Annotated in this window: 52 protein-coding genes and 4 pseudogenes (1 of these 56 only partly in view); 20 read left to right on the forward strand and 36 right to left on the reverse strand. The window is 54.6% G+C overall.

Annotated features, from left to right (window positions below; all coding sequences use genetic code 11):
• The 15 genes from Q1B21_RS04990 to Q1B21_RS05060 form a co-directional block, all read right to left on the reverse strand.
• On the reverse strand, positions 1-1,512 hold the 5' portion of the coding sequence (locus Q1B21_RS04990; protein ID WP_299886593.1) for an ABC transporter ATP-binding protein. Its footprint begins 168 nt before the window's first position; 1,512 of the gene's 1,680 nt are visible here — the first part of the coding sequence; its start codon is at positions 1,510-1,512; the stop codon falls past the left edge of the window.
• A 5-nt stretch (positions 1,513-1,517) separates the two neighbouring features.
• The gene (locus tag Q1B21_RS04995; RefSeq protein WP_299886596.1) at positions 1,518-2,600 is read right to left on the reverse strand and encodes an ABC transporter permease; all 1,083 of its coding nucleotides are present in this window, start codon (positions 2,598-2,600) and stop codon (positions 1,518-1,520) included.
• A gap of 72 nt (positions 2,601-2,672) precedes the next feature.
• On the reverse strand, positions 2,673-4,037 hold the full coding sequence (locus Q1B21_RS05000) for a CmpA/NrtA family ABC transporter substrate-binding protein (RefSeq protein ID WP_299886598.1): 1,365 nt from the start codon (positions 4,035-4,037) through the stop codon (positions 2,673-2,675).
• Positions 4,038-4,307: 270 nt separating this feature from the next.
• The gene (locus Q1B21_RS05005; RefSeq protein WP_299886601.1) at positions 4,308-5,477 is read right to left on the reverse strand and encodes a CmpA/NrtA family ABC transporter substrate-binding protein; all 1,170 of its coding nucleotides are present in this window, start codon (positions 5,475-5,477) and stop codon (positions 4,308-4,310) included.
• On the reverse strand, positions 5,474-6,058 hold the full coding sequence (locus Q1B21_RS05010) for an ANTAR domain-containing response regulator (RefSeq protein ID WP_298933981.1): 585 nt from the start codon (positions 6,056-6,058) through the stop codon (positions 5,474-5,476). Before Q1B21_RS05010 ends, Q1B21_RS05005 begins: the two co-directional genes overlap by 4 nt.
• Positions 6,059-6,591: 533 nt before the next feature.
• Positions 6,592-7,530 (reverse strand): 3-keto-5-aminohexanoate cleavage protein, encoded by a 939-nt coding sequence (locus Q1B21_RS05015; RefSeq protein ID WP_299077418.1) that lies wholly within the window; start codon positions 7,528-7,530, stop codon positions 6,592-6,594.
• Between the two features lie 4 nt (positions 7,531-7,534).
• Positions 7,535-8,563: a branched-chain amino acid ABC transporter permease gene (locus Q1B21_RS05020; RefSeq protein WP_299886606.1), complete on the reverse strand. Its 1,029-nt coding sequence runs from the start codon at positions 8,561-8,563 to the stop codon at positions 7,535-7,537.
• Positions 8,560-9,423: a branched-chain amino acid ABC transporter permease gene (locus tag Q1B21_RS05025; RefSeq protein WP_299886608.1), complete on the reverse strand. Its 864-nt coding sequence runs from the start codon at positions 9,421-9,423 to the stop codon at positions 8,560-8,562. The genes Q1B21_RS05020 and Q1B21_RS05025 overlap by 4 nt, the downstream gene beginning before the upstream one ends.
• Before the next feature lies 1 nt (position 9,424).
• Entirely contained in the window at positions 9,425-10,132 is a 708-nt protein-coding gene (locus tag Q1B21_RS05030; protein ID WP_299886611.1) for an ABC transporter ATP-binding protein, read from the reverse strand.
• A complete protein-coding gene (locus tag Q1B21_RS05035) occupies positions 10,125-10,853 on the reverse strand; it encodes an ABC transporter ATP-binding protein (protein WP_299886614.1) in 729 nt (242 codons plus the stop codon). The genes Q1B21_RS05030 and Q1B21_RS05035 overlap by 8 nt, the downstream gene beginning before the upstream one ends.
• A gap of 50 nt (positions 10,854-10,903) precedes the next feature.
• Positions 10,904-12,184, reverse strand: a complete 1,281-nt coding sequence (locus tag Q1B21_RS05040; protein ID WP_299886617.1) for an ABC transporter substrate-binding protein — start codon at positions 12,182-12,184, stop codon at positions 10,904-10,906.
• 43 nt (positions 12,185-12,227) lie between these two features.
• The gene (locus Q1B21_RS05045) at positions 12,228-13,154 is read right to left on the reverse strand and encodes a 3-hydroxyacyl-CoA dehydrogenase family protein (RefSeq protein WP_299886620.1); all 927 of its coding nucleotides are present in this window, start codon (positions 13,152-13,154) and stop codon (positions 12,228-12,230) included.
• On the reverse strand, positions 13,155-13,940 hold the full coding sequence (locus tag Q1B21_RS05050) for an SDR family oxidoreductase (RefSeq protein ID WP_299886623.1): 786 nt from the start codon (positions 13,938-13,940) through the stop codon (positions 13,155-13,157). It lies immediately after the preceding gene.
• Positions 13,941-13,951: 11 nt separating this feature from the next.
• The gene (locus Q1B21_RS05055) at positions 13,952-14,296 is read right to left on the reverse strand and encodes a cupin domain-containing protein (protein ID WP_299886625.1); all 345 of its coding nucleotides are present in this window, start codon (positions 14,294-14,296) and stop codon (positions 13,952-13,954) included.
• A 61-nt stretch (positions 14,297-14,357) separates the two neighbouring features.
• Positions 14,358-15,194, reverse strand: coding sequence for a cyclase family protein (locus Q1B21_RS05060; protein ID WP_299886628.1), 837 nt, complete (start codon positions 15,192-15,194; stop codon positions 14,358-14,360).
• A 214-nt stretch (positions 15,195-15,408) separates the two neighbouring features.
• Here Q1B21_RS05060 and Q1B21_RS05065 point away from each other — a divergent pair, with 214 nt between their 5' ends.
• On the forward strand, positions 15,409-16,155 hold the full coding sequence (locus tag Q1B21_RS05065) for an IclR family transcriptional regulator (protein ID WP_299886631.1): 747 nt from the start codon (positions 15,409-15,411) through the stop codon (positions 16,153-16,155).
• Positions 16,156-16,331: 176 nt separating this feature from the next.
• Here the strand turns inward: Q1B21_RS05065 and Q1B21_RS05070 are convergent, their stop codons facing one another.
• The 10 genes from Q1B21_RS05070 to Q1B21_RS05115 all read right to left on the reverse strand — a co-directional run bounded on the left by Q1B21_RS05070 (position 16,332) and on the right by Q1B21_RS05115 (position 24,542).
• Entirely contained in the window at positions 16,332-17,444 is a 1,113-nt protein-coding gene (locus tag Q1B21_RS05070; RefSeq protein WP_299886634.1) for a cytochrome c peroxidase, read from the reverse strand.
• 8 nt (positions 17,445-17,452) lie between these two features.
• A complete protein-coding gene (locus Q1B21_RS05075; RefSeq protein WP_299886637.1) occupies positions 17,453-17,758 on the reverse strand; it encodes a hypothetical protein in 306 nt (101 codons plus the stop codon).
• A 68-nt stretch (positions 17,759-17,826) separates the two neighbouring features.
• Positions 17,827-18,633 (reverse strand): amidohydrolase family protein, encoded by an 807-nt coding sequence (locus tag Q1B21_RS05080; RefSeq protein ID WP_299886640.1) that lies wholly within the window; start codon positions 18,631-18,633, stop codon positions 17,827-17,829.
• A 21-nt stretch (positions 18,634-18,654) separates the two neighbouring features.
• Complete coding sequence (locus Q1B21_RS05085) at positions 18,655-19,521, reverse strand: dioxygenase (protein WP_299886643.1); 867 nt, start codon at positions 19,519-19,521, stop codon at positions 18,655-18,657.
• Positions 19,522-19,531: 10 nt separating this feature from the next.
• Positions 19,532-20,836: a TRAP transporter large permease gene (locus Q1B21_RS05090; protein ID WP_299886646.1), complete on the reverse strand. Its 1,305-nt coding sequence runs from the start codon at positions 20,834-20,836 to the stop codon at positions 19,532-19,534.
• Complete coding sequence (locus Q1B21_RS05095) at positions 20,833-21,384, reverse strand: TRAP transporter small permease (RefSeq protein WP_299886648.1); 552 nt, start codon at positions 21,382-21,384, stop codon at positions 20,833-20,835. The genes Q1B21_RS05090 and Q1B21_RS05095 overlap by 4 nt, the downstream gene beginning before the upstream one ends.
• Positions 21,385-21,414: 30 nt before the next feature.
• Positions 21,415-22,488 carry a C4-dicarboxylate TRAP transporter substrate-binding protein gene (locus Q1B21_RS05100; RefSeq protein WP_299886651.1) on the reverse strand — a complete coding sequence of 358 codons (1,074 nt, stop codon included), beginning with the start codon at positions 22,486-22,488 and terminating at the stop codon, positions 21,415-21,417.
• 33 nt (positions 22,489-22,521) lie between these two features.
• Positions 22,522-22,977: an OsmC family protein gene (locus Q1B21_RS05105; protein WP_298934016.1), complete on the reverse strand. Its 456-nt coding sequence runs from the start codon at positions 22,975-22,977 to the stop codon at positions 22,522-22,524.
• Positions 22,978-22,995: 18 nt separating this feature from the next.
• Positions 22,996-23,661: a malonic semialdehyde reductase gene (locus Q1B21_RS05110; RefSeq protein WP_299886654.1), complete on the reverse strand. Its 666-nt coding sequence runs from the start codon at positions 23,659-23,661 to the stop codon at positions 22,996-22,998.
• Positions 23,658-24,542, reverse strand: coding sequence for a fumarylacetoacetate hydrolase family protein (locus Q1B21_RS05115; protein ID WP_299886656.1), 885 nt, complete (start codon positions 24,540-24,542; stop codon positions 23,658-23,660). Before Q1B21_RS05115 ends, Q1B21_RS05110 begins: the two co-directional genes overlap by 4 nt.
• 84 nt (positions 24,543-24,626) lie before the next feature.
• Between Q1B21_RS05115 and Q1B21_RS05120 the strand changes: the two genes are divergently transcribed.
• From Q1B21_RS05120 to Q1B21_RS05135, 4 genes and pseudogenes are all read left to right on the forward strand, one after another.
• Positions 24,627-25,013, forward strand: a complete 387-nt coding sequence (locus Q1B21_RS05120) for a YciI family protein (RefSeq protein WP_299886658.1) — start codon at positions 24,627-24,629, stop codon at positions 25,011-25,013.
• A gap of 42 nt (positions 25,014-25,055) precedes the next feature.
• Complete coding sequence (locus Q1B21_RS05125) at positions 25,056-25,721, forward strand: GntR family transcriptional regulator (protein ID WP_299886660.1); 666 nt, start codon at positions 25,056-25,058, stop codon at positions 25,719-25,721.
• Positions 25,722-25,819: 98 nt separating this feature from the next.
• A pseudogene (locus Q1B21_RS05130) lies at positions 25,820-26,278 on the forward strand (transposase).
• A gap of 102 nt (positions 26,279-26,380) precedes the next feature.
• Positions 26,381-27,448, forward strand: a complete 1,068-nt coding sequence (locus Q1B21_RS05135) for a hypothetical protein (protein WP_299886662.1) — start codon at positions 26,381-26,383, stop codon at positions 27,446-27,448.
• On the opposite strand, the gene Q1B21_RS05140 is transcribed toward Q1B21_RS05135, so the two are convergent.
• The gene (locus tag Q1B21_RS05140) at positions 27,402-28,973 is read right to left on the reverse strand and encodes a winged helix-turn-helix domain-containing protein (protein WP_299886664.1); all 1,572 of its coding nucleotides are present in this window, start codon (positions 28,971-28,973) and stop codon (positions 27,402-27,404) included. The two genes, Q1B21_RS05135 and Q1B21_RS05140, sit on opposite strands and share 47 nt — an antisense overlap.
• A 148-nt stretch (positions 28,974-29,121) precedes the next feature.
• Here Q1B21_RS05140 and Q1B21_RS05145 point away from each other — a divergent pair, with 148 nt between their 5' ends.
• The 7 genes and pseudogenes from Q1B21_RS05145 to Q1B21_RS05175 all read left to right on the forward strand — a co-directional run bounded on the left by Q1B21_RS05145 (position 29,122) and on the right by Q1B21_RS05175 (position 34,797).
• Entirely contained in the window at positions 29,122-30,057 is a 936-nt protein-coding gene (locus Q1B21_RS05145) for a homocysteine S-methyltransferase family protein (protein WP_299886666.1), read from the forward strand.
• 114 nt (positions 30,058-30,171) lie between these two features.
• Positions 30,172-30,795, forward strand: coding sequence for a hypothetical protein (locus Q1B21_RS05150; RefSeq protein WP_299886668.1), 624 nt, complete (start codon positions 30,172-30,174; stop codon positions 30,793-30,795).
• A gap of 72 nt (positions 30,796-30,867) precedes the next feature.
• Complete coding sequence (locus Q1B21_RS05155; protein ID WP_299886670.1) at positions 30,868-31,464, forward strand: N-acetyltransferase; 597 nt, start codon at positions 30,868-30,870, stop codon at positions 31,462-31,464.
• Between the two features lie 28 nt (positions 31,465-31,492).
• A complete protein-coding gene (locus Q1B21_RS05160) occupies positions 31,493-32,332 on the forward strand; it encodes an MOSC domain-containing protein (protein WP_299886672.1) in 840 nt (279 codons plus the stop codon).
• 275 nt (positions 32,333-32,607) lie between these two features.
• Positions 32,608-33,339: an SDR family oxidoreductase gene (locus Q1B21_RS05165; protein ID WP_299886674.1), complete on the forward strand. Its 732-nt coding sequence runs from the start codon at positions 32,608-32,610 to the stop codon at positions 33,337-33,339.
• A 3-nt stretch (positions 33,340-33,342) separates the two neighbouring features.
• Complete coding sequence (locus tag Q1B21_RS05170) at positions 33,343-33,999, forward strand: TVP38/TMEM64 family protein (RefSeq protein WP_299886676.1); 657 nt, start codon at positions 33,343-33,345, stop codon at positions 33,997-33,999.
• A 227-nt stretch (positions 34,000-34,226) separates the two neighbouring features.
• Positions 34,227-34,797, forward strand: a pseudogene (locus tag Q1B21_RS05175) (tyrosine-type recombinase/integrase).
• 101 nt (positions 34,798-34,898) lie between these two features.
• Here the strand turns inward: Q1B21_RS05175 and Q1B21_RS05180 are convergent.
• The 4 genes from Q1B21_RS05180 to Q1B21_RS05195 all read right to left on the reverse strand — a co-directional run bounded on the left by Q1B21_RS05180 (position 34,899) and on the right by Q1B21_RS05195 (position 39,096).
• Positions 34,899-36,509: an FAD-dependent monooxygenase gene (locus tag Q1B21_RS05180; protein WP_299886678.1), complete on the reverse strand. Its 1,611-nt coding sequence runs from the start codon at positions 36,507-36,509 to the stop codon at positions 34,899-34,901.
• Positions 36,510-36,674: 165 nt separating this feature from the next.
• A complete protein-coding gene (locus Q1B21_RS05185) occupies positions 36,675-37,541 on the reverse strand; it encodes a hypothetical protein (protein ID WP_299886680.1) in 867 nt (288 codons plus the stop codon).
• A gap of 140 nt (positions 37,542-37,681) precedes the next feature.
• Entirely contained in the window at positions 37,682-38,710 is a 1,029-nt protein-coding gene (locus tag Q1B21_RS05190) for an alpha/beta hydrolase (protein ID WP_299886682.1), read from the reverse strand.
• Between the two features lie 95 nt (positions 38,711-38,805).
• A complete protein-coding gene (locus Q1B21_RS05195) occupies positions 38,806-39,096 on the reverse strand; it encodes a hypothetical protein (RefSeq protein ID WP_299886684.1) in 291 nt (96 codons plus the stop codon).
• Positions 39,097-39,182: 86 nt separating this feature from the next.
• Between Q1B21_RS05195 and Q1B21_RS05200 the strand changes: the two genes are divergently transcribed.
• The 6 genes from Q1B21_RS05200 (at position 39,183) to Q1B21_RS05225 (ending at position 43,806) form a co-directional block, all read left to right on the forward strand.
• On the forward strand, positions 39,183-40,145 hold the full coding sequence (locus tag Q1B21_RS05200) for a LysR family transcriptional regulator (protein ID WP_299886686.1): 963 nt from the start codon (positions 39,183-39,185) through the stop codon (positions 40,143-40,145).
• 253 nt (positions 40,146-40,398) lie between these two features.
• The gene (locus tag Q1B21_RS05205; RefSeq protein ID WP_299886688.1) at positions 40,399-41,298 is read left to right on the forward strand and encodes a haloalkane dehalogenase; all 900 of its coding nucleotides are present in this window, start codon (positions 40,399-40,401) and stop codon (positions 41,296-41,298) included.
• 527 nt (positions 41,299-41,825) lie between these two features.
• Complete coding sequence (locus Q1B21_RS05210; protein WP_299886690.1) at positions 41,826-42,638, forward strand: hypothetical protein; 813 nt, start codon at positions 41,826-41,828, stop codon at positions 42,636-42,638.
• 59 nt (positions 42,639-42,697) lie between these two features.
• On the forward strand, positions 42,698-42,832 hold the full coding sequence (locus tag Q1B21_RS05215) for a hypothetical protein (RefSeq protein WP_299886692.1): 135 nt from the start codon (positions 42,698-42,700) through the stop codon (positions 42,830-42,832).
• 20 nt (positions 42,833-42,852) lie between these two features.
• Complete coding sequence (locus tag Q1B21_RS05220) at positions 42,853-43,539, forward strand: hypothetical protein (protein WP_299886694.1); 687 nt, start codon at positions 42,853-42,855, stop codon at positions 43,537-43,539.
• An 18-nt stretch (positions 43,540-43,557) separates the two neighbouring features.
• Entirely contained in the window at positions 43,558-43,806 is a 249-nt protein-coding gene (locus Q1B21_RS05225; protein ID WP_299886696.1) for a ParB N-terminal domain-containing protein, read from the forward strand.
• A 343-nt stretch (positions 43,807-44,149) separates the two neighbouring features.
• Here the strand turns inward: Q1B21_RS05225 and Q1B21_RS05230 are convergent, their stop codons facing one another.
• Positions 44,150-44,491, reverse strand: coding sequence for a hypothetical protein (locus tag Q1B21_RS05230; RefSeq protein ID WP_299886698.1), 342 nt, complete (start codon positions 44,489-44,491; stop codon positions 44,150-44,152).
• Between the two features lie 73 nt (positions 44,492-44,564).
• Here Q1B21_RS05230 and Q1B21_RS05235 point away from each other — a divergent pair.
• Positions 44,565-45,005: pseudogene (locus Q1B21_RS05235) on the forward strand (transposase); the annotation flags it as partial.
• Here Q1B21_RS05235 and Q1B21_RS05240 read toward each other — a convergent pair.
• The 5 genes and pseudogenes from Q1B21_RS05240 to Q1B21_RS05260 form a co-directional block, all read right to left on the reverse strand.
• Positions 45,002-45,139, reverse strand: a pseudogene (locus Q1B21_RS05240) (IS5/IS1182 family transposase); the annotation flags it as partial. The pseudogenes Q1B21_RS05235 and Q1B21_RS05240 overlap by 4 nt on opposite strands.
• 345 nt (positions 45,140-45,484) lie before the next feature.
• Positions 45,485-45,766 carry a hypothetical protein gene (locus Q1B21_RS05245; protein WP_299886700.1) on the reverse strand — a complete coding sequence of 94 codons (282 nt, stop codon included), beginning with the start codon at positions 45,764-45,766 and terminating at the stop codon, positions 45,485-45,487.
• 381 nt (positions 45,767-46,147) lie between these two features.
• Positions 46,148-47,269 carry an alanine/ornithine racemase family PLP-dependent enzyme gene (locus Q1B21_RS05250; RefSeq protein ID WP_298938150.1) on the reverse strand — a complete coding sequence of 374 codons (1,122 nt, stop codon included), beginning with the start codon at positions 47,267-47,269 and terminating at the stop codon, positions 46,148-46,150.
• Positions 47,266-48,465, reverse strand: a complete 1,200-nt coding sequence (locus Q1B21_RS05255) for a DUF1611 domain-containing protein (RefSeq protein ID WP_298938151.1) — start codon at positions 48,463-48,465, stop codon at positions 47,266-47,268. Before Q1B21_RS05255 ends, Q1B21_RS05250 begins: the two co-directional genes overlap by 4 nt.
• Positions 48,466-49,377: 912 nt before the next feature.
• A complete protein-coding gene (locus tag Q1B21_RS05260; RefSeq protein WP_298938153.1) occupies positions 49,378-49,731 on the reverse strand; it encodes a hypothetical protein in 354 nt (117 codons plus the stop codon).
• Between the two features lie 660 nt (positions 49,732-50,391).
• On the opposite strand from Q1B21_RS05260, the gene Q1B21_RS05265 reads away from it, so the two are divergent.
• A complete protein-coding gene (locus tag Q1B21_RS05265; protein ID WP_299886705.1) occupies positions 50,392-51,024 on the forward strand; it encodes a tyrosine-type recombinase/integrase in 633 nt (210 codons plus the stop codon).
• The last annotated feature ends 112 nt before the right edge of the window (positions 51,025-51,136 follow it).

Below are 51,136 nucleotides of genomic sequence, written 5' to 3' on the forward strand. Positions count from 1 at the left end.
CGTCGCCTGCGGGCCGTTGGTCATCATCACCACCCGGTCAGCCAGCAGGATCGCCTCGTCCACATCATGGGTCACACAGATCGCGGTGACCTTGGTGCGGGACCAGACCTCCATCAGCACTTCCTGCAATTCCCATCGCGTGAGGCTGTCGAGCATTCCGAACGGTTCATCCAGCAGCAGCAGTTTGGGCGACAGGGCAAAAGCGCGTGCAATACCGACGCGTTGCTTCATACCGCTCGAGAGATCCGAGGCAGATTTGTCCATCGCATCGGCCAGTCCGACGCGTTCCAGATAGTACTCCACCACGTCCTGCCGATCGGCGATGCTTGCCTTGGGATAGACCTTGTCGACGCCAATCGCGACGTTCTCCTTGGCGGTCAGCCAGGGGAACAGGTTGGGAGATTGGAACACCACAGCGCGTTCGGGGTCGGCGCCTTCGACGTGACGGCCATCCAGCTTGATCGCGCCTTTCGAGATATCGTTCAGACCCGCAGCCATAGTCAGAACCGTGGACTTGCCGCAGCCGGAATGGCCGATCAGCGAGATGAACTCACCCTTGTCGATTTTCAGGTCGAAATCCTCAACCACGGTCAGCGGACCTTTGGGCGTTGGATAGACCTTGTGCAGTTGCGAGAAGTCGAGGAACCGGTTCTCGATCAGCCCCTTCTGCGCCTCAGCCACCGCAGTCGGCACACCATGGATCGGCGTCACATCCGGCAGGATGCGCGAACCTTCGACTTTGGCCTCAATGCCTACATCCATCAGGTATTTGGTGACGTCCGCGCGCAAGTGTTTGAAGGTCTCGTCATTGTTCATGGCCCCGCGGTCGCGCGGGCGGGGGATCGAGACGCGGAATTCCTGCCCCAGCGTCCCATCTGGGTTCAGGGCAATGATGCGGTCAGCCAGAATGATCGCCTCATCTACGTCATTGGTGATGAGGACACAGGTTTTCTTGTCGGCTTCCCAGATATGTTCGATCTCATCTGCCAGATTGGCGCGGGTCAGTGCGTCAAGCGCCGACAGAGGTTCATCCAACAGCAAAACCTCGGGGTTCATCGACAAGGCGCGCGCCACATTAACCCGCTGGCGCATCCCGCCGGACAATTCCGCCGGGCGGCGCATCGCGGCGTGGCTCAGGCCCACCATTTTCACATAATGCGCGACCTTCGCGGCCTTGTCAGCCTTGTTGAGACCGGGAAAGACCGTATCGACCGCGAGCCCCACATTGCCGCTGACCGTTAGCCATGGCATCAGCGAGTAGTTCTGGAAGATCACACCACGATCCGGCCCAGGTCCCTTGATCGGGGCATCCTTGAATGTGACCTCGCCGCCGGTTGGGTTATCCAGCCCCGCCAGCAGGTTGATCAGGGTGGTTTTCCCGGTGCCGGAAAAGCCGAGGATGACCAGAAACTCGCCCTCCTGCACCTCCAGATTGATGTCATTCAAGACATCGGTCCGCGCGGTGCCCTCGCCAAAGGATTTCGAGGCGTTTTTGAAGCTTAGAATGCTCATCGCGCTCACCGGTTGTTGGTAAAGGTAAAGAGGGATTGCAGCGCGTACATCACCCGATCCAGCAAGAAGCCGATGATGCCGATGGTGAATACTGCAACCATGATCTTGGCCAGAGAGCTGGACGAACCGTTCTGGAACTCATCCCAGACGAACTTCCCCAAACCGGGGTTCTGCGCCAGCATTTCGGCCGCGATCAGAACCATCCATCCGACGCCAAGCGACAGGCGCAGGCCGGTGAAGATCAACGGTAGCGCCGACGGTAGAACCAGCTTGGTGATCTTGGTATAGGTGTTCATTTTCAACACCTTGGACACGTTCACCAAATCCTTGTCGATGGACGCCACACCCAGCGCGGTGTTGATCAGCGTGGGCCACAGCGAACACAGGGTCACGGTAATGGCCGAGATCAAAAAGGATTTGGCGAACCAGCCGTCATTGGTGACATAAACAGCCGAGACGATCATGGTCACGATCGGCAGCCATGCCAGAGGTGAGACCGGTTTGAAGATCTGGATCAGTGGGTTTAGGGCGGCATTTGCGGTCGGAGACAGGCCAGCAGCGATACCGAGCGGAACCGCGATCACAATGGCGATCAAAAACCCGAAGAACACGGTTTTGATCGAGGTCCAGATTTGTTGGTAGTACGTCGGAGCCCCGGTGAAGGCGACGTTTTTCACCTTCTCGGGCTGGCCTGCGTCAATGAATTTCTGATTGCGCTTCTCGACCATTGCCTCGAACTTGGCTCGCTTGGCCGCTTTGGCCTTTGCGTCTTTGTTCAGGCTTACCATTTCCCCCCAAACCTGAGCCGGTCCGGGAACCGCGCCCAGAGAGGTCTGCACCTTGGGTGCCAACGTACCCCATAGCAACAAAAAGGCGCAGATAGACAGTAGCGGAATGATCAGCAACCGCCAGATCTCGGTCATCTGAGCGCGGGGATTGTCTCCGGCGGCGGCCTTCAGAACGGGTGTGGCCCAACTGAGGCCCAGTACCTGAAACCATTTATCGGCTGCGTTGATGCGAGTGAAAAGGCGGGCGCGACGCTGTTGCCGCGCGACGTCTGTGTTGAATTCGGGATCGACCGTTGTCATCTTTTGTGTCCTTGCGATGGCGGGGCACCTTGGAGTCCACACCCGACATCAGCCGGGTGTGGCGTTTCGGGATTAGCCTTGTACGTCCGAGCCAACGATCTTCTGGTCGCCCTTCAGACCAATAGACAGGCTTTCGAGATAGGCGTTGGGGGTGCGACCGTCATAGGCGATACCGTCGATGATATCCTCTGACGGGGTCGGCGCTTTGTAGCCGTCACTGTTCCAAGGGAAGTCGTCGTCATTCGCCAGGCCTTCGTCGACCAGCAAGCGCGCGGCTTCCAGATAGATCTCGGGCTTGTAGACTGACTTGGCGATCTCGTCGTACCAGCTGTCTGGCTTGGAGTCGGGGATCTGGCCCCAGCGACGCATCTGGGTCAGGTACCAGATAGCGTCCGAGTAGAACGGGTAGGTCGCGTGATAGCGGAAGAACACGTTGAAATCCGGAACGTCACGTTTGTCGCCCTTTTCGTATTCGAAAGTCCCGGTCATCGAGTTGGCGATAACATCGTAATCCGCGCCGACATATTCCGGGCGGCTGAGGATTTCGACCGCTTCCGGACGGTTGGCATTTTCGTTTTCATCCAGCCACTGCGCCGCGCGGATCAGCGCCTTGGTCACGGCCAAGGTGGTGTTCGGGTATTCCTCGGCGAATTCGGCAGTGATGCCAAAAACCTTTTCGGGGTTGTTCTTCCAAAGTTCATAGTCGGTGATGACCGGAACGCCGATGCCCTTGAACACCGCTTGCTGGTTCCAGGGCTCACCCACGCAGTAGCCATAGATTGTGCCTGCCTCCAAAGTGGCGGGCATCTGCGGCGGTGGCGTCACCGACAGGAAAACATCCGCTCCGATCTGACCGGTGACGTTTTCGGGGCTATAGTAGCCAGGGTGCAGGCCACCAGCGGCCAGCCAGTAGCGTAGTTCGTAGTTATGGGTCGAAACCGGGAAGACCATGCCCATGTTGAAGGGCTTGCCTTCAGATTTGTATTTCTCAACAACTGGAGCGAGCGCCTCGGCACTAATCGGGTGCTGCGGACGGCCGTCATCCATCACAGGGATGTTCGGCTTCATCTCTTCCCAGATTTCGTTGGACACGGTGATGCCATTGCCATTCAGGTCCATCGAAAACGGAGTGATAATATGGGCTTCCGTCCCGTACCCGATGGTCGCCGCTAAGGGTTGCCCGGCCAGCATATGCGCGCCATCCAACTGACCATCGATCACACCGTCCAGCAACACCTTCCAGTTGGCTTGTGCTTCCAGCGTGACGAACAGGCCTTCATCAAGGAAGTATCCTTGCTCGTAGGCCACAGCCAGCGGTGCCATGTCTGTCAACTTGATAAAGCCAAAGGTTAGTTCGTCTTTCTCCAGTTCCAACTCAGCAAATGCAGGAGAGACAAACGATGTCGTCGCTGCCAGGCTCAAAAGTAGCTTTTTCATCTCGATCCCTTTCGGTTCAGCCCAACCCCATGGGCAAACAAAAAAGCCGCCGACACAGTCCGCCGGGAGGAGGTGGCGGATGGTCGAGCGGCTTTGCTCTTGATAGGTGCCCTGGATTGTGGGCGAATTCCGTCGGTAAGCGTCGTTGCCTGCCGATTAGACGATTAAGCCCGTCAGACGTCAGGACGTCATCAGTTTTTGCCATTTCGTCGTGAGAAATTCTGCACCGCAGCAAACTCTAATGCTGCAGTGCAAAAAAATTGTGCAATCTCACCCGGTCGGCTCGAAAACGCGCCGGTCGAAAAACACGTTTCGAGGCAGAATCAGACTGCCATTGGTCGACGCGACCGCGGTCGACTCGGTCAATGCACCTTCCAGCTTCTCGGATGCACCGGGTGTTTCAACGCCAAGGCTCTGCAATTCGCGACGATACAGATCGCTGCGAAAGACTTTGGCTGCCTGACGTTCCGCAATACCAGCGTCCAACCCGTTTCGTATTGCAAGTTGATGCGCGACCCACTTCGCCTGACTACGCCATGGAAAGGTGGCGGCTCCGTCGAAGAACTCGACAAACCCCTCCACATGGCGCTGCTCTCCAAGCCCGGAAATCGTGAAGTCGCCTATAAGAGCGCGGTCGATCAACTCGGGCGAGACATTCAGATAGGCTTTGCGCGACAGCATCTCAGATGCGGTTGTCCGGCTTTCTGGGTTAGACAGCCACCGACCCGCGCGCCAGACCGTTCGCATAAGGCTGCCCAACAGGTGGGGCTCGGTTTCGGCCCAGCCGTTTCGGACGGCTAGCACCTTCTCCGGCGCACAGGTCCAGATTGCGCGACCCGGCAGGAGCAAAGTACCGACGCCGTCGTCTACGGCAACGGAACCCCAAGGTTCACCCACGCAGAAGGCATCGATCTCACCGGTCGCAAGTGCCTGCGCCATCAATGGCGGTGGTACGGTGCGAATTTCGACCTGTTTCGAAGCAAGTTCGGTTCCTGCTACCCAATAACGTAGCAATTCGACATGCATCGAAAACGGGAAAGGCACCCCGAAGACAAGAACGTCGCTGGCAGCCTTGGTCAAGCCAGCGCCTGCCGCTTCGGCATCCTTAAAATCGAAGCCATATCCCAAATCGGCTAGCCGTCCCGCCAGATTGGTGCCAACACCAATCACGTTGCCATTCAGGGATAGGACGGACACCGCGGAAAGCGGTGTCGCGATGCCGCCCAAACCCAAGGCCATCGCCACAGGGATCGGAGAAAGCAAATGCGCTGCATCGACATGGCCAAAGGCCAGCATATCGCGCAGTGATGACCACGAAGGAGCTGGCTGCAGGTCCAGCGAGATGCCCTCGGCATGGTCGAACCCCATCTCGCGCGCGACGATCAACGGGGCCGCATCGACCAGCGGCATATAAGCGACGGGTAAGGTAACGGTTCTCACGATAGCAACCCCGAAGCTGTCACTAAGGCTTCGGCTACATCCGCCACGCGCCGGTTCTGGTTCATCGCTGTTTTGCGCAGCAGAGCGTAGGCCTCATCCTCCTGAAAGCCTTTTGCTTTCATTATCAGCCCCTTGGCCCGGTCGATCAGCTTACGCTCTTCCAGTGCGCGGCGCGTTTCTTCCAATTCAACGCGCATCTGACGCAGCATCTGAAACCGTGCGATAGCGATATCCATAACGGGTTTGATCCGATCGGCCTGAAGACCGTCGACGACGTATGCGGACATGCCTGCCTCAACTGCTGCCTTGGCCAATCCGCCAGCCGCACTGGATACAAACATTGCCACAGGGCGTTCCATTGGGCCCGAAGCAACGGTCAATTCTTCCAGCATATCGCGCGATGGATTGTCTATATCAATCAGAACAATGTCCGGGCTGTGCGTCGCAATCTGACGTGCTAACCCTGAGACATTACCGATTACAAAGACGTCTACATCTCCGGACTCTTTTAAGGCATCTACAATCGCGAAAGCGTGTTCTTGATTTTGCTCGACTACAACGACAGTCAGGTGTTGTTTCATGCGAACTCAATTGAGCCCAAGCTTTGTTGATGACAATTCGAAAACCATCAAACTCTCTGTCAGGCTACGGGTTCGCCCAATTTAACAGCGTTTATTTTGATGTAGCAGAATGATTGCACAGTTTTTTTGCATGCCGTCAAAGAAAACTGCTTTGAGCCTGGTCTCCGAGCATAGGATCGAGTTTTTGGCTCATACATCTGACGTTCACCTTGGGTCCCGAAGGACCAATACCATTCCCATCGGCAACGCGAAGTCGCATCTCGCTTGGGGAGCCCGTAGTTGTCGCAGTGCTGAATTTCGCTAGCAGTGGGGGCGGCCATTGTCTCAAGTCCGATTGGGCAACTCGACCCACGTGAACCCGAACCTGCGTGCGAATGTCGGATTTCCGCCGATTCTGTTAAAAAACAACGTGTTGCTGGCAGGTTGAAAACACACGGGGGACTCAGGCCCTAAGAAGACACTTTCAAAACCTGGGCTGCCGAGTCGGATCGATTCATTATTAATCCTGTCCACAAGATGTCGGGACTGAACGCCTAAAAGGCCACCCGATCTCCACCCTTCAAATCCAGAATTTCCCTAGCTTCATCGGGCGAAGCAACCTGACTGCCCAGATCCTCTACGATACGTCTAATTTTGGATACTTGCTGAGCATTGCTCTCGGCCAGTTTTCCGCGAGAGATGAACAAACTGTCCTCCAGTCCGACACGAAGGTTACCGCCCATCTGGCTTGCAGTGGTGGCAAGTGCCATTTGCGCGCCGCCAGCTCCTAGAACGGACCAACGATAGTCGTCACCAAACAGCCTATCTGCAGTGTGTTTCATGAAGATCAGGTTATCGACCTCGGGGCCGATGCCACCGAGGATACCAAAAATGAACTGAATGAATATCGGCGCTTTGAACAGTCCTATATCCATACAGAACTTAAGGTTGTACAAATGGCCGACATCATAACATTCGTGTTCGAACTTGATGTCATGCGGGGCCAGAGTTTCGGCCGCTTCGCGAATGTCACGGAACGTATTGCGAAAGATGTTCTGATCGGAGTTCGCAACATAGTCCTTCTCCCAATCAAACTTCCAATCGTCATCGCCATACCGTTTGGCCAGTGGATGAAACGAGAAGTTCATCGAACCCATGTTCATAGAACACATCTCGGGGCTGAAAGTCTTTGCCGGATTGATCCGGTCCTGAATGGACAGTGTCAGCGATCCGCCAGTCGATAGGTTCACGACAGCATCCGTCGCTTGTTTGATGCGCGGCAGGAAAGGCGCGAAGTCATTCGGGTCGACCGATGGTGAGCCGTTCTCGGGGTGGCGCGCATGCAGGTGCAGGATCGAAGCACCGGCCTCGGCAGCTTCGACCGCCTGCTGTGCGATGTCGTCATAGGTGTAGGGCAATGCATCTGACATTGTCGGCGTGTGGATTGCACCAGTTACGGCACAGGTGATTATGGTCTTTTTCTGTCGGGCCATGGGTTCAGTTTTCCTTGGATTGTCCGATGTGCTTCACGCGGTAGCCCAGCGGAAAAAGTTGCAGATCATAGCGGCTGCGGATAACGCCCCAGATGCCTTTGGGGGCCTTGAGCATGACGACAATCGCAACGACGCCAAGAACGATCAGGTAAGTTGTTCCGAGATCGGCCAGCGTTTCGCGCAGGGCAAAGAAAACAAGCGTGCCGATAATCGGGCCCTCGATTGTGCCGATGCCGCCGATCACCACGATGAAGATGACAAAGGCGGTCCAGTCGTTGACGCTGAAGGCGGCATCCGGTGATATGCGCAGCTTTTGCAAGAAAATGAGGGCACCAATCATCGCGGTGAAGGCCGATGTGACGACATATACGATGAATTTTGTGCGCCAGATATCGATGCCAAGACTACCGGCAGCCAGTTCGTTGTCGCGAATTGCCGTCAGCGCCAACCCTTGCCGAGAGCGCAGGAAGAGATAGACGGCTGTCACCACCAGAACAGCGGCCCCGAGCGCCAGCCAATAACTCAGCGCCTCTCGCATCGCTCGACCGGACGCCAGCGATTTCACGATGCCGACGGGCAGCGAAGATCCTGATCCCCCTCCAAGCGCAGAGATTTGTGCGAAGCTCAATCGAAAGACTTCGGCGATGACCCATGTACCTATGGCAAAATAGGCGCCGCGGAGCCTGAAGATCAGAACAGCAACCGGGATTGAGATCAAAGCCCCCAGCACTCCCGCGGCTGCGATAGCAACCAATGGATTCAACCCTCCCAGCATCGTAAGCGCGAAGAGCATGTAGCCGCCAAAGCCGACATAGGCCTGCTGACCAACCGAGACGAGACCGGCGTAACCCGCCATGAGGTTCCAAAGGGTGGCGAGGGACAGGTAGAGAAACAGCTCGCCCATCAGTCGCATGTCAGCGCGGCCCGCCCACCAGGGTGCTGCTATCAGAACGAGTAGAGTGACTGCGGCAAGGAGCGCAGCAACTCGGGCTGCTTTTGACGATCGAGATACGGAATAGTCTTGCAGATTCATCCGGAAACCCTCGGGAAGAGGCCGTTCGGACGAACGGCAAGAATGACAAGAAAGGCGATATGGCCAGCAAGCAGCTGCCAACCCGGATCGATCTTGGCACCGATGGTCTGCGCAACACCAAGGATCACGCCGCCAACCAGTGTACCCCAAAGGTTGCCGAGGCCCCCGATAATGACGGCCTCGAAGCCAAAGATTAGACGACCGCCGCCGATTGAGGGATCAAAGCTGGTCCGAATCCCAAGCAGGATACCGGCAATCGCCGTCACACCTAGGGCCAGAGCCATGGCCAGACCAAAGATGTGCCGACGATTAAGGCCCATTAACTGGGCGATGTCCTGATTGTCCGAAACGGCACGGAACGCGCGCCCCAGAGCGGTATGATAGAAGGTCCATTGCAGCCCCCAGATCACCGCGATGGCGATACCGAAAGTGAGAAGCGGTAAGATTCCGAGTGCCACACCGCCCACGGCAACGCTTGCTGTTTCCAGCGCACCGGCATTCAATGTTTGGGGGTCTGCGGTGTAGACCTCCAGCAACCCGTTCTGGATGATCACACTCAGGCCGAAGGTGACAAGCAAGGGCGGAAGAATATCGTCGCCTAAAGTTTGGTTCAGAAGGCCGCGCTGAAGGGCATATCCGATCAACGCCATTGCGGGAACAACGATCACCAAAGCAGCCATCGGATGCATTCCCGTCGCGGTCGTAACCGTCAGCCCGAGATACGCGGCCAGCACAATCAGGTCACCATGGGCAATATTGACCAGCCGCATGACTCCAAAGATCAATGACAACCCTGCCGCGAACAGAGCGTAAAGCCCGCCGAGTAGAGTTCCCTGCACGATAGCGTTGAGCCATTCCATGTTATTCAATCCCGAAATAAGCGCGCGAGATGTCTTCGCGCGAAACGGTGTCAGACGCGCTTTCCAGCGAAACGCGCCCCTCTTGCAGACAGTAGACCCGGCTCGAGACCGACAGTGCCTTGGTGATGTCCTGTTCAACGATGATCGCGCTCATACCCTCGCCAATAATGCCGGGAAGCGCTTGGTAGATGTCCTTGATGATAATCGGTGCCAACCCGAGGCTGATTTCGTCAAAGAGGATCAGATCGGGATTGGCCATGAGAGCCCGCCCGATAGCAACCATCTGCTGTTGACCGCCAGAGAGTGAAGTAGAGGCCTGATCTTTTCGCTCTTCAAGGATCGGAAACAGATCGTAGACGGCTTTCAGATCCCAGGGGCCTTTGCGGCCAACCTGAGCTCCGATCATCAGGTTCTCTTTGACTGACAAAGAGGGGAACAGTTGACGACCCTCGGGCACCATCGCCAGACCAAGTTCGGCAACCTCGTCCGCGCGAAGGCGGCTGATATCCTGCCCCCGGTAATGGATCTGACCCGGTCCGTTCGTCAGCAACCCTGTGATGGACCGCATCAAGGTGGTTTTTCCCGCACCATTTGCACCAATAATGGCAAGGACTTCGCCCTCGCCTACGTCCAGTTCGACGTCGTAGAGCGCTTGGAAGTCGCCGTAGTATGAGTTCAAACCGCGTGTCTGGAGAATTGGATCATGCATCGGCTTCGATCCCCAGGTAGATCTCTTTGACTTCAGTGCTTTCCATGATTGTTTGCGGCTCGCCCTCGGCGATCTTTTTTCCGAAATCGATAACGATCAGGCGGTCGACAACGGCCAGCAGGGCGTGCACGACGTGTTCGATCCAGATGATGGTGACGCCGGAGGCATGAATGTCCTTGATGGTTTGAACCAGTGATTTACACTCGGCTTCGGTCAGCCCACCGGCGATTTCGTCCAGCAGCAGCAATCTTGGCTTGGCGCAAAGCGCGCGCGTCAGTTCAAGGCGTTTTCGTTCCAGCAATGTCAGGCTGCCTGCAAGAACGTTTGCCTTTGGCAGCAGCTCGGTTTGATCCAGTACTTCCAGACAAAACCGTTCAGCTTGGTGCCCACGCAGCCCAGCCGATTGCGTGGCAGCGATCATGGCGTTTTCGAAAACGGTCATGCCCGAAAACGGCTGCGGGACCTGAAACGAACGGGCGATCCCTGCATGGCTGCGTCTTGCCGCGCTCCATTTGGTGACGTTCTGACCATCAAAGTCGATACGTCCGGAATTCGGTTTCAACGTCCCTGTAATCAGATTGAACATCGAGGTTTTACCGGCGCCATTGGGGCCAATCACCCCAAGTGCCTCACCTTGTTGGACCTGATAGTTCAGCGCATCGGCGACAGTGACTGCGCCAAATGCCTTGCTCAGGTCTTGGAGATTCAGGATTGTTGTCATGCTTCTCTCGGATGAAGGGTTCGGCGCCAAGATCGGCGCCGAACAATTGGTCAGCCCAGCAGCTTCATGTCTGCCGTCACCGGAACCTCGGGCGCGGTGCTGTTTGCAACGATCTGCAACTCATACGCGTCCCCGGACTTTTGCCACTGACCGCCGACCAGTGGCGTCTTAGTTACGTTGTTCATAGGCCCATCACCCCAGTTCACCGGTCCGACGATGGTATTCAGGTTCGTAGATGTGATCGCCGAGATGATCGAAGACGGGTCTTCCAGATCATCAGCCCGTTTGATCACGTCCGCGACGACCTCGAACAGAGCGTGTTTGAAACCAAGCGGTTGCGTCCACGGACGTCCCGACTCTGCTGTGTACCCTTCTGCCAGTTGTTTCGACGAAATGCCGGTCAGCGAGGACGAGAACGGGTGATGTGGAGACCACCAGACCTCGGTCGACAACCCATCGCCACGATCACCGAGCGATTCAATGACAGACGGGAACAACAGCGCCTTGCCGATCGTGACGACCTTGGGGTTGAATCCTTGCTGTGCGGCCTGGCTCCAGAACGTCGCGAAATCCGGCGGGATCATGTTGCCGGTAACGATTTCACATCCAGCCGCTTTAAACGCTGCAATCTGGTTTGAGAAGTCATCGGACAGCGGCTGATAACGGCCGGGATCGGTGAGCGTGTAACCGGTGGCGGCAAGCGGTTCGGGCAGACCCAGTTCCGCATCACCCCAGGCATTGCCGTCGGCATCGTTGGGGAAAAGCCCCCCCACGGTCTTGGCCACGCCGGTCTTGTCCCACATGTCGAGGAATGCGGCGATAACGTCTTCAAGACCCCAGAAGAAGTGATAGGTGTTCTCAAACCCTTCGCCCGGAACGCCGTTGCGGCCAAAGAAGTACGGCTGCCATGGGCAGTCGGTTGTGATGCAAGGAACTTCATTAATCTCTGCCTGATCGGCGACAGGGTTCACGGTGTCCGGCGTTGAAGCCGCAACGATGATATCGACCTCATCACCCAAGATTAGGTCAGCGGCGACCTCTGCTGCTCGGTTTGGATTGGACTGGCTGTCTTTTGAGATAATTTCGACATTCCAGGTCTTGCCATTGTTGTCCAACCCCGCCGAAAAGACCTGCTGAATGGCTTGCAGCACATATTCGTCGGCCTCGGCAAAACCGGCCAGTGGCCCGGTGCGCGGGCTGACATTACCGATCCGCAGCGTCGGGTTCGCGGCATAGGCCCGCGTTGCCCGAAGGATGGCCGGCGCAGCAATCGCCGCTGTGGCACCGGCTATGAAACCACGCCTCGTGGCTGTTTTGAAAATCCTTGTCATTGCGTCCTCCCTTCACCGGCCTCCCGCCAGTGTTTGATTGATCTTACAAAGTCTTCTCGAGATTCTTCAGATGCGTTGCGACACGCTGGCGAACTTCATCCGCCTCGCCTTCGGCCCACTTTCTGAACCCTTCGCCGGATTTCATGCCCAGCTTGCCCGCATCGACGAGCGCCTTGAGATAGGTTGAGGGGCCCTTGTGCGCCTCAAGATCGTGCAGCACGTTTTCATGGATATCGAGCGTCAGATCGGTGCCAACAAGGTCAGCGTTCTCTAACGGTCCAAGCACTGCCAACCGGCGGCCAAAACTGGACTTGATTACGGTATCAACCGCCTCTGCGTTGCAGATACCGTTTTCCACCAGGCTGACCGCTTCACGCCATAAGGCGTGCTGAAGCCGGTTTCCAATAAAGCCGGGCACATCCTTTTCGACCATCACCGGAGTTTTTCCGGCATCCTTCAATAGATCGTACATTGTCTGTGCAGTCTCTGAGTCTGTCCACTCAGTCTTGATGACCTCGACCAACGGGATCATATGCGGCGGGTTCCACCAATGCGTTCCGATGGCCCGGTTTTTCAGCCGCAAACCAGACATGATCTGAGTGATCGGCATGACCGAAGTATTGGATGCGAGAATGCAAGTCTCTGGTGCGTGCGCCTCGATTTCAGCAAATATCTCTTGCTTAAGTTCCAATTTTTCCGGCGCCGCTTCGAAAACCGCGTCCGCAGTTCGGACTGCATCTGCCGTTGTCGCAAAGACCTCAATCAACTTGAGGGTCTTTGTGATGGTCGCTTCGCCATCCCCCATCGCGGCCATACTGGTGCGAATGCGCTCTGACACTGTGTTCCGAGCCTCTTCCACAGGATCTGTGACGGCGACGTATTGGCCTGCTTTTGCCAAAGTCAGTGCAATGCCATGGCCCATCAGGCCTGCGCCAATCACTGCCATCTGCTGTTTTTTACGCACCATCATTTAGCCCGCCGTATATCCACCGTCGGCATGAAGGATATGCCCGGTGTAGAAATCAGATGCGCGCGACGCGAGAAACAGTAGAGGACCGGCAAGGTCTTCTGGCTCACCCAGTCGCCCCTTGGGAACACGGGTAAGGAAGCCATCGCGCACAGCTTTGGCCTCGTCGGTGTCTTCGAACATCCAAGCTGTTAAAGGAGACCTGAACACTGTCGGAGCAATCGCGTTGACGGTAATTCCGGTCGGCCCGAGCTCACACCCCAAGGCTTTGGTGATCCCGTTTACTGCAGCCTTTGAGGCGCAATACGCAGTATAACCAGCCGGATGGCCAAGAATACTGCGGGCGGAACTGACGAAGATGATCTTGCCGTATTCGCTGACCTTCATCTGTTTCGCAGCCGAACGCGCGAGCAACCAGCTTTGATTGACGTTGGCATCCATCACCGCATCGAAGGTTTCGGGAGCCATTTCGTTGATTGGAGCGACTTTGTTCATGCCGGACGCGACAACGAGAATGTCTAGCTTGCCAAAACTGTTGACCGCTTCATCGACCAATGCGTCGCATGACGCCTCATCGTTTGGGCGTGTGTTCACTGTTACAACAGTAGCTCCGAGCTTCTCGCACTCTATGGCAATCTCATCGAGCGCTTGTTGGTTGCCTGCTGCCAAAACCAAGTTGCAACCAGCACCGGCAAGAACACGCGCGGCCACCATGCCAAAAGCTCCAGAGGCCCCCGTGATCAGTGCGACATTGCCCTTAACATCAAACATCTTGAGTGGATCAGACATTCTATTCGTCCTCAGCTTTCTGGCGGGTACGGAATGACGACAAGCATCTTGCAGGTGTGGTTCGAACGGTTTTCAATTTTACGAACTTCGCCCGGCGCGATCGTGCAGCTGTCCATGGGACCAAGAGTAGTTTCGGTGTCGTCTACGATGACGGTCATCTCGCCTTTCAAAACCACGTAGACTTTCTCAAACGGAGTAGAGTCCGGCCCTGCCCCGCCCCCAGGTAAGAATTGGCTGAAACCGACCCACTGATTTGTTGGCCCGCCTTCCTCAAACCCCTGCAGACGAAGCCCATGGCACCCAAAATGGTTCGGTGCTTCATAGGGTTGGGCGTCTTGAAAACGCTTCAGGTGCATATCCGTCTCCGTTCAAGGTTAATGGCGGCCGCCAGCGAACTGGCGACCGGTCTGTGAGTGTTCAGAAGTCTTCGCCAGCTTCGATGCGGTAGGACTGACTCTTGTCGATCATCGCCACCAGGCGGATGATGCAGCCATCGCCACGGTCCCAGTTCCAAGGAAAGAATGCGAAGGTGCATCGCTTGCCGGTCACCGCATCAAGGTCACCTCCAACATTTTCAATTCCAAGAATACCCTTCGAGAACAGCATATTGTGCACCGGTTCCCATTCAGGGAAATCTACCTCCCACGGGGTTCCGCCCGACCACTCAAGATATTCCTTCTCAAGATGCGGCATGATCGGACCGTTTCGCTGCGGACCAATGGCCGTTGCCAGCGGGTGATCGTTCGCCTGGGTATCGTGGCCAACGACTTTCACACCCTTTTCGATCATCCACTCGGCGGCCGAAGGAACAAGACCTGGGCAGTAGGCGAAGTAGTCACCATCTTCGTACTGTTTGTGCCAACCGGTATTGATGATCAGAACATCACCTTTGCGGATCGCATGCCCACAGGCCTTCTCGAGGTCATCGCCTGTGATTTGCTCCCATTTCTTCTTGGGGACAGAAACCACCAGGCCCGAACCGAAGAAATGCGGCAGCGGAACCTCGTCGATGAACGGCGTTCCCTGAACAACATGTGCCGGTGCATCGATATGCGTGGTCACATGCATGGTCGTGGTAATTGTTTGCGACAGGACGCCCGACTTCGCCATGTAGTGTTTCCGGTCGATCTGGACGTCCTTGAAGTACGGCCAGTTGGGGCACTGGAACCCGTATCTGTGACTCAGGTTATGAAACTCCAACCCCATGTCATTGTCGGTATTGCCCTGGAACTCGATACCGCGGATTTCAACCATTGGGCATATCTCCTCTGTTCGCCGACGATGCGGCGTTTGTCGCTTTGAATCGTCTGGGTGGCCTCCCCACCTGTCCTGTATCATGATGCATGCGCACCGCAATGCGGTCAATATAAAACTCACATTACGGTTGACTTGCACCGTATCGCGATGCAATGTGGCTGGATATCCATACCGATATGCAGTGGCAGTAAGAAGTGCGAGGGTGACTTAAGTGCCGGAAAAAACTGAAAAAAGTGGAATTCAGGTTATTTCGCGAGCAGCTTCGATTCTGCGCGTATTGAAGGAAAGCCAATCTGGAATGAGCCTGGGGAAAATCGCCGAACGCGTCGACTTGCCCCGCTCTACGGTACAGAGAATCACAAGTGCCCTTGCTGAAGAAAAGTTTATTATTGCCGACGCCAATGGAAGCGGGTTGCGGCTCGGCCCTGAACTGAACGTGCTCGCAGGCGCAGCTAACTACAATATTGTAGAACACTGCCGGCTTCTATTGACGGAATTGACCCAGAAGACCGGAGAAACCACAGACCTCGCAGTCATGCGTGGTATCGGTATGGTTTTTCTGGACCAGGTTCCGGGAGTTTACCGATTGACTACGGTCTCCCAAGTCGGGGAGGTTTTCCCATTGACCACGACGGCGAACGGAAAAGCATGCCTGGCGAAACTCAAGGCGGAGGATGCCATCAAGCTCATCCAAAACGAGTGGGACCGAAACGGCGTTAACAGAAGTCTCGAAGATTTCCTGGCTGAGTTGGACAAGATCCGAAAGCAGGGACTTGCTTACGACCTGGACGAACATTCAGCCGGCGTGTCGGCAATCGGATTTTCCTTTGTCGACTGGGTTGGGGATTTACACGCGATCTCAATTCCCGTCCCCACGACACGGTTTTCAAGACAAAGAGCCATCATCGAAAAAGCGCTGCTTGAGACAGCCGCCAATATACATCAAACTTTTCAGTGAGCTCGCAACTGAGATCCGGCTTCGGTGAAATCGCGTACCCCAGTTGGCTCAAACGTCCACGATGGGCCCACATAGCCTCGGGACTAGGGTTTCTCGGCGAAGTAATGCACAGTTTCCAAGGTCGACAAGGTTGCAAGCCAGATAACTCGTTCCCAAGCCGTTAACTTATCCTTGTGCTAGGGTGCTTTGGACAGTGACACCAAAAATGCAGCTAAGTCTGCAACCTCCTGCTCAGTCAAATTCAACTCCGAGAGAATGGCTTCACCGTCGACGTGCAACCTTTCCGTATCAATTTCGCTGTAGTGTCGGATCACTGCTTCCAAATCAATCAGGCTGCCGTCATGCATGTAAGGCGCGGTTTCAGCCACGCCCCGCAGGCTTGGTGTACGAAAGGTTCCAAAATCAGAGTGACTCCTGCGTACACTGCGAACAACCCATGCACCTTGCTTATCCGGATCGTCGCTCCACTCGCTATCCAGTGTGTAAGCGCTGGAGAGTAAAAAGTTCAATCCACCAAACCTCCCCTCATCGACTCCGGTTTCACTCAAAAAATATGGTACGCCAGCGTCGTGGAATTCGTTGTTGGAAAACCCCGGGCCGTTGTGGCACAACACACACTTTCCGCGGCCCAAAAAGAGTTGAAGACCTCGCTGGGCAGGTTCGGGATAGTTCGCCGCCATAGCCAAATCGCGGCGTTCCAATGCATCACGAAAATCGTCAAACTGAGTCCGGTCCGTAGCCAACGTTTCCAAGTAGGCGGATAGAGTTTTGGCAGTGTTCACCAGCACGAGTTCTGGATCTTGTGTCTGGATGTCGCCAAACATGGCTTCAAATTCATCAATGTAGCTACTTTCAGAGATAGCTGTTTTCAGGCTTTCTTTACTGTGTGCCATCTCTTGTTCTTCGATGATCGGATGCAGACTAGCTGCCCAAAGACTGTCACTCTTGCCGCCCCATCCATACCACCGGAGACCAGCAAGGTTCCGCAGTGATGGAGAGTTTCGATCTAGCAAGACACGGCCGAGCGCTCGCGCCTCGAACGTTGTAAATGCCTGTTCTGGATCATGACAACTTGCGCAGGAAAAAGCACCGTCGACGGACAACACCGGATCGTTGAATAAGGCCGCGCCCAGCGCAATTGCTCTTGTATCGTTTGAAACCCTATTACTTGGATCCGATTGGAACGATGGCGGCCACGGCCCGAAGGGTAGCGTTTGTTGAATATGGTCTTCTGATAACAAGACCTCTGCACGCGCCGCATCTGTCAGAACAAACAACGCTGTTGTCACCAACACCTTCATTTTAGCATGACGTTAGAAGTGTAGGATACCGATCGATCGCCGAAGCCGACGTCAACTTGCAGTTCCCACAGACCCGGCATGTGAAACAGCATGTTATCAACTCGGAATAATCCATCGCCCAATGCGGTGACCTTAGGGGTATAGTTCAAGTCATGTTGATGAGCGGGCATTAGTGCATCAACACGCATCTCGCCTACGTCAGTATTGTCGCAAACGGTAATGAGAATGGAAAACGGTTGGGCCAATGGAATTTCGTCGACTGCCACATGCGCCTCAGGTGCGTTTTGAGTTTCCGAACCCATGCGTTGTCCTGTCGCTTCACAAGCAACAGCCGCGCCGGATGATACTAGAAACCAGAAAACCCAGCGGATCATTCTGATGCCAGTAAACGTTCTGCATTGGCATACGCGATATTGTCCGCGATCTGGTCTGGAAGCAAATCCAACCATTGGCGTGAAAAATCTGCATGAGAGCCGACGTAGTACCAACGCTCCGGGGCGAATGTATCTGTACCAACCATGAACTGATCAGGGTGCGCTTCGAACGCAGCCCTCCAATCCGGGTCGAGACGGCCGCGCGAGGCCATATCCGAACGAAACGCCAGATCGGCCCATAGCTTGGGATAGGTGTCTAGGGCATCGACCACACTGGCCGGGTCGTCAAAGCCAGAATGGGCCCACAGAACCCGAGCCTCGGGCCAGGCCTCAAAAATCAGGTCAACCGCTTCGCGATCACCGTGGTGGTGCAGAATTAGGTTCCGCTCCTTTGCCAGTGCGATCATACGCTGGATAACTGGCGTTTTAATGTCGTTTCCATAAGCGTGGAATTCACCGATGGCTTCGTATTTGTTCTTTGCCAGATTTGCTTCCAGATAATCGATTACGGTTTCATCATGCATCCAGGTGTTGATCTCACCGCGACGACGATAAGGGCGAAGGGCCGGAACAACGATGTCCGGCGCTGCGGCCAATAGCAATTGGGTACCATTGTCATCCGAGCTGGAAACCAGTGCTTTCCGCACACCTGCGTCCCGAAGGATTTTGGCCACTTGTTCGGGTGGAACCAGTTTGACGGCATCATGGCTGTAATGAATATGTGCATCGAAGATCGGTCGCTCTTCTGCGATCGCCGCTGCGCTGAACACCACTGCAACTAAAAGGAAGATATATTTTAACACTTCAAGCATCCTCAACAGCATTCAGACTCTGGCTAGCTTCACATCGAACTTTACGTGCAAGAAAGGTTCAGTGATCTTGCCAGAAAGTTCCATGCCTTCGGGAAATTCTGAAGCTGGCCGTTCAACATAGGTCATCACCAGATCGTCCCGTACACCAAACACTGTATCCTGATCCAGATAGGGATCATCGTCCGGAAAAATCTCAGTAACCAAAGACTGGTGGCCAGGCGCCCTGACGATAAAGTGCAGGTGCGAAGGCCGCCAGGGATGGCGGCCGCAGGCGCGCAGGATGTCCCCGACAGGCCCATCTGACGGCACCGTGTATTCAACTGGCTTGACGGTCGTGAATGCATACTTACCGTCGTCACCGGTGGTCATCAGGCCATGAAAAGAATAGGTGTCCTGTTCTTCATCCTGGCTTGCATACATTCCATTTGGCGCCGTTTGCCAGATGTCGAGTTCCGCACCGGCAATCGGATTACCCTCGACATCCCGGATAACGCCCTCGGCCAGCAGAACCGGCCCACCGTAGTGACGCTTCATATCACCACCGAATGGCAGTGGCGGTGCGCCAGAGACGTGAAAAGGCCCAAGAACGGACGAGCTTGTGGCGTCTGGAGTTGAATGGAGCATGTCCACGAGCGATGACAGGCCCAATACGTCCGAGGCCAAGATAAACTCATGCCTGTCTTCGGTTTCCGCAGCGGCACACCCTTCCAAAAATGCAATTCCCCTGCGCCATTCGTCATGCGTCAGGTTAGTTTCACGGGCGAAATCGTGGAGGTGCTTGACCAGAGATCCCATGATTTCACGCATCCGCGGATCGGTGTCTTTGGACAGGTATCCCATGAACACTTCGGTGATATTGTCTTTGGTGACAGAGCGCATCTTGGCCTCCTTAAATCAGGGCAAGGCTGAGGATCGGGAACTCGATCAGAATGAACAGAACGATTAGCATCACAAAGGCGAAGGGCAGCGCGCCCATAAACACGTCTTTCAGCGAGATGCGGTCGTCGTTGATCGTGGATTTGATAACAAAACACGATATGCCTAAAGGCGGAGTCAAAAGCCCGATTTCGGCTCCGACCACGGTGATGATCCCGAACCAGATCAGCGACATATCCAGCGCTTCGGCCATGGGCAGGAACAACGGGACAACAATCAGGATGATGGATGCCGTGTCGAGCAATGTTCCCAAAAACAGCATCAGCAAGACATATAGCAGCATGATCGACCAAAAGGACGCTGAATTCCCCGCAAGTAAGTCCTGCAACTGATTGGGCAGCCCCGCCAGTCCCAGCATGCGGCTGTAGATCGAAGCCGCAGTGATCAGGAACAAAATCGCCGCTGTGATATGACCGGTTTCCAGCAACGCGTCCCAGAACGCTTTTGGGGACATGGAACTGCGTAAGACCGCGATAATCAACGCGACAAATGCCCCGGCTGCTCCTGCCTCGACCGCAGTAAGCCAGCCGGTGTAGATCCCACCAAGAACGATAGTGATGATGCACAGCGTTGGTAGCGTTTTGGATGCGATCTCGCGGCCGGACATCCATTCTGTATCTTCGACGATCCGACCGCCTACGAACGCAGGTGTGAAACGGCCCATGGCCCAGATCGCGCCAACATAGGCGATCGCCAGCATGATCCCGGGAATAACACCCGCCAGGAACATGTCGCCCACGGATTGTTCAGCAACAAAGGAGTAGATAATCAGCATGGCCGAAGGCGGTATGATCATACCCAAAACCGAAGATCCGGCGACCACACCAACTGCGAAGCGCGGATTGTAGGCTTGTGACATCATCTGCGGTACTGAGACTTTGGTGAACACCGATGCCGATGCAATGGACGACCCGGTCACAGCGGCAAAGACCGCGTTGGCTCCGACCGTGGCCATTCCAATGCCGCCTTTGACCTTGCGAAACCGCATGGTCATGACTTCGTAAATGTCCCTGCCCAAACCGGCCTTCGAGACAATGAGCCCCATAAAGGTAAACAGTGGGATAGTTGCGAAACTGTATTCCATCGCGCTGTCGCCGACCGCCACTTTCAGCAGGTTAAGCGCAAGCGTGAAATTGTCCCGCATTAGCCAGATCGACACGAACGAGACGACGCCCAGCGCTATGGGAATGTAGACGCCTGCGTAGATCAAAAAGACGATGGCAACGACCGAGATCAGGCCAATCTCAATCGGCGTCATTCTGCGGCCCCGTCATGTTCAGGAGTGCGGATAAGTTGCGGGCGGTCCTGCGCCGTGACGACCTTGAGCAGGAAGATCACGCAGGCAAGCGCAGTACCGCACGCAATGACCAGTTTGACTGGCCACCAGGGTAATGTGAAAAGACCGGGCACTCCGAAGTAGTCCTGTGTCTGCCACATGTGTAGGAATTCAGGGAATGTCACATAGGCGATCAATGCCATGAAGATGGCCGAGATGGCATTGATGATGCGCCTCAGGTTTGCAGTTAGACCGGGGCGACGATGGTGCAGCAGGTTCAGGAACCCGTCCGAACGTGTCAATCGGTCCACTCTGACCACGTCTGCCAACTGCAGAAAGACGATCAACACGACCGAAAACTGAACCATCTCATAAGTGCCGCGCAAAGGGGCTGAAAACAGACCACGCGCGATAACATCGACATTCAGAACAACCACCAACGCCAGGACGACGAGCGTACCCAAAGCATTGGCGGCGATTGCTAGAGAATTGGCGACCCGCGACAGGCCAGCAACTGCGGTCTTCAGCATGAGGGGCCCCTTTCGTGGATCGCCGGACGGTTATTCGGCCGTCCAGTCACGCACTCCGGTGAAACCGGCGTCTTGAAGCTTGCCAAGGTAGGCGGCCAGCATTTCCGTTCCTTGTTCGCCGTTGTCATTCAGCGTCGCGGCCCATTCTTGCGCGACATTCGGCATGGCGTTTGCCCAGGCCGCGCGGTCTTCGTCCGAAACCTCAACGATCGTTCCGCCCGCTTCAACATAAGCATCCCGTGAGGCAGCAGCCCTGTCCATTGCAATACCGGCGACATGGTCACGGTAGTCGATGGCAACCGCCGTCAATACCTCTTTGACTTCGTCCGGCAGGCTTGCCCAATAGTCTGCATTAACCGTGATGGTTTTTGAGTTCACAGCACCCAGATCGGCCTTGAGCATATACGGGGCAACTTCAGCGATCTTGAACGTCTTCGCCGCTTCGGGCCACAGCATTCCACAATCAACCAGACCCGTCTGAAGCATGTTGTAGAAATCGGTCAGCCCACCACGCACACCTGCCGCATCCTTGATGCCTTCGAGATACCGCAAGTTGAGACCGGCACCGGCAATCTTGCGCCCCTCTAGGTCCGAAACGGAAGCAACCGGTTCCGTGCAGAAAATCTGATATGTGTCGAGCACAACACCCGTGGCCAGATACACCTGGTTCTGTGCGGCAAACTCGTTCTGCATCGCCGGGTATTCGCGTGCGATTTCATCTACGGCCTTGGCCACGGCACGGGAATCCGATGCCACAAAGGGTGTCGATCCCGAAATACCCTGACTGGGCAGCTTCGAAGAATGGAAGATGGTTGTGACGATGCCTATGTCACCAAGGCCCAGCTGGATTCCTTCCAGAACGCCTTTCGGCTTTACGATTGAACCGCCATAATTTTCTTGCCAGTTCATCTTGTAGTTGCCGGATTCGGCCAGTCGCTTGTCCACTTCCGGAATGAAGAAGTTGGTGAATTCTTTCACCCACAATGCCCGGTCTGGGTAGCCGTCGATGACAACGGCAGAAATAGTTTCTTCTGCTGCGGCGGGCAGCGCCATGACGCTTGCCAGAGCAGCTCCGATAAGGCTGCGTTTGGTCCAGATTTTCATTTCTCTCCTCCCAGAAAGTCGGGCCTTTTGTCTTTATTGATTTGTTTTGACCCAGTTGACGGTCAGGTCCGTGCCTGCCGCTTCAAATAGTTTTGCGATGGCGCAATACTTGGCTGTCTCTTCGCCCACCCGTGTCAGCTCCCCCTGACTGGCGGGCGTGTCACATTTCACGGTGAGCTCGATTTCCGGAAACGGAACATCGATCTCCTCCTCCATCAGGACACCGCGCCGATCCAACCGGCATTTCGCGTCGATTGTCACCGTGCCAAGATCAATTCCTAATCGGTGCGCATTCTTGTGCCCGATGACATTCGTACAGGCGATCAAGGCTGCCATTGCGGTTTCGGTCGGAGACGGACCAAGATTTGTTCCGCCGCGTTCGACGGGTTCGTCGACAACCACATCAAGATCGCGAATTGGGATCTCGGTACGCGCATGTGTCGGGCATTGAGCTGTCGTGCGGTAAGTCACGACAGGTTTCACTTTCATGGCCACAGGGTTACCTCCTCATGCATAAGAGCAAACCTTTTCGAATGGGAAACGTGGAAGCTTCTGGAACAAACCGGTCTCGTCCGCGTAGCCCAGATTGCAAAGAAAATTGGACTTGAGCGTCGTGCCAGCGAAGAACTCCTCGTCGACGATCTTGTTCGAAAAGCCTGACATTGCGCCGACGTCCAACCCGACAGCCCGGGCCGCAATCATGAAGTACGCGCCCTGCAGAGTGCCGTTTCGGTAGGCAGTGTCCGCTACGTATTCGGGTTTGTTTTCAAACAAGGGCCGACGGTCTTCGTGTGGGAAAAGAAACGGCAGTTCCTTCCAAAAGTCCAAGTCGTAGGCAATGATCGCCGTGACCGGTGCATCCATCATCTTTGGCACGTTTTTCGGCTTTAGCGACTTGGCAAGCCGTTCTTTGCCTTCAGGGCTCTTCACGAAAATAAAGCGCGCGGGCAACGTGTTCATGCTGGTCGCGCCATTGATCGTGATATCATAAATCTCTTCGAGTAGGTCGTCAGCAACCGGTCTATCGGTCCACGCATAGTGAGACCTGGACTCGCGCAGGATCAAGGCGATCGCGTCATCCGACAGACGTGGAATGCGTTCGCGCAGATCGCGATGATCTTGCTGCGCCTTGGCGCGAAGTGCCTCCAGCTCTGCCCCGGTCGGTGCGCTCATGCCGCAGCCACCCTTGATTTGGCGTCCTTTTCGTCGATGACCGGGCTGGCACAAATGCCGATGCCTTCAATCTCGATCTCGACGGTTTCGCCCGGCTTCAACCAACGGGGATTGGGCTTTTTGGCGTGGCCGACGCCCGGCGGCGTGCCCAACGCAATCAGATCTCCGGGCTCTAGAGTGGTATATTCCGAAATCGTCGCAATGACCTGACGAACGCCCCAAATCATATTAGCGGTGTTCGAGCTTTGCAGGATCTCATCGCCCACACGGCTTTCGATCTTCAGACCAGATGCTCCGTCGGGCAGTTCGTCCGGCGTTACGGTAAAAGGACCGATCGCGCCCGTATCATCGAAGTTTTTGCCAGGCGTCCATTGAACTGTTTTGCGCTGATAGTCCCGCAGCGACCCGTCGTTGAACACGGTGTAACCAAAGACATAATCCAATGCTTCCTCTTCCGAGATATGGCGACCTCGTTTTCCGACAATCAGCATAAGCTCGGCTTCGTAGTCCAGCTTCTCAGAACAGGCAGGCCGCACCATGGGCTGCCCAGCCGCCATGATCGAGTTTTTCCCGCGCATGAACAGCGTCGGGTACTCGGGGATGTCGTAACCACCTTCCTTAATGTGGTCCGTGTAGTTCAAACCCATGCAAATGATTGTGCCGGGCGAGGCCACGGGCAATGCCGGTGTGATAGACGACACAGGTACACTATCTGCAGCGGCGATTTTGTCAGCCATTGAGCCGGCCAATCCCGGCATACCTATCAAACCCATCAGATCGGAACCGATGGCAGGGTCCAAAGCCGTTAGATTCACTGCGTTTTCACCGTTTACGGCAAAAACCGCTGTGCCTTCCGAAGTTTCTCCCACCAAGTATTTCATTTTTCACCATCCATGTCAGTTCGCTTGATTTTTGCCGACTATTTTGCCATATGTCAAATAATATCGATATTCTTGGAGATCCCGATGGTTGCTTGGGCAGATTACAAATCAGAAGCGAAAAGCCGTGGCGCACTGGCACTGGAGCTTTATGTTGCACTCAGCACACCGGCCAAAGCGCCAGAGGACGTAAAGGCGTCACTTCCAGATCACTTGGCGTATCAGGCAGATCTTGAACGCTCGGGGCAGTTGGCTTTTGCCGGGCCGATGTCGGATGAGACCGGTGATCATATGCAAGGGATGGGCCTGATCATCTATCGCGCTGACAGTCTTGAGGCCGCGCGAAAGCTGGCCGAGGACGATCCCATGCACAAAAGCGGGGCGCGCAGCTTTGTACTTCGACGCTGGATGATCAACGAAGGCGCGCTGAACATTTCAGTTGGTCTATCGACGGGAACAAGCGCCCTCAGTTAAGAGCACCCAAGAGTTTGCGCCGCGAAAAAGGAAAAGTCGGATATGGACGCCATACTAGATACCGAGGGCAAAGAAACATCGGCCACTCATGGTGCATATCGAAGGTTGCGCGAAATGATACTGACAGGCGAATTGCCCCCAGGGCAGAAACTCAAGATCGAGCAACTCCGCAAGCTTCTGAACACTGGCGCTAGTCCGGTACGTGAGGCACTTAGCCTGTTAACTTCGGACATGCTGGTCGAGCGGATTGACCAGCGCGGGTTCAAGGCGGCACCGGTCAGCAAGTGTAATTTCGAAGAAATCCTTCTACTGCGTTGCAACCTCGAAGAAACCGCGCTGCGCGCGTCTATCGTCAACGCGGATGCGACCTGGGAGGATCGGCTTGTTTTGCGTCATCACCATATGAAAAGGGCCGGCCAAAACGGGTCACACGACTTCGAGGACGCGCACAAAGCGTTTCATTTGGCCTTATTGGACAATTCGAAACTGCCGTTGCTGCTACGGTATTGTTCGCAGCTATACGACCTGAACATTCGCTACCGTTATCTAGCGGCCGGCGGGTCGAGCTACAAAAAGCGAAACATCGCCGCCGAGCATCAGCTGATTATGGATGCTGCATTTGACCGAGACGCGGATGCCGCAACCCGGCATTTGATCGATCACTACTGTCGAACGGGTGAATACCTGAGCAGTCAGATGGGCTCATGATCTGCAACGGAATTCGTTTCTGGTCGATCTATCAGGCTCATGACCCATTGATTTCCGTTGTTCTGCGTGTTTGACCTCCGCGAGAACAAGCGGTGAACGTGTCTGATCTTTTCTGGTTGAACGACGAGCATATGTCGCATCTGGAACCCTTCGCTCCTAAACCCCACCGAAAGTCTCGCGTTGATGACAGGCGCATCCTGAGTGGTATTACCTTCATCAGTCTTAATGGTTTGCGCTGGCGCGATGCGCCGTAGGAATACGGCCCACATAAGACGCTCTAAAACCGCTGGAAGCGATGGAGCAACAAAGGGATCTTTGCTGAGATGCTGGCTGGCAGCCTGCCGAAGGTCGAATGGCGTCTTGGGGACCGCGGTTACGACGCCTACTAGTTCAGAGAAGCGTTGAAAGACAAAGGGATACGTGCCGGTATCCCCAGTCAGAAACAACGCAAATCAACTATCCGATACGACAAGCGGCACTGTAAAAGACGCAACAGGATCGAGATCATGTTCGGCAGGCTCAAGGATGGGCGGAGGGTTGCGACCCGCTACGACTGATGCCCGAAGGTCTTCCTGTCAGCAATCGCGCTTGCCGCTCTCGTCACCTATTGGGTATGAGTCCTGAGCCTAGGGTCATTTGAGATAAGGCTGTCGCGAAAAATGCAGTTCCAGAAAGCACCTCTCGGAAAGAAAATGCCTGGAATAGAGCAATTATCGATCCTGATGCCGATTAGTTTTGGCGCTGTTATCATCAATACGATGCCGATCTGGCTTGCAGAGCTTGCAGACCATCGGCAGGTGTCTGAACCCCTCGCCGGTGGGCTTGGGAGCTTGGTCCTTTTGACAGCCGCAGTTGCATGCGCGGTTCCGGCCCGGAGGAAAGCCGGCCTGTTTGTCCGGCTGTGTATCCCTATGGCACTCTTGGTTCTCGCGCTCGGCGAGCGATTGTCGATAATTTTCATTGGTTTGACCTGTATATTGCTTGGGGCGGCATTTGGTTTTGTGACGAAACGGGCGCTGCATGCCTTGCAACAAGAGGGCGACCCCTTGAAGCTTGTCAGCGCGGCCCTCTCAATTGGTCTTGGCTTTTCATTTGTAATCTATCTTGTGCTGTCTGCTTCTTCGCTGCGCGTTTTATGGATTTTGGTAACTGCATCTGTATGCCTGTTGCTTGTTAGGCCGCAGAACACCCCCAAAACCATCCGCTGCCAACGGCATGAATCTACGATCGATTTGCCGCTTGGATATGTTCCCTTTTTCATCATGATGGGCGCTTATTGGAGTTTTTTGGAACTATACGGCCAATCAATCAGCCCACAGGGCGGAATGGCAACGTGGCTTCTTTTCAGCCTTGTCACCGGTGCCATTGGATCATTCGTTGCTGGGTTGATTCCGCCCCGCCATTGGCGCCGGGTGCAGGCAATTGCATTGCTGGCGGCAGTTCTTACCGGCGCGGCAAGCTACATCGCCCCGCACATGGATTTTCTCGGCTTTACTATCGTGGCCAACGGGTTTTTTCTGTTTCTGTTTTTTCCGATTTACATCGCCTCCCGTCAGGACCGAGCACCCATGGCCATGGCGAGCTACTTGCTTGGATTTGCCTTTGGCGGCCTCGTCGGAGCATTTGTTTTGCAAATCGCAGGCTACCCAGGTCTTGGTCTGGCGATCTTAGCCTCTGGTTTTATCGCGGTGTTGTCGGGGCCAAATGGGCTCTTTCATCGATCTTGAGGCCAGCTTGGGCCCAGTGCTCAAGCGCAGATGCTACCAGATCTCCGTTCGCCTCCCACATCGCGAGCTCGTCCATGACGCGGGTCTCAAAACCTGGGAACACATTGCGCAATATGGCGGCTTCGCCGCTGGCAGCCGTTTTGTCGCCCGTTGCAGAATAGAGCCAGACAAGATGCGCGTGGTGCCAATAAAAGCCCGGCATCGGGTTCAGTTGAATTTCCAGTAGGGCTGCATCAAACAGACCGAGGCGTGCATATCGCCATGTCTTGGCAAAGTGATACCAACCGGGATGTTCAGGGGATAGCTCGATCGCTTTGTCAAGGAGCGCGATGGCCTCCTCCTCCCGTCCAATAAACGCATAGCAGTGCCCAATTTCAGATAGCACGTCCGAGTTGCCCGGGTTGAGAGCCAACGCTTTGTCCGCGGCTGCCTCAAACCCTTCGATGTCCCCAACATAGAGGCGACACATAGCGCGCGCCGTTTGCGCGAACGCATTATGTGGATCGGCGGCCACGGCTTTTTCCGCTGCGACCGTGGATAGAGCCAGCGCGTCGACATCAGCACGTTCGTTGACGTGGTAGCGGAATTCTTCGAGTAAGACGACCGCATAGGCAGCCCAACCGTTGGACGCGCCGGGATGACGCGCCAAAGCGGATGGAAGCGCCTCGCGCAGCGCGGCATGCAACTGCAAATCATAGGTGCGATAGTAGCGACGAAAGTCGGCGACTAGACGAAACATTGTCCAGCTTTCGTGAGGTGTCTTTTCCTGCTCTGGTCCGCTCGCACCTTGCGCCACGGGTCCGTGGGGCCCAGCGATGCGGGCAGCACAAAGCTGCGCAATATGGTCCTGCACGTCGAAGATGGACTGAATCGCTGCTTCACGGTCGATCTGTTCGGACACGACAACAGAACCCGAATGGGTCGAGACGAGCTGAACAGTGACTCGCAGCCGTGTCTCTGTGCGCCGGACACTTCCTTCCACGATGTAATCAGCGTGGTACTTGCGCTTTATCTCTTCCGGGTCGAGGGCCGCAGTTCGCGCTGCATCGGAGGTGGCCCGCGAAAGTACCATCAGGTCCCTAAAGCGCGACAGACTTGTGATAATCTCATCCGTCAGCCCATCCGGGATGAACCATGCTTCGGGGTCGGCGCTGGTGTTTCTAAACGGCAGCACCAGAAGGCAGGGCGCCGCCAGCGCGGGGCTTTGCGCTTCCTTAATATAAGTGACTTGCGTTCTCAGCCGAAACCCTACCCCATGCACGGTTTCGATGATCCGTTGCGCAGCCCCCGTATCGCCAACGGCGTGACGCGCCTCCTTGATGGCTGTCGAAAGCGTTGCATCGGTGACGATCCGACCGTCCCAGACCCGCGCGATCAAGTCGCCCTTGCTGACGATCTGATCGTTGGCCTCAATCAAGGCGCGCAAAATTCCGGCCGTCTGGCGGGTCAAGCGGCGCATATCATCGCCACGTTCGGCCGTCATCCGGTCGAAGTCGATTCTGGCATCTGAAATCTCGATCCTCATCGGACCGACGATACCCAAAGGCTTGATCGGGGGAAAGCTCGGGAAATCCTCAGATTCTTCTCAGGCTTTTCTCAAGCGATGGGTACTGCTGCCCACTAGGTCTTTTCCCAATGCGCCTCTCCGAGGCATCAGATCGAAAGGATAAACCATGAAGTATCGTACGGCTTTGCCACAAATGGCCGGCAAACAGATGATCACGGATGGTGGGCTTGAGACGACGCTCATCTTCTACGACGGGATCGATTTGCCGCTATTCGCCGCGTTCAAGGCACTCGAAACTGACGCGGGGATTAGTGCGATAGACGCCTATATGGCGCGGTTCGCCAAGATAGCGATCGACGCAAAGCGCGGCTTCATTATGGACACGCCGACTTGGAGGGCCAGTGCGCGATGGGCGGCCGAACTCAATATATCGCAGGCCGAATTGCGTACCATTCACCGTGAGGCGGTCGGCTCCTTGATCCGGTTGCGAGATCGTTGCGAAACTGACCACAGTCCGTTTGTCCTCAACGGTGTGATCGGGCCGCAGGATGACGGTTATGCACCGACAAGGGTCATGTCCGCGGTAGAAGCAGAGAGCTATCACAGGGCGCAGGTCGGCTGGTTCGATGAGTTTGGTGCTGACATGGTCTCGGCGATCACTATGACATATTCTGACGAAGCCATCGGCATCGCCAGCGCCGCAAAGACCCAAGGTATGCCGGTCGTGATTGCCTTCACTGTTGAAACCGAAGGGCGACTGCCCTCGGGCGAGTCACTGGCAGACGCGATCCGCGCGGTTGACGACGCAACGGACACCTATCCGGCTTACTATATGATCAATTGTGCACATCCGGAGCATTTTGTTCACGCACTCGACGGCGAATGGACAACCCGCATCATGGGACTCAGGGCCAATGCATCCCGAATGAGTCATGCAGAGCTTGACGCATCAGAAACGCTTGATGACGGGGACCCGGACGAGCTTGGCGCACTTTACGCCGGTATGTCGGCACGACTTCCGAACCTGACCGTGATGGGCGGCTGCTGTGGGACAGATCATCGTCACATTGCGGCGATCTGCAAGGCGACAAGCGCCGCCTGAAACACCGAAATGTGGGCGCCACGGCGTTCTCCCAAAAAGACAGCCGCATGCGGAAAGCGCCTCATGTGTTCTGTGATCTTGACTTGAAACCACTACGCAAAAGGATTTTTTTTGATGTTGAAATCTAAGCTTACCTCATTGGCCTTGATGGCCACGTCTGGCATGGCCGCCGCCGACGGAGCGCCAATGTCCTTTGATGTCGCCGAAGACCTCAGCCGATTTATCTTTGCGGCTGCACCGGTGTTTGATGATGGCATGCCCGCTTTTGGCAATGCCTTCGTCACCCAAGGGTATATCTACGAAGATGGCACGCTTGATGGAGGCGAAGAGGGTACGCTTTCAGATGGCAGCCCCGCCTTCCCTGACCAGGTGATTGGCCGCTGGACCTGCGACGGCTACTTTGTCGGTGATGGCGCGCGGACGACAAGTGGTGCAATGGTCATTACGCGGCAGGTTTTTGAGTTCGACAATGGTGACATCCTGATCAATCAGGGCGCCGAGTTGGCCGATATTGGGGTCGAGGCCCCCCGTGCAATCACAGGCGGCACCGGCAGCTTTGCCAACATTAACGGCGAAATGACCCAGGTGCTGCTCGGCATGAGTGATGGATATGGCGTGCGCCTGTCTGTCGAGATCCCGTCCACTGAACAGGCAGCGACACAGGATCCTTATGTAGACGAGACCGACCACATCGAGTGGGATTCCGGTTTTCCGGTCGGGCCACTCGATCAGGGTTGATCACGCCAAGAAAGAAGATGGCGCGAACCCCGTCGCGGGTTCGAGCTGTCCCAGAGCCAAGAGGAAAGAAAAGTGCAAGCTTTACAGAACTACAAGATCACCGCAGCTTCCGTCAATGAAGCTGAAGACCTTGCCAAGCTGATCGACATCGCCGGGGAGGGCATTCCGGCGTGGCTCTGGTCCAGGTCCGCAAGCAATGACAAATCGGTGCTTGGGGTCGGTATCGAACGCGCCAGGCGCGAAAGTGGCGGATTCTCCTATCGAAACGCGCGCATCGCATTTGCAAGGGAGGCTACGCTAGGAATGGTGTTGAGTTATCCCATTGATACAGCCCCGGAAGACGATCCTGATGATTTACCCGCTGCCATCGCGCCTTTTGTGGCGTTGGAACAGCTTTCGGTCGGCACGTGGTACATTAATGCCCTCGCGGTCTTTCCCCGTTATCGCGGCAGCGGGATCGGGACGACATTGCTTCACGCAGCCGAGAAACAAGCGCAGGCAGCCGGCTATGTGCAGATGAGCATTCAGGTTTACGCGCAAAACAGCGGCGCGGTACGACTCTACTCCAGACTTGGGTACGTTGAAGACGCGCACAGTCCTGTGCGAGACCATCCTTGTCAGCCATATTATACCGGTGACGTACTAATGCTGAAAAAGCAGATTTCCTAGTGAAGTGCCAAGAATGATTGGGAAAACAATGACAGAAACACTGAATCCACCGATGGTTCGATCCCCACAAAACAAAACATTCTCGATCTGTCTTGCTGAAATCCTGAAGGCAGATGTGAAGGACATCCCCCGCGCGTCCACCGGTTTGGGCTTGAACTATATTGGGTATTGGCTGGCGGCACAGAACCTAGCTTTGATCCCTGTCCATGAACCAGCCGCATTCCAGTGGGCTGGCTGGTGGATCGGGCGATTGGAAGGCGGTGACGGATATGTCGTGATGGCCGGAACCCCCTCCGGTGTCGCCTGGGTGCCGCCAGGTGTAATCTGTGGATCGGGTGAGGTCATCGAAGGGTGGGTAATTGCCCCACCGGCCCTTTCGTTTCCGTCACGAGGCGCCAATCAGGGAACTGTCGAGGCGATCTATCGGTTCGCGGATTCGGGCGCGCCCGGTGAAGAGCTGAAAAGTGCACAGCTCATCGCCGGCATCGGAATGGAAGGGGATCGTTATGCTCTGGGCAAGGGACATTTCCAAAGCGAAGGTCGCTGGGGCCAGGCGCTCACCCTCATCGAATCCGAGACCTTCGAGGCGCTCGCGTCCGAACATGGTGTCGTTATGGCACCGGTCGAGACGCGGCGGAACATCGTCACGCGTAACATTGATCTCAACGCCCTCATGGGGAAACGATTCCGCATTGCCGACGTTCTGTGCCAGGGATCACGGCTGGCTGAACCTTGCGCCTGGCTGCAAAGGACCACGCCCAAGGGAATGCTGCGCGGCCTTGTGCATCGCGGGGGGCTGCGTGCCGATATCCTGGAGGATGGGCTGATAGAAGCGGGAGATCCAATTCTACCAGATACTTCCACCTAATCCGAAGCAGAGCGCTCATGCCGCCCCGCCGACACGAAATGTGCTTCCTTGCTCTTGGCTGTTCGCTTCGGAGTTGGCGGTCATGGGTTGCTCTGACCTCGCTTCAGATGCCAGTGGACCTTTCGTAACAGATGCTCGACAGCGTTTTTCTTAAGCGTTCGACCAAACGCTGCGATGAAGTCAGATAATTTCATGCGTTTTAACCTGGGTTAATTCCTGACTGCTGCCGTTTGCATAGTTTGCGCTCAAACCATGGACGCAAAAGGAGTAACGGCATGGATATCAAAAACAAGCACATCGTTATCACCGGCGGCGCGTCGGGCCTGGGTCTAGAGCTGCTGCGGCAGCTTGAGGCTGACAACCACGTCTCTGTCATCGCAAGACCCTCTGCCGGGGTGGATCTGCTGCGCAAAGCTTATCCCGATGTGAGCATTTATGAGGCGGACCTCGCCGATCTAGATGCAGTCGAAACAGCCGCCGATGCATTGGCCAAGACGGGTCAGCCCATCGACATGCTGATCAACAATGCGGCGGTTCAATACACGCCCCGCTTCACGGATGCAAACTTCCGCTACGAGACGATACGCCGGGAAATTGACGTCAATTTCACCTCAGTTTGTGTGTTGGTGCATCTGCTGTTGCCCAACCTGATGCAATCGCCATCCAGCACGATTGTGAATATCAACTCTGGTCTGGCGCTGGCGCCCAAAGCGGATTCCGCGATCTATTGCGCAACCAAAGGGGCCTTGAACATCTTTTCCCAGTCGCTGGCCTATCAGTTAGAGGGCAGTAATGTCGGCGTGAAACAGGTTTTCTTGCCCTTGGTCGATACCTCAATGACCAAGGGCCGGGGGAGCAACAAGTTGGCACCGCAAGAGGCCGCCACAGAGATCATCGAAGGGTTGTTATCACCCCGTGCAAATATCGACGTGGGCAAGGTCAAGGCCTTGCGGTTGATTCAACGGATCGCGCCAAGCGTGGCCACCCGTATTATGAAGGCGGCCTGAAGAATGAAACCACTTATCAAAGTAATGCTTATCCTGGGTTGCCTCTTCGCGCTTACCTTTGTTGCGGGCCGGTTGCTTGGTATCCTGACTGTCGAAAATGTTCAAAACTGGCTGGAATGGGCGGCTCGGGTGGACCCGCTTGTGGTCGCAGGGATCATCGTTTTGCTGCTCTTCGCAGATCTTTTTGTCGCTGTGCCCACACTCACGATCACAATACTCGCTGGTTTTTTGCTGGGCTTCCCAATGGGGGCTGCCGCTGCCTTTACCGGGATGTCGCTGGCCGCGTTCTCCGGCTATGGGATCAGCCGTATTTGGGGTCAGCGCGGGATCACCTTTCTGGTTAAAGATGCGGATGACCGCGCGGCGCTGACCAACTCCTTCCAGTCCGGTGGGCCGTTTATGATCATGCTGTCCCGCGCCGTCCCAATCGTGACCGAAGTGTCCGCGTGTATGGCCGGCGCAACACGCATGCCTCTCGCGCACTACTGCATATTCTTTGCTGTTGGCACCGTGCCTTATGTCTTGATCGCGACCTATGCGGGGTCAATCAGCTCGCTCGACGATCCGGCACCGACTATCATCGCGGTGCTCGGGTTGAATGCTGTGTTGTGGACGTCATGGGTCGTTTTCAATCGGCGCGGAAAAGAGCAGAGTGCCTAAGACACAGCGCTCCCCTTCCCACGTAGAGCGGCCATTCATCCGCAGCGCAACATTTTGCAGTAAGGGCTGCTAGAAGACCTCAGAGGCAGCGCGGCATCCCGTGACATGATCCCGCATCAACGTCGGGATGTCGTTTTGGGAGGGCATGGCAGATCGGAGGATCAGTCATGGAAACATCAAACTTGCCTGCTATTCGCGCAGATCGTCCAGCCTGGAACAAATGACGCATCATTGGCCAGAAGTTACCACTAAAACCAAAACATGTTGGGCGACTATGGCTCAGCTTGAACTCGCAGAAAGCCACAGCGACCTCGCGCTGATTAACATGGCCATCGATAGCAAACTACGAGGCTGCGACCTCGTGAAAATGAAGGTTGTCGATGTGATGGCATCAGGTCAGATCAAAGAACGAGCGTCTGTGTTGCAGAGCAAGACGCAGAAACCAGTTCGTTTTGAGATCTCTGATGGGATACGGGCCTCTGTCGAGAAGTGGCTGGAAAATGAACTAATGGTTGGATCAGAGTATCTGTGGCCGGGCCGATTCCACAAACGCCTGTATGTTTCGACGCGCCAGTATGCTCGGATTGTCCGTGATTGGGTCACGTCTATCGGTCTAGAGGCAAGCGCTTACTGCACTCACTCGATCCGTCGAACCAAAGTGGCTCAAATCTACAAGAAGACAGGCAATCTCCGAGTCGTTCAGCCGTTGCTTGGTCATAGCAAGATGGATAGCACGTCAGATACCTCGGTGTTGAGCTTGAGGACGCTCTTGCGATTGCGGAAGCCATTGAAATCTAACATATCCGACCGTTTTCTCGAACGGCCCAGAGCTGCCCTTCATCTCAAAGCCAAACGCTGCGGCGCAGCTTCCCGAAAGCGGACGCTAACCTGTTCAAGCCTCACGAGAGAGTTGGTGATTGTAGCAAGCCAGGAAATACAGCGCCCAATTGATTTGTTAGCAGCGTGATATCGTCTACATCATCGTTTCGACTGCCAATGCGACCATCCGGTCTGATCCATAAAGCCGAGCGCACAGCAATACCCAACCGATTGTGACAATTCAGCTCTGGATCAATCAGTAGCGAATTCTCATTGAAATCAAGTGCTCTGTGCGCGGCAGCCCCTTCGGTGCTATGAGCGACTACGACCAGATCAAGCGCCTTATAGCTCACTGTGACAAGGTCAATCGCTGCTTTCACAAGTTTCTCGGCCTCTAATCCACCATCACTGATCAGAAGAAGGACCGTGTTGTACGGTGACGACAACGCACCTGTGAGAAAAACTGCAGAGCCGCTTGCTTTATATAGGCGTATGTCACCCGGCACATGAGTTCCGGGGCCGGGCCCAATCGAAGGCTGCTCTCCAACAGAAATGCTGCTGGCTGCATAGTTCCCCATCACTGGCTCATACCCATTTCCACCGTTTTTCAGATAGGCCCAAAAGTTCACTGCAAAGTGTCGAATTGCCTTGCTTCTTTCAACTGGATCGCTGGTCGACCAGAGGTCGTCGTTTTTTTGACCAACATCAATCATAGCGCGCCCTGCGGGGCGGCGTTCACTTTCATAGGTGTCTAAAAGAGCATCATCGGCGTGCCCAGAAACAACTGAGGCTAATTTCCAACCCAAATTCATTGCGTCCTGTATTCCGGTATTCATTCCCGCAGCACTTCCTGCTGACATGGCATGACATGCATCCCCGCAGATTAGCACCCTTCCAACTCGGTAATCAGAAGCTAATCGAGCCGAACATTGAAAGCTGACATCTGAAATCGGTGGGCCGAGGCGTACGCCTGGCGCGACATCGCGCAGAATATCATGCAACGAAGTCCAACTGTCGTCACAGTGGTTCAACGAAAGAGAGTATATTCTGAACGCCGATCTTGTCTGATAAATTGCGACCACAAGATGATCCAGATACAACATCCCGTGGTTTGCTTTGTATGGCCAACCTTCGATTTGCGCATCCAACACATGCCAGTGAAGGTCACTATCGTGGCCTTCAAACCCAATGCCAGCAGCTCGCCGTATTGTACTGTGCACGCCATCACAACCAATCAGCCAAGAGGTTTCAACCCTCTCTTCCTCACCGGCTCGGTTCTTCAAGACAGAGACGACTCCTGTCGGGTTCTGTTCATAACGCACAAACTCCAACCCGCGCTCGATAAGCACGCCCAGGCTCTCCAGCCGCGCAATCAGAATAGGGATCAGATCATCTTCGCCGAGATTGAGGTGCCATGGCCAGCGCTCATCAGATGATATAGCAAGCGCTGCAGTTCTGCCTTCAAAGGATTGCTCCATAGACTGAACCGGAACACCTTGCTCGAATATCTGATCAAGGACACCCAACTGCTCCGCTGCATAAAACGTTGACGGCTTCACTACAAATGCGCGCGGCGTAGTTGGTGCGGATGTATCGCGGTCGATTATGCGCAGATCAATGCCACGGCGCGCCAGTTCAATCGCCAGCACCAACCCGCTGGGCCCGGCACCAGAAACAAGTACGTCAGTCAATTGATCACTCCTTTTGGGGTTCTTTGCGCTAACCTGTGGAACTCCGCAAATACATTGTCATTTAATCAATTGTTACCAATCATGTTACTCTGATTAGGATTGACGCCCGCTTGGGGCTGCGAACAGTCTATTGGGTGTCGCAACCTTTTCTCATTCAATCCGCGTTTAGCTACCTGCCAAAAAGTGTTTTGCAGGTATTTTGGCGTAAGCCCCATCATAGAAAAAGTTCAACCAAACGGAATGACCGTCAGAGTAGATATCTGAAACGCCCCGGGTATCTGATCCTGCGCCGAGCGAATGTACACCGCCTTCCGTATCCAACTGCATCAGCTTGAACGCCTGGTGATCCTGATGCCCGCGGTAACCGCCGACAACTACCGTTCCATTTACAACCTCAATGGATTCAAGATTTCCAAATCCACCCGCCAGTTTTTCTGACAGACCGGCCTCATCCAATTCCGAGATACGATAAACAGCGCTATCCCAAGCGTCATCAGCACCCCATGATACCGCATAGATTTGGTCGTCAGTAATCTCGAATCTGGCAAGACCATTGATCTCAACACCATCCAGAGCCGGTTGAATATCACCAGCGTTTGCTGACACAGTGGCAAATCCTCCTCGCCCAAAATCACTGACAAGCAACGTGGCATCGTTCAGCACTTCAATATCGTAGAAAAAGACACCTTCTTCGTCGTAACTCTTTCGCCAATTGACGTCCCCTTCGAGGGAGAGCGAGATGACTTGATTGCCATCCACAAGGACGATTTGATCGCCAAGTTCAACCAACCCGGTCGGGTTGCGGAGACCTTCGCCGTCGGAAAGAGTGATGCGCTCATGTGCGCCGCTCGGTCCGAGCTTATACAGTCCACCATTGGTGGCTTGGGTTCCAAATTCTTCACCAGGTCCGCCAGGGCCGATAGAAATGGCATAGACGTCTGCCCCTAAAGGCAGGATTGCTTCGGTGAAGGGTGGCAGGCCGCTGACCAGGATCTCTTGTGCGGCAACAGGTTGAACAATCGTCAAAGTCATCAAGGCGCTCAAGCATTTTGTCATTGTCAAAACTCTCTTTGAAACGGCCTGCCGTCGAGGCCATGCTGCATTGGTCCACAACGGATGATCACGAACCAGAACTTGAGGATGGCTCGTGATCACCGCGTATCGGAGCAGCGTTAAAGGCTGATCTGCTCACCCCGGAAATACAGGCCAAGAGCCGCAACAACCCGGTCGATGGTCAGCGGGTCCTCATAGAATTGAAGCTGATTGGCGCCATCGATCCAGTGAAGTGTTTTTTGTGCCGAAGGGATTTTTTGATAGATTCGCTTCGGAATATCCGGACCGCTGGCGGCTTTGTCACCGTGGACCATGAGAACCGGCAATGTGAGGCGCGATGCCGCGTCGCTGATCTGCCAACCCCAAATACCCGCTTCACTCATTGCTGCAATCCGGTTTTCCCAACCCCCTCGGTGGAGAAACCACGGCGCTTCGTTGTCCCATGGCAGATACCAGTCTGCGACGGCCGTAGCTGTCAACAGGGCTTCGGTAGAACCGACAATCGGAATATAATCGACGGTGCCGGTCTCGGAAAACTTCGCGGCCGCCGCTGCTGACCGGTTCATGCGTGCCTCGACTGACGTCGCATCGCCGAGATACATGATCGCGGTATCGGGGGTCAGGTAGTGACCGGCAACAATTCCAAGCGATGCGATCCGCTCGTCCTGCGCCGCAGCTTCAATCACCCAATTCACCCCCTGACAAATACCAAGGAGATGGAGCTGGCTTTGGTCAATCCCATCCTGTTCAGCAAGGAAATCGACGGCAGCGCGAAGATCTTCGATCTTGGCTTCACCGGATTCAAACCGGCGCGGCTCACCTGAACTGGCGCCGTGATTGCGCGGATCAAAGATCAAGACCGCAAGGCCCTGTTGCACCAGCCTTGTGGCGTATTGAATTGGTGATTGCTCTTTCACAAACGCCACGGGGCCCATGATCGTTACCGCAGGACACAAACCTTCGCCTGCAGGCAGGAAGAGTTTGCCTGCAAGTGTTTCAGGGCCACTGGGGAATGACACATCGCGTACGTCGTACATGCCAGAAGCGCTCGTTTGTGCTGTGGCGTCCTTAGGTACGGTTACTGGGATCGCTGCCGCGGCACCCCAGAGTGCCATCTGCCCAGCTAAATTTCGGCGGGTTATGTGCATATATTCTTCTCCCTCAATCTCAGAGGATTGCGTGCATTGCCGAGGATGGAATTCATCGTTTATTCTATCAACCTCGGTGCTGAAGGCTTGGTACATCAAGATTTCTTGGCACCCTTGATCTTCGTTTTTCCAGCACCGCCACCTTGGTTTTCGCTTGCGTCGACGACGCCGTCGCCGTTCGTGTCTGCGCCATCGAAAATAATTCTGTGACGATCAATAAACGCTTGGGTCCGCTCAGTTCCCGCAGGGTGATACTCAAGCATTTCTTCAAACGTCACGACTCCGTCTTGGTTCAGGTCGTGCGTTTCGGTCGATACATCGGCATGCGCCATGGCGGCTGCAAAAACGACGCTGCCGGCTGTGATAGCCAATTGGGCAAGTCTCATGGGGGTTCCTCATTGTGTTCAGTTTCGATGGAACCTAAATGCGCGCAGCTTGACATAATTAAAATGACGCAACTAGCATGCTGATCATGCAAAAACCGAATGATGAATTGGCTTCGATGGATTTTCGCGTTTTGCGATTTTTGCGGATCTTGTTGCAGACCGGCAGCGTGACCCGAACTGCTGAACTGCTTGAGATCAGTCAACCCGCGGCAAGTCGCATTCTTGCACGCATTCGGGATCTGACTGGCGACCCATTATTAATCCGAACTCAGGCAGGGTATCAGCTGACGGATCACGCCCTGTCGCTTCAGGAACCGGTGCTAGAGGCGATCCACGCGACCGAAGCGGTTTTTCTGCCACCTCGGTTTGATCCTGCCCGTTCAAGTCGGCGTTTTAGGATCGCTGGTACCGACTATGCTGCGGCCTGCATCATTGGGCCGCTTGTCGATCGGCTGGCGACGGCAGCGCCACATGTTAGAGTGGATGTAACACCATTGGTTCCAGACAGTTTTTCGGATATTCAAGACGGCGAAATTGATTTCGTCTTTTACGCTGGACTCAAGGTGAAGGGTGATCTGATTGTCAAAAAACTCTTTGCAGACAGCTACGTCCTTCTCATTCGTGAGGGTCATCCATTGCATGAGCTTGCTGCGCAGAAGGGCTTTCTGGAACCACCGGATATCACACCGTACCGACAGATTGAATTCAGCTACCCGACGGTTGATCGGTTGCGTGCGGATACCGTAATGCGCGCGACCAGCAATGACGACCCAGCAATGTTGTCTGTACCCTTCTTCACCTCTATGCCTTTCCACGTCGCAAACAGTGACGCCGTTGCAGCCGCTCCGTCACGCTTGGGAGTTCAACTCTCCTCATTCTCCAGCATCGTGTCGGTTCCCTTCAGGTCAGGGGCGGAATTTTCTTACTACCTGCTCTGGCATGAGCGGGGGCAATTCAATCCAGCATTTCGTTGGTTTGTGGATGAGGTCATACAGACCGTCACTCAGCAAACTACGTCCTTCGGAAGAGCTTCGGAGACGGTCGAATAACCAAGAGGGGCGCATCGTTCATGCCGTCTCGTAGTCGCTTTTCTAAGCCAAGATTCGGCCCATTCCGGACTTTGAACCGGCATTCAAGATGCTGCGTTCGCAGCCCACTTTGCGGTCGTTTGCTGCAAGCGCATAGTTTGACTGCTAACGAACACACACATCGCGGACAAACCAGACATCCACTTAGGGTGGGTTGCGATACTGCATCTCGACTTGCGTGATTACCCGAATGCAATTGTGAGAATGATCGATCATGGATGTCCTGAGAACATCGGATGAGAGATTTCTAGCTCTGCCCGGCTACAATTTCGACCCGAACTACGTCGAAGACCTCGAAGGCTACGAAGGTCTTAGCGTGCACTACGTGGATCAAGGCCCGAATAACGCACCGCGAACATTCCTGTGCTTGCCGGGTCAGCCAACTTGGGCCTATCTTTTTCGACGGATGATACCCGTTTTTACTCAATCTGGTGCGCGTGTCGGCGTGCCGGACTGGTTGGGGTTCGGTAGGTCCGACAAACCCGTCAGTGACGCGTTGTACAGCTTCGATTTTCATCGCGATATGATGATCGCCCTTGTAGTGAAACTGGACCTGAAAAATATCACGCTGGTGGTACAGGACTGGGGCGGCATTCTGGGATTGACCCTGCCAATGGATCTTCAGGATCGGTTTTCCCGTTTAGTCGTTATGAATACGGCACTGCCGACCGGAGAGAGCCTTGGGGACGGTTTCCAAAGTTGGAAAGACTATGTGGCCAGCCGACCGAACCTAGATTGCGGCGCGTTGATGCAGCGGGCTTGTCCACAATTGAGTGAAGCCGAGGCGCTTGCGTTTGAAGCCCCGTTCCCTGATCAACGGTACAAAGCCGGTGTCCGCCGGTTCCCCCAAATGGTGATGATTGAGCCGGGTATGGCCGGTATTGAAACAACAAAGCGCGCCCAAAAATTCTGGCAAACAGAATGGGCCGGGGAGAGCTTCATGGCAATCGGAGCGAAAGACCCAGTTTTGGGCGTACCTGTGATGAGCAAGCTGCGCAAAGTCATCAGAGGTTGCCCTGAGCCATTGGTTTTAGAAGAGGCTGGGCATTTCGTGCAGGAATGGGGCGATCAGGTCGCAAGTGCAGCTCTGAAGCATTTTGGTGACGCATCATGAATTGAAGCAGTAGAATCGACCGCGACGTTGCGCTTAAGGTCGGCCTCGGGCTCGAACCGGTCATCTGACGGTTCCAGTAGGTCATCGAGTCGATTCAGACGGCATCAAGGTCAGCCTATGGGACCTTGCGGACCTTCGACGCGTTGGCAATCTGTTGAGCAAAACACGGGATAACGGCCACAGAGCTGCCGTTCTCCGCGTTTGCAGCACCAAGCACAGTAAATGGCAGCTATGCGCAGGAAGCGGATTTACGTCATGGTCAATCGGATTGACTTTCACCTGACGTAGCAACATAAGAGCGCATTGGTGAATTCAATTCGTCGTCGCGATGCTGCCGACTTCGAGAACCAATGGTCTTCAATAAAATTGTAGCATGTACTCCTGCTGTGACGGTTGTCGGGCAAGGGGTTCGCGATGAATTCGTTGCTCCAACGTGTCGGCGTTGGCCACTTACCGAGTGTCCGACATTGTTTCGCACAAAAGGAAGGCTGCTCACTTGCTAAATTGGCTTAGAAGCTTTCGGTTTGATGACCGATAGTACAGACATCTCACCCCATTACGGCCTGCCTGCAGCCGAACGCATGTGGTTGGGTGCGACACGGCTCTTTGCTTGTCTAAGCTTCATATTCTTTTTCGCTCTTCCTGTAACGCCAGTGTTGGCGCAGGCTGTTCCAGCCAACGCGCGCAGCGACAACGGTGGTGAAGGTTGGGTCTGTGATGACGGGTATGAAAGAGTTCGAGATTCATGTCGAAGCACCATTGTGCCAGACAACGCCTATCTCACCGGCAATTCCTATGGTCGGCGTTGGGAATGCAATCATGGTTCCCAACTTATCGGCGAGCAATGTGAACAGCTTGATGTTCCTGATAACGCTTACACTACATCGACAGGCGATAGGTGGAGCTGTAATCGCTTATTCCGCCGCATCGGAAACGAATGCGAGGAAATCATAGCCCCTCGAAATGGCTTCATTGCGACCCGATTCGGTGTTCAAGAAACTCATTGTGAATGGGGATTTCGGATGGAAAGTGACGAATGTGTCGAGATTTCGGTTCCGAAGAATGGTCGCTTGACAGACAGACGCAGCTCTATGGGTTGGGTGTGTCTGCGCGGCTTCACAGCAAGCGACGCAAGCTGTATCCCACTCAACATCCCCGAAAACGCCTACTTTTCCGAAGAATCTCAATTCGGGTGGGAACGCGAGCGTGGATTTCGCGCTGACATGGACAAATGCCAGCCTGTCATTGTTCCCCAGAATGCCCATCTCAACCGCAGAGGTGATGGATGGGCATGCAATCGACCCTTCATACGTCAGTTGGATGCATGTGTTGATGATTAGACGAAGGAAATATCGCGGGCCAAAGGGTCTTAAACAGCCTGACCAAGAGGGACATGTTGGTGAACCATAAATCTTTGGACGAGAAGCTGGGCAAAAGCCTCAAAGCCGATATTGCACGACGCAGACTAACGACGGTGAAATATGTCATTGGTGTTGGAATCTTGATTGCAGCCATAGTCGTCGTGTTTCTTTGATGCGCAAAAGGGATTTCCAAGTGACACTCCAAAACTCTACTAAGATCGACCTTGGCCTGGAACAACGGGCTTTTCAGGACCGCAGTGTTCGAAGAAAACGCGGTGCAGACGTATCCGGGATTACAGAAGAAGAGTACGGTAAATACTGGATAAAAGCCGGTGTGCTGAGTGGAGTTTGCGTCGCAAGAGCGTTCCCCAAAAAGCCGGCAAAAACCCAGACCATGATAGCTGATGCAGTTGGAGACACTCCCGAGAAGGCTATCCGCGCATTGAAAGAACTGCTCGAAGAGCGAGACAGGCAGCGTACTCAGAAGCGTCGGCTAGAAGAAAACTCTGGGACATATGTGCCCGGCGAATGGGAATATGTTGAGGCATTGCACCAAGTCAGATTTTCCGACGCCCAGGTTGCAATGCTCAAAGCCCTTACAATCGCGGGCAAGGAAGGTTTGACCATCGGTCAACTCACGAGCACCGCAGAGTATAAATCTCGCGAAACCGCCGTTAAAGCGTTCAAAAATACTGGGTTAATGATTGCAGAATATCTGGAAATAGAGCTCATTGAGACCGGAGCCGCGCGTGGAAATGGCCTAGCTCAGGTGGTCGCCTACTCTCACATCTGCAATAGTGACGAACCTGCTACCTGGATCATGCATCCGGAGTTGCGAAATGCGGTTCGTGCGGTCTTGGGAATCCGATCCAACGCTTGAAAGGATACCTTACGATCCATGCTTGAGAAAAAACCTTACCCGATTGAGCAAATCTATGTTCCTGTGAGACGAGCGAAAACACTGGATCAGCAAAGAGTCTTAGAACTAGCAAAGGACATATTGAAGAACGGCCAAAGGACTCCAATCCAACTGCGCATTGACGATAAGCGGTTTGTTTTGATTGAAGGCCTTCATCGTCTGGAGGCCATTCGAGCTCTCGGTGGCGATACAATAGAAGCATATCTCGTGCGCGCGAGGATGCACTGAGGAGCATGTTTGTTCGGAATTTGGCAACTCATAAGACTTCGTCAGATAGTATTGACGGTCTTTCAGGGTCTCCAACGCAATTAATGGCTGTTTGGTCGAACTTCGGAAATGGCCGCCTAACCCGACAACCCGCCGAATGCTCCAGCAGCGATCAATTTGCGGCACAAAGGATACTAAGGGTCCTTGTGAACCGACCGAACTCGTCGCAGAGAATAACCGCAAGGAGCCCAGTACCTACGTTTCTTCGCAACTCTACAAAGACCATTTCAATGCGGAGGAACAAGCTGGTTCGGAAAACACTGGCGCGGTGCGAATAGCAGTTTCAATGCTGGTGAACGGTCAGTTAGCGTACCGTCACTTTGATTTTGGTTCCTGCAACTTCAATCGTCTCTCGACCTTTCTTTTTCGCGGTAAATATGACCTCAACCGCTGGAGTCCATCCGCCACACGTTCGACTTTTCGTCACGCCCCACTTTCCGTTGCTTAAGATACCAAGCTTTGTGTTTCGTGTTCGGTTTGGATCGACGTTGTTTGGTCGGCTACCGCACTCGCCTCTGTATCCATTCACTACAACAGATTGCCCGACTTTCAGGTCAACTGATCTATGCGTGGGAATTTTATTGTTCGGATCGGCGCTAACAACTGAACCAAGTATCACGCAAACTAAGACAATGGTGCGGAACATGAACCTTCCTCCAATTAGCCAGTCCACAATAAGAAGGCTCGTCATTCGGTCAAACATAAAGGCTATGACCTGCCCACCGCAACGCAGGCGGTCGCGATATGCTTTGAGTCTGATGGAGCGGGAGGAGATATCCCGGGGGCTTGTCGCACGGCAGTCGCTTCGTTCAATCGCCCAAAGTCTGAACCTGTCGCCGTCGACGATCAGCCGAGAGGTTCGCAGGAACGGCGGACGTCAAACCTATCGTGCGGCCCGCTCAGACCAGCGCGCGTGGGACTGCGCAGCGCGGCCTAAGTAGTGTAAGCTCTCGTTCAACGATCCTTTGTGCCACTTGATTGCGCGCAAGCTGCGCCGGAAATGGTCACCTCAGCAGATCGCTGGTTGGCTCAAGCGCAAGCATCCTGACCAAGAGGAAAGCCGTGTGAGCCACGAAACGATCTACCGCAGTCTTTATGTTCAAACCCGTGGTGTTTTGAAGAAGGAATTGCAGGAATGCCTACGCAGTCCCCGTGCCATCTCAACCTTCTTTCGGAGCTTCATCGAGATTTCGTATTGCTCGGTTTTGGCAATGTCGCGGGCGACCTGGCGGGCGTCTTCGTGTTCTTCGCGGGTTATCTTGCGCGCGTCTGCGTTGGGGCAGCACTTGGGCTTAATCGTCATACTCACAGCATCGGCCATTTAGGCTAGATGGTTTTGAATTCGCACACCGCCCAGAGCGGACCTTGGACCCGCATACCCATCGCTGCAGCGCGGCCTGTCGTACCAGCCGCCCTGCACATGCAAAATGTCAGGCCAGCCAAATTCGCAAAATACGTACAAAGTTAGCATTTGCTACGCTAACACCAATGACCGCTTTTGGGTTTTATGACCCAATTTCTCCGCAAAACCCACGCCCGTAACAGTCTATATTGCTGGCACCAAATAGATATGTTTTCGGTCGAGCTAGTGCCGCAACCGAGGTGCAAATAGAGAGCCAAGCAAAAGCCAGATAGATATCTAAAACTCATCAAATTCGGGGACATTGCCAAGCCTAATGATGAAGCTTGGCGACCCGATTTCGCCACTGTTCGCGTCCTCACTGACCATGTAGGCATCGGCGCCAGTGCAATCGTCGGATTGCGCTTCCCTTTCTGCTCTGTTTTGTGCCTCCGCTGCCATGGAGTATTCAAATTGCTTGCCGATTTTCAAGCGTCCTTGCCCTCCGCGTCCTGGCTTCTGTTCCACATATGTCTGGCAGATATAGTGAACTTTTTCTGAGCTCTCACCTGAGAGTGTCATGGCAATATCCTTGAAAAGATTACGAGCGCTGCTGATGCATGAGAAAAGTAGCGGTCGCTATCCGCTTTGTTTGTGTTCCGCTCATTCAAGTTGCGCGAAAAAGAGGGCCAACGATCCGGTCACCGCTTTTTGACGGGCTTCGAGGGACAGGCTTCAGATGTTGTGTTCGCATCCCTTTCGAGCCGAGTTTTGCGAAGCCGGGCGTTCTTGATCTGTCGTTGTTCTGCTTCTTCGTTGACCATTTCCCTAACGACCCGCGTTGTTTTGTCCATCGCTGTTTCCGCCTTGGGAGCGTGTGCATTGAAGACAGTTCTTTTTTTCAGCTTTGCCAATGGTTGTTCTCCTATCCGTTTCCAACGGCGCATTTATCAGTTGAGTATTTCAAATCGATGCCAGGTGATTGCCTGGTCCTTGAGAGACGCGCACGTGTCGTGAAGGACTGCGATGGAGCAGCTTCGTCTTGACGTCAGGAGCGGACATAGCTTTCATCAACGCGCTATAGTTCATTTGGAACCTCATTTCCGATCCTACGCTCTGCGTCGAATGGCATGTGCTGATGACAAGATGATCGCTTGTTGCACCGATGAGTCTGTTTCTAGGAGGCATCGAAAGCCCAAATACGTCCGTATCTTGCTGACCAATGGCGAGGATTAATTGTGTGCTCTGTCCGCTTTTTGGGACAAGGTGAAGTTTTTTGAATACCGGGTCGCAGATGCTCTGAGGGTGAGATGCAGGTTTGGACCCTGTTTCAATTACCTCGGCGACAAGCGTAAAGGCATCCGTATACAGCCCGCCTATCTGATCCCCGGAAACCGGATCAACACCGAGAAGTATTGCTTCCCCCAGCCTTAGATCGTTGATGCGACCAGCTGGGTGTCCACTTAAGGCCCAAGGAAGGTTGGCCGAGTTACCGCCAGATACCGTCTGAAGGAAGAGACCACACTGTCCCTCTGTGTCATTTGCCAGGACAGACAAGGCGTCCATGTCCGCAGCATTCGGGGCATTTCCGCTTAAGCATGCAAAGTTTGCTCCGATGCCCTTCAGCGCGACACCAGGCATGTCCACCACTTTCTGTGCAATTGAGCCGAGGTTTTCTGGCATGATCCCTTCGCGCAGATCGCCCATCTCAACCATCAAGATAATGCCGTGAGTACAGTCTTTCCGGATCGCGGCGGCAGCCAGAGCAGTAATCACGAGGATCTCTGTGTTGTAGCTTGTCTCACAGTACTGGACGACCTGATCGACCTGGCTCAGCGTTGGTGTGCGGATCAAGGTGACCGGGCATGTCAAGCCCGCATTGCGTAACTTCCGCACGTTGCTAAGACGCGCTTCTGCAAGTCCCACAGCGCCACCGTCCAGCATGGCCCGAGCGATGGTTGGATGCCCGCACACTGCCTTGGTCACACCGGTGACGCTGATGCTGCGTGTCTTGAGACGCTCGATCACAGTCTTCGCATTGTGACGTATCTTGCTCAGATGTAGCTCAATGCGGGGGGTGCTCATATTGCAGCCACAGGTGTGGGTTGATGTAAACCAGGATAGGCGGCGGCAACCATTGCAAGCAAATGCGATGCTGGCCGGCTGAGTACATCCGTTACAGGCAGCCCGAGTATTTGTGACTGTGCGGCAATAGTGTCGGTAATCTCGGCCTCAGACATCCCCTCGTGATTGAGCGTGACGCCGATGACTTTTGTGTCAGCAAACGCTTCGATGAGGGCAATCTCACTTGCAGGCTTGGGCATTGGCATATTGGGAAAATCACAGCGATGTGCGCGCTTTGGAGCGTGCTGAAGGATCACGGCGTCCGGCTGGCTGCCCCGCAAGATAAAGGCGGATGTGCAGAACGCCGGATGACTCAACGCCCCTTGACCTTCGATCAATATGACATCGGGCTGTTCACCCTCGGAAGCGTCAACAATCGCGCCTTCAAGCTCACCGCAACAGAACTGCGGCGGTACGGCATCCATTGCCACACCATATTTTGCGCCCTGCATCAAACCCGTCTGGCCCGTACCAACAAGAACAGTCTTGATGCCTCTTGCATTCAAGGCACGGGCCAAAACGGTCGCTGTTGTCCGCTTTCCAATGGCGCAATCCGTCCCAAGAACCGCTACGCGCAGCGCTTTCACATCTGCAATACTTCCATCGAACAGGCGCATATCCTTGCTGGGTTTAGGTTTTCGAATGTCTCGAATGGTGACTTTGCGTTCGGCCGCAAAAGATGCAATATCTGGATCATCGCTTAGATATTCATGCAATCCACTGACGATGTTCATACCTAGTGATATAGCATCCTTAACGACGCTGCGATCCGTTGATGAGAGTCTCCCCGAAGATGGTGCCATCCCGTAAATGAGGGTGTTGGGGATCTCCGCTTCATGGACGACAGCAGCGTCCAGACTTCTGAAGACCGGAATGTGGTTTACTGCATCGTCAAGAACCCACCCACTGTCTTCGCCGTCGTGGTCTCTATCGATGACAGACAGGATCCTGTAAGCCTCTGAATGACGAACGAGGCCATTTGCAGTTTTGCCATCAATTTTTGCGAAGTTACCTTGGCAATAGATAATCGCAGTTGGCGGCAAGGCGATTTGAGTGGCAGAGGTTGATCTTGTGTATTCGTCGCTGTTCAATGGCGGCGCTTGTGCACCGCTGACGGGACGACGTATAGTGTTTGCCGCGTTAAAGTCGGTTTTCATGATGTTTCCTTTGTGTGGTCGACGCCGAAGGCAACGCTGTCGCCACCATCGGGTAATGAGATCGAGAATGTCGTGCCGCGCGCTCAGTTATCGAGAATGCACAGACCTCTAGACAATTTGAAATTTTTGTTGCAGTTCCAACGGTTTCCGGACCTGCCAAGATGGGCATTCGCAGGGAGGTCTATTGGTTCGCAGCTCGCACCAGAGGTCGCGTATCCTCGCTCGCACTTCCACCCCGTGCCGTAAGTTGCATCGTCCAAGTAGGCATGTTCAGGGATCACAACGGCAGCGCACGAACCATCCTGTTCAAAGAACCCACGTTCGCATGTCCAGGGCTGGCCATATCCTGATGAATTCAGATAAGCGTTGGCCGGGACCGCAATTGCGACGCAAAGGTCATCCAATGCTTCAAACCCACGTTTGCATTCCCAAGCGGGCCCATAGGTGGAAGCTGCCAGGTAAGCGTTTTCGGGCACGGCAATTTTTTGGCACGTGTCGTCGACTTTGAGAAAACCGCGCGAGCAATGCCAGCGCTCACCTGATGGATCCAGAAATCCACCATCAGGTACAATCACCTCAACACAGGCAGTACCATCGTTCTTGCGGAAACCATGAAGACATTCCCAACCAGAACCATAGGTGCGGTTGGTCGGATACGCGTTTGCTGGCACTATGACAACGGTGCAGGCGTCGCCACTCAGCCTATACCCGGTGTTACATTTCCAGCCGTCACCATAACTCCTTGCAGTGGCATTTTCAGGCACAGGTTGCGATGTGGATTGAGCATGTGCAGGCGTTGAAAACAGAAGCAGAGCACAGATTGGGAGCACAATCAGCGCTGCCATCATCTGAATGCCTGGTGACAGATGTGCTTCCCAAATCGTCCTACAGAGTTGCGGCATTGCCTCTGAGTTATGATCCATCCAGCTCAAGCCCCGCGATGCAGGCATCTGCAAGGTCGCGGCTTGGCGTATCCGACCCCGGCAGCGTAGCCCAACCCGTATCCATCATAGCCTTTCGACGACTGAAGCCAGAGGCCTCTTGGAGGGTTACGATTATTTCTTCGCGTCTGGGGTCAGCAGCTGACCTGTTCAGGCAAACCGGCACCATCGCGAGCGTCACTTCTTCGCTTGCATGGTCCTTCGCCAATTCTTGAGCGCTACCGCTGGTTGTCCAACCGCCCCAGGTAAAGCCAAGGATTGAGACCGCAATCGCACCACACAAAGCACCATAGATGCCTGGTTTCGTCCATTCTGGAAATGTCATTTTAGATCCTCTGGCGGAGAAAGCGCCGCCTCGCTGTTTTGTGTCTTTTTGCGCAATCTTGGTCTCGCGCCAGGGCCATTCCCAAGGCGCGATGACCGATAGGCGCAGTTCGAGCTACTGAAATTTCATTTGATCAACAGTTGCGTTGTGGTTCCTTGGCAAGCCATCGGTGCGTCTGATCACCATAAATGGATCAATTAACGCCACACGCGATGTGGTCGTGCGCGAAAACATCGGCAACCTTCCCAAACATCAGATCCAAGTAGAGGACGTGACAGCTGAATTTTCATGATGGAAGAACTTAGCTATCTCTGGCAGGCTATGCGCCTAGGCCGCAGAAAACCAGAACCTTAGTGGGTTGTATATAACCACTTGGCGACGGTATTACAACGTTCATGAGCCTAACGCTATTACCAAGGCCCCGATACTGAAGAAAGAATTGGTTTCAACCTGGCATTCGCCTTATGTGTCGGCAAATCCGTTACTACTTTTGTAGCCTCTTTAGCATGCCACTCTCAAGCCGGCATCCGCTGCATCACTGAAATCATGTAGTGAGGACTCGTAGCCGATATCGGATGTGGCGCGGCATCCTGTGGTATGGCGTTTCAGTCAACGTCGGGTTGTCGTTATGGGAGGGCATGGCGGATCGGAGGATCAGCTATGGAAACACCAAACCTACCTGCCATCCGCGCGTTGCGGCCTGCATGGAACAAAGGCCGGATCGTTGGTCAGAAGCAACCACTCAAGCCAAAACATGTCTGGGCAATCAGAGTGCGACTTGAATTGGCCGAAGCCCATCGCGATCTCGCACTGTTCAACATGGCGATCGACAGCAAACTCCGCGGCTGCGATCTCGTGAAGATGAAGGTCGTCGACGTGATGGCTTCGGGACAGATCAAGGAACGCGCATCCGTGCTGCAAAGCAAAACTCAAAAATCTGTTCGCTTCGAGATCTCTGAAGTAACGCGGGCGTCTGTCGAGAAGTGGATGGAAGACGAGCTTATGGTCGGATCCGATTATCTGTGGCCTGGGCGATTTCATGAGCGTTTGCACATCTCCACACGCCAGTGCGCACGGATCGTGCGTGATTGGGTCACCTCGATTGGATTGGAGGCGAGCGCTTACGGAACACATTCCATGCGCCGGACAAAGGTGACGCAGATTTACAAGAAAACTGGCAACCTCAGAGCGGTACAGCTGCTGCTTGGACACTCCAAGATGGACAGCACGGTCAGATATCTAGGCGTTGAACTCGAAGACGCATTAGCCATCGCAGAAGCCATTGAAATCTAATCCTCAAGGGCCGTCTTCGCAGGCGGCCCATTGCGGCCGTTGACCACCCAGTGTTGATGCTGCGGCGCGGCCCGTCAGATCGGTCATCCGCTGCAGCGGCGAGATAGGAGGC

This window comes from uncultured Ruegeria sp. (assembly GCF_947504215.1).
In the GTDB taxonomy this organism is placed as follows: Bacteria; Pseudomonadota; Alphaproteobacteria; order Rhodobacterales; family Rhodobacteraceae; genus Ruegeria.

What these genes read in the sequence shown, in the direction of transcription:
- Q1B21_RS05105 (WP_298934016.1), bottom strand. Translation starts at nt 22,977, where the DNA reads ATGAAAGTGAAACCTGTCGTGACTTACCGCACGACAGCTCAATGCCCG.
- Q1B21_RS05090 (WP_299886646.1), bottom strand. Translation starts at nt 20,836, where the DNA reads ATGACGCCGATTGAGATTGGCCTGATCTCGGTCGTTGCCATCGTCTTT.
- Q1B21_RS05170 (WP_299886676.1), top strand. Translation starts at nt 33,343, where the DNA reads ATGAAACCACTTATCAAAGTAATGCTTATCCTGGGTTGCCTCTTCGCG.
- Q1B21_RS05060 (WP_299886628.1), bottom strand. Translation starts at nt 15,194, where the DNA reads ATGGTTGAAATCCGCGGTATCGAGTTCCAGGGCAATACCGACAATGAC.
- Q1B21_RS05110 (WP_299886654.1), bottom strand. Translation starts at nt 23,661, where the DNA reads ATGAGCGCACCGACCGGGGCAGAGCTGGAGGCACTTCGCGCCAAGGCG.
- Q1B21_RS05100 (WP_299886651.1), bottom strand. Translation starts at nt 22,488, where the DNA reads ATGAAAATCTGGACCAAACGCAGCCTTATCGGAGCTGCTCTGGCAAGC.
- Q1B21_RS05085 (WP_299886643.1), bottom strand. Translation starts at nt 19,521, where the DNA reads ATGCGCTCTGTCACCAAAGACAATATCACCGAAGTGTTCATGGGATAC.
- Q1B21_RS05190 (WP_299886682.1), bottom strand. Translation starts at nt 38,710, where the DNA reads ATGCACATAACCCGCCGAAATTTAGCTGGGCAGATGGCACTCTGGGGT.
- Q1B21_RS05150 (WP_299886668.1), top strand. Translation starts at nt 30,172, where the DNA reads ATGTTGAAATCTAAGCTTACCTCATTGGCCTTGATGGCCACGTCTGGC.
- Q1B21_RS05250 (WP_298938150.1), bottom strand. Translation starts at nt 47,269, where the DNA reads ATGAGCACCCCCCGCATTGAGCTACATCTGAGCAAGATACGTCACAAT.
- Q1B21_RS05225 (WP_299886696.1), top strand. Translation starts at nt 43,558, where the DNA reads ATGCTTGAGAAAAAACCTTACCCGATTGAGCAAATCTATGTTCCTGTG.
- Q1B21_RS05025 (WP_299886608.1), bottom strand. Translation starts at nt 9,423, where the DNA reads ATGGAATGGCTCAACGCTATCGTGCAGGGAACTCTACTCGGCGGGCTT.
- Q1B21_RS05000 (WP_299886598.1), bottom strand. Translation starts at nt 4,037, where the DNA reads ATGAAAAAGCTACTTTTGAGCCTGGCAGCGACGACATCGTTTGTCTCT.
- Q1B21_RS05210 (WP_299886690.1), top strand. Translation starts at nt 41,826, where the DNA reads ATGACCGATAGTACAGACATCTCACCCCATTACGGCCTGCCTGCAGCC.
- Q1B21_RS05160 (WP_299886672.1), top strand. Translation starts at nt 31,493, where the DNA reads ATGACAGAAACACTGAATCCACCGATGGTTCGATCCCCACAAAACAAA.
- Q1B21_RS05125 (WP_299886660.1), top strand. Translation starts at nt 25,056, where the DNA reads ATGGACGCCATACTAGATACCGAGGGCAAAGAAACATCGGCCACTCAT.
- Q1B21_RS05075 (WP_299886637.1), bottom strand. Translation starts at nt 17,758, where the DNA reads ATGGGTTCGGAAACTCAAAACGCACCTGAGGCGCATGTGGCAGTCGAC.
- Q1B21_RS05050 (WP_299886623.1), bottom strand. Translation starts at nt 13,940, where the DNA reads ATGTCTGATCCACTCAAGATGTTTGATGTTAAGGGCAATGTCGCACTG.
- Q1B21_RS05135 (WP_299886662.1), top strand. Translation starts at nt 26,381, where the DNA reads ATGCAGTTCCAGAAAGCACCTCTCGGAAAGAAAATGCCTGGAATAGAG.
- Q1B21_RS04995 (WP_299886596.1), bottom strand. Translation starts at nt 2,600, where the DNA reads ATGACAACGGTCGATCCCGAATTCAACACAGACGTCGCGCGGCAACAG.
- Q1B21_RS05260 (WP_298938153.1), bottom strand. Translation starts at nt 49,731, where the DNA reads ATGACATTTCCAGAATGGACGAAACCAGGCATCTATGGTGCTTTGTGT.
- Q1B21_RS05115 (WP_299886656.1), bottom strand. Translation starts at nt 24,542, where the DNA reads ATGAAATACTTGGTGGGAGAAACTTCGGAAGGCACAGCGGTTTTTGCC.
- Q1B21_RS05195 (WP_299886684.1), bottom strand. Translation starts at nt 39,096, where the DNA reads ATGAGACTTGCCCAATTGGCTATCACAGCCGGCAGCGTCGTTTTTGCA.
- Q1B21_RS05015 (WP_299077418.1), bottom strand. Translation starts at nt 7,530, where the DNA reads ATGGCCCGACAGAAAAAGACCATAATCACCTGTGCCGTAACTGGTGCA.
- Q1B21_RS05145 (WP_299886666.1), top strand. Translation starts at nt 29,122, where the DNA reads ATGAAGTATCGTACGGCTTTGCCACAAATGGCCGGCAAACAGATGATC.
- Q1B21_RS05010 (WP_298933981.1), bottom strand. Translation starts at nt 6,058, where the DNA reads ATGAAACAACACCTGACTGTCGTTGTAGTCGAGCAAAATCAAGAACAC.
- Q1B21_RS05255 (WP_298938151.1), bottom strand. Translation starts at nt 48,465, where the DNA reads ATGAAAACCGACTTTAACGCGGCAAACACTATACGTCGTCCCGTCAGC.
- Q1B21_RS05055 (WP_299886625.1), bottom strand. Translation starts at nt 14,296, where the DNA reads ATGCACCTGAAGCGTTTTCAAGACGCCCAACCCTATGAAGCACCGAAC.
- Q1B21_RS05140 (WP_299886664.1), bottom strand. Translation starts at nt 28,973, where the DNA reads ATGAGGATCGAGATTTCAGATGCCAGAATCGACTTCGACCGGATGACG.
- Q1B21_RS05020 (WP_299886606.1), bottom strand. Translation starts at nt 8,563, where the DNA reads ATGAATCTGCAAGACTATTCCGTATCTCGATCGTCAAAAGCAGCCCGA.
- Q1B21_RS05200 (WP_299886686.1), top strand. Translation starts at nt 39,183, where the DNA reads ATGCAAAAACCGAATGATGAATTGGCTTCGATGGATTTTCGCGTTTTG.
- Q1B21_RS05230 (WP_299886698.1), bottom strand. Translation starts at nt 44,491, where the DNA reads ATGTTCCGCACCATTGTCTTAGTTTGCGTGATACTTGGTTCAGTTGTT.
- Q1B21_RS05245 (WP_299886700.1), bottom strand. Translation starts at nt 45,766, where the DNA reads ATGACACTCTCAGGTGAGAGCTCAGAAAAAGTTCACTATATCTGCCAG.
- Q1B21_RS05120 (WP_299886658.1), top strand. Translation starts at nt 24,627, where the DNA reads ATGGTTGCTTGGGCAGATTACAAATCAGAAGCGAAAAGCCGTGGCGCA.
- Q1B21_RS05165 (WP_299886674.1), top strand. Translation starts at nt 32,608, where the DNA reads ATGGATATCAAAAACAAGCACATCGTTATCACCGGCGGCGCGTCGGGC.
- Q1B21_RS05035 (WP_299886614.1), bottom strand. Translation starts at nt 10,853, where the DNA reads ATGACAACAATCCTGAATCTCCAAGACCTGAGCAAGGCATTTGGCGCA.
- Q1B21_RS05030 (WP_299886611.1), bottom strand. Translation starts at nt 10,132, where the DNA reads ATGCATGATCCAATTCTCCAGACACGCGGTTTGAACTCATACTACGGC.
- Q1B21_RS05185 (WP_299886680.1), bottom strand. Translation starts at nt 37,541, where the DNA reads ATGACTTTGACGATTGTTCAACCTGTTGCCGCACAAGAGATCCTGGTC.
- Q1B21_RS05265 (WP_299886705.1), top strand. Translation starts at nt 50,392, where the DNA reads ATGGAAACACCAAACCTACCTGCCATCCGCGCGTTGCGGCCTGCATGG.
- Q1B21_RS05040 (WP_299886617.1), bottom strand. Translation starts at nt 12,184, where the DNA reads ATGACAAGGATTTTCAAAACAGCCACGAGGCGTGGTTTCATAGCCGGT.
- Q1B21_RS05045 (WP_299886620.1), bottom strand. Translation starts at nt 13,154, where the DNA reads ATGATGGTGCGTAAAAAACAGCAGATGGCAGTGATTGGCGCAGGCCTG.
- Q1B21_RS05095 (WP_299886648.1), bottom strand. Translation starts at nt 21,384, where the DNA reads ATGCTGAAGACCGCAGTTGCTGGCCTGTCGCGGGTCGCCAATTCTCTA.
- Q1B21_RS05205 (WP_299886688.1), top strand. Translation starts at nt 40,399, where the DNA reads ATGGATGTCCTGAGAACATCGGATGAGAGATTTCTAGCTCTGCCCGGC.